Raw genomic sequence first — 52,952 nt, 5'->3', positions numbered from 1 at the left:
GCTGTCCCCCTCCACCGTCTCGGCCCTGGGCTCGGGCGGCAACGAGGTGTTCAACACGGAAAAAGTCGAAGCCATGAAAGCGGCGATCGCCAACGGGACCTTCCAGGTGAACCCCGAAGCCATCGCCGACAAGATGCTGGCCAACGCCGCCGAAATGCTCAACGGCAGCAAGGCCTGATTTCTCCACCCCCCACCGACCGCACCATGACCTCAGCCGCAACGACGACGCCCCACCAACCCTGGATCGACTCGTTGCAGGCCGAACTCGATGCGCTCGAAGCCGCCCTGCTGCGCGGCGACGCGCCCGGTGTGGAACAGGCCAGCGCGGCCATGCAGGCGGTGCTGCAGCAAGCCCCCCGCACGCCGGCTTTCGCCGACCCCGACAGCGCGCTGCGCCGCGACACCCAGAGCGCCGCGCAGCGTTTCGCCCAGCTGCGCCAGGCCGTGCTGCGCTCCAACGCCCAGAACGAACGCGCGGTCGCCAGCCTGCTGCCCCAGCAGTCGCTGCAGCGCCAGCCCACCTATGGCCGCATGGTCAAACCCTCACCGCTCGGCGGCGCGGGGCGCGGCTTCTTGACCGCCTGAGTCTCTTCTTCTCCCGTCAAAAACCGGCATCTGCCGGTTTTTTTGCGTCTACAGAATCCATCCGTGTCCAGAAGGTGCTTTGAGAGATCACCTCTGATATCTCATTAGCCAATCTGATGGATGTACCTTTTTAGCGGCAGCCCTTCTAAAATACGGGTTAACCCTTAGATTGATTGCCATGAACACCCTCATCACTTCCTTGTGGACCCGACTGGCTGGTGCCGTTGGCCACTTTTTCCGCCGCGCTGCCGCGGGCGCTTCCGACGGGCTGGAGGAATACCTCAGCACCGCCAAGAGCCTCCACCAGCTGGAGGACATGCAACGCCGTTGGGACCAAGCCCACCGAGGCCACCACCATGGCGCCTTCTGACCCTCATCCCGATCCCGAGACCCACACCATGATCGAATTGCTCAAATCCTATTTCCAGACGCCCCAGTTCGCTGCCGGCGCCCGTGTCAACCGCCTTCACAAAGGCAGTCTGGACCGCGTGGACGGCCGCGTGGTCGCCCAGACCGAAGAAGGCGTGCTGGTCGAATGGCCCCGCAATGGCTCCGGCTGGGAACACCCCGGCGCGCTCTGCCAGCAGGGTTGACGCCTTTTTGCGCGGGCGCCACCATGATGGACAAGTGACCCATTTTTCGCTCCAGCCATGAACGAGAACCCCACCCCCGACAGTGTGAACAGCGCAGACACGGTGGAAGCCTGGGCCTGCATCGACCGTTTCGCCACCGCCTTCAACGCCGAAGACCTGGTCGGCATGGATGCCGAGCTGAACTTCCCGCACACCATGCTCTCCGGCTCGCACCGCCTGGAATGGTTCGCGCCGGGCCAGCTCCCGAGCGACTTTTTCGCCAGCCTGCGCGCCACGGGCTGGGCGCGCACACAAACCGAGTCGATCACCCCCGTGCTGGCAAGCGCCGACAAGGTGCACTTCCTGGTGGACTACACCCGGCGCACCGCGGCGGGCGAGGTGCTCAACCGGTACCACAACCTCTGGATCGTGACCCGCTCCGCCGGCCACTGGGGCATCGCGCTGCGCTCCTACTGAACACCGACGGCCCAGGCCCACGGCGGCATCGCGATGAACATTCAACTCGATCACCTGCTCGTGCCGTCTCGCGACAAGATCGCCGCCGCGCGGCAACTCGCCGAGCTGCTCGGCGTGCCCTGGTCCGCCAGCGGCATCGGGCCGTTCGCGCCGGTTTACGTCAACGACGGCCTGACCCTCGACTTCGATCAGTGGGATGGGCCCGTGCCCAACATCCACTTCGCGTTTCGCGTGAGCGAGGACGCGTTCGACGCCATCCTCGCGCGCCTTCAGGCCGCCGGCATCCCCTACCGCAGCCTGGTGCACGGGCCGGTCGACTCGAAGGTGGACACGGCCCACGGCGGGCGCATCGTCTACTGGAACCAGCCCGATGGCCACCAGTGGGAAATGTTGACCGTGAGCTACGCGCGCGCGCCGGCGGCAGGCTGAGCGCCGGGCACGGCCTTCAGGCCACCACGTCCATCAACAAAAAGGTGCCGGCCTGGCGCTGGCATTGGTCGATCTGCGGCACCAGCCGGCGGAAGTGCTCGGTCTGGCAATGCGCGTCCAGCGCGGCCCGGTCGGGCCAGGCCTCCATGAAGATGAAATGCCCCGGGTCCTTATGGTTGACGCAGAGTTCGTAGGCCAGACACAGCGGCTCCTGCCGGGTCTTCTCCACCAGTTCGCGGTACAGCGGCTCGACCTGGGCCAGGCACTCAGGCCGGATGAAATCCTGGGCGATGACCTTGAGCATGGCCGCGCGTCAGGCCACGCGGCGCTGCTCGGCGGCCAGCCGCACCGCCAGCGCGGCCAGCACACCGCCCATCACGTAGCGCTGCACCGCCAGCCAGCGGCGGTTGTGCTGGAACCAGCGCGCCAGCTTCGCCGCCGACAGGGCGATGCTCAGGTTGACGCTGAAACTGAAGACGATCTGCGTCAGCCCCAGCACCACGCTCTGCACGAACACCGAGCCATGCTCGGGCGAGACGAACTGCGGAAAGATCGCGAGGTAGAACACCGCGATCTTGGGGTTGAGCAGGTTGGTGAGAAAGCCCATGGCGAACAGCTTGCGCGGTGAATCCTGCGGCAGGTCGCGCGCCTCGAAGGGCGAGCGCGCGCCCGGCTTGACCGCCTGCCAGGCCAGGTACAGCAGGTAGGCCGCGCCGGCCCACTTCAGGATCTCGTAGGCCAGCGGCACGGCCATGAACAGCGCCGTGAGGCCCACCGCGGCGGTGAACATGTGCACCAGAAAGCCGGCCACCACGCCGAGCAGCGAGATCACGCCGGCCCGTCGGCCCTGGCAGATCGAGCGCGAGATCAGATAGACCATGTTGGGGCCGGGCGTCAGCGCCATCAGCAGGGCCGCGCCGGCAAAGAGCAGCCAGTCGTTCAGGGGAACCATGAAAAAACCTCGGTGGGGGGTGGGGACCCCACATCCTAGGCCAGGCCGAACAACCCCGTGTTCACCTCGCCCACCACAGCCAGCGGCCCAGGAGGGGCGCGAGCCAGCCGCCCCGCGCCGGCTGCCGCGCGGCCGGGTCCGGCGCCCCCATGGCGCGCAGCCGCGCCTCCAGCCCGCTCAGCCCGGCCTGGCGCGCCGCCTGCACCGGTGTGAGGGCCTCGAACTCGGACAGCAGCAGCGGGTTGGCACCGTGGTCCAGCAGCAGATGGGCCACCGCCTCCTGCCGGGCCAGGATGCAGGCCACCAGCGGCGTGGACAGGTACTCGGGGTGCGCGTGGTCGAGGTTCACCCGCTCCCTCACGTGGTAGCGCACCAGCTCGATGCGGCCCTCGCAGGCCGCCTGGTACAGCTCTTTCCAGTCTCCAGCGGACATCCCTCCTCCTTTCCAAACGGCCCACGCGGCCACCCGCGCGGGGCCCGGGCGCTGTGTTTCAATCGTCCGATCACCTTCCCCGAACCTTACCCGCAGGCCGCCGCCATGACCATGAAACAAACCCTTGCCGCCCTCCTGCTCACCAGCACCCTGGCCCTGTCGGCCCACGCCGCCCCGCCTTCGGACGCCTCCATCGCCACGCTGCTGTCGGTCACGCAGTCGGACAAGATGATGGACACCCTGTACGCCAACATGGAGCAGATGATCCGCCAGGGCATGCAGGCCGCCACGAAAGGCAAGGCGCTGACGGCCCAGCAGGCGCGCGTGATGGAGCTGGCGCCGGCACGGCTGGCCAAGGTGATGCGCGAGGAGATCACCTGGGCCAAGCTGGAGCCCATGATGGTGCAGATCTACCGCGAGAACTTCGAGCAGGCCGAGGTCGACGGCCTCATCGCCTTCTACCAGAGCCCGGTCGGCCAGGCCTTCGTGGCCAAGATGCCGGTGGTGATGCAGCGCTCCATGGAGGCCTCGCAGCAACAGCTGCAGGCCTTCATGCCCAAGCTGCAGGCCGAGATGGTGGAGGTGATGAAGGAAGCGCGGCTGGCGCAGTAGGCTTCCCCATGGCCCACACCGACACCCGCACCCTCTGCTGGCAGCCCATCTGGAACCCGACCCACGAGGGCGTGGGACTGGAGCACCTGCTGCTGTCGGACACCGAGGCCAGCGCCGTGGTGCTGGCATTCGATGAAACCAGCGGCCCGTTCCGGCTCAGCTACCGGCTGGCCTGGGGACGGTCGTGGCAGTTGCGCCGGGCCGACCTGCTGGTGGACACCGCCCAGGCCTCGCGCGCGCTCAGCCTGCGCACCGACGGCCAGGGCCACTGGCACGATGGCAACAACCGCGCGCTGCGCGAGCTGGAGGGCTGCCTGGACATCGACATCTGGCCCACGCCCTTCACCAACAGTTTTCCAATCCGGCGCGAGCCGATGGCCGTGGGCGAGCGCCGCGAGTTCCGCATGGCCTGGGTAAGCGCCCCCGAACTCACGGTGCAGGCCAAGCCCCAGGCCTACACGCGCCTGGCCGAGCGGCTCTACCGTTTCGAGAGCCTGGACGGCAGTGGATTCCAGGTCGATCTGCCGGTGGACGAAGACGGCATCGTGCTCGACTACCCGGGCCTCTTCAAGCGCATCTGAGGCATTGCCGGCGCGCGGCACTGGCCAGAGGCAGCGAGGGTCCGGCTCCGCCGGCCCAAGCTGCCGTCCCCCCTCGAAGCGCCGAAGGCGCGCCACGGAGGGGGGAAGCCGCATCAGCGGCGCAGGGGGGTGTTTCTATTTCCGTCAATGCGCCCGCAGCTTGGAGCGCAGCCGCGCGATGGACTGGCTGTGCAGCTGGCAGATGCGCGACTCGGTCACGCCCAGCACGGCCGCGATCTCCTTCAGGTTCATGTCGTGCTCGTAGTACATCGACATGATCTGCTGTTCGCGCTCGGGCAGCACCTTGATGGCGGCCACCAGGGCGGTGCGCATGCGGTGGTCCTGCAGCACGGCCGAGGGGTCGGCCTCGTGGTCGCCCATGTGGCGGTCCAGGAAGCCGTCTTCGTCGTCGCTGTTGCCGCTGATGTCCTCCAGGTACACGAGCTGGGTGCCGCGCACCTTGGCCAGCAGGTGCTGGTAGTCGGCCAGGCTCATGCCCATCTCGGCGGCGATCTCGCTTTCCTTGGGCACGCGGTGCAGCTTCTGCTGCAGGCGGTGCACGGCCTGCTCGATGTCTTTCTGGCTCTTGCGCGAGCCGCGCGACATCCAGTCGCCCTCGCGCAATTCGTCGATCATCGCGCCGCGGATGCGCTGGCTGGCGAAGGTCTCGAACTGCACGCCCTGCGTGGGCTCGAAGCGCGCGATGGCTTCGGTCAGGCCGATCATGCCGACCTGGATCAGGTCGTCGAGCTCCACGCTGGGCGGCAGCTTGGCGATCATGTGGTGAGCGAGGCGGCGCACCAGCGGGCTGTATTTGCGCAACTGGTCGTCCCGGTTGAGGGTGCCTTTGGCGGTGTACATCTTCAGCTCCAGAGAGAAGGGGCGGCGGCCGTGGAGCGGCCGGTGCGCGAGGCGCCGGGCACCAGGCCGTGGTAGCCGTGCGCATGGGTCGGGCGGGGCCGCTCGATCGCGCTTTCCTGCGCGCGCAGGGCCCAGGTGGCCACGGGCCAGCTGTCCAGCGACAGGCCGAGGTGGCGCTGCGCGGTGTCGATCACCGTGTGCACCACGGTCTGCAGCGCGGCGGGCGCGCCGGAGGCCAGCGGGGCGAGTACCGGCGCCAGGCCGGCCGCGTCCAGCAGCTTGACCGCGCCGTAGGCGTCGATGCTGGACTGCGGTTGTTCGATCACGGGCACCAGCGCGCGGGCACCCAGGCCGTACAGCAAACCGGCCAGCGAGAAGGCGGGCGCGAACAGCAGCACCACCGCGCCCGAGGCGAACGGCGTCAGCAGGCGCGAGAGCGCGACCTGGCTGCCCGCGGCCTGCGCGGTTTCCTGCAAGGCCTGCAGGCCGGCGGCGCCGGGCATCACGAGCCAGTCGGCGCCATCCAGGGGGTGTTCCAGGTGAGCGATGGAGGGGTCTTGCAGCACGCGCATCAGGCCCAGGTGGGCGCCGTCGTGGCGGTCGCGGCTGCGGGCTTCGGTGGCCGTGCCATCGACGATCACCACCGCCCGGCCTTCGGCCGTGAGCGCGGTGGCCAGCGTGCAGAGCCATTCGTAGGCGCGCGCGGGCTGCGCCGGGCTGGACACCGGCACCAGCACCGGCCCGCCCACGGGCGGTTCGCCCCGCAAACCGGCGGCCTGGTCGAAGCCGGGTTCAAACATGGGCCGCCCCCAGGTCGATGCCGCGGCCGGAGGCCTGGGCAAAGAAGAAACCCATGTCGGTGGGTTGCGGGTCGTAGGCCGACTTGCCCTGCGTGCCCATGGACAGGCGCACCAGCGCGGCGGCATCGGCGTTCTGCCAGTCTTCGGGCACGCGCTGGCCGTTGGCCACGCCGCGCAGCACCACCTGGTGGCGGATCAGCGCGTCCAGCGACGGGCCGAGCTTGACGGCTTCGTCCACCTTGGAGAGCACCACACCGTGCAGCGAGCTCGCTTTGAACGAGGTCAGCACCTCGTCCAGCGTGTCACCTTGCGAGCCGGCGTTGAGCACCAGGGTCTTCTTGACCTTGGGGATGTCGAGCACGTCCAGCATGTCCTGGATGCGCTGGTCGCGCTGGCCCAGGCCGGCGGTGTCAATGATCACCAGGCGCTTGTTGCCCAGCAGGTTGAGCAGGTCCTTGAGCGCGGCGCGGTCGTGCGCCAGGTGGGCGACAACGCCCAGCATGCGGCCGAAGGCGCGCAGCTGCTCGAAGCCGGAGACGCGGTAGGTGTCCAGCGTGATCAGGCCCACGCTGCCGGCACCGTATTGTTTGACGCACTGCGCGGCCAGCTTGGCGGCTGTGGTGGTCTTGCCCACGCCGGTGGCGCCCACCAGCGAGACCACGCCGCCTTCGTCGCACAGGCCGGCGCCGGGCGTCGCGACCTTGAGGTTGCGGGTGATCACATCCATCAGCCAGCGCACCGCTTCGGCGGCATTGGCCTCGGCCGGCACGCGCTCGAGCACGGCGCGCGACATCGCGGGCGAGTAGCCGGCGCGGATCATCTTGAGCATCAGGTTGGACTGGATCGGGTTCTGCTTGGACGAGCCGAGCCAGGCCAGGGTGTTGAAGCGCTCCTCGATCATGTCCTTGAGCGCCGAGAGCTCGACCGCCATGCGGCTGTCGTCGTGGCTGGGGAAGCGCGTGGACGGCGGCTGCGAGTCTTCCCACGCCGGCTCGCTGGAGCGGGTGCGGATCGGGGCGGGCTTGCGCGCCACGATGGGTTCGGGCTGGTTGAAGCGCTGCACCGGCACCTCGATCGGCTCGGGCCGGGTCACGATCTGCGGCGCGGCGACCGGGGCCGGCGCGCGGCGCTCGATGGCGGGCGCCGCGGTTTCGGCGGCCGCGGCGGGCGTGCCGTGCAGCGACTCGCGGCGCTTGCGCAGCATGCGTTCGCGCACATAGTCCTGGAACGACAGCGTGCTCATCGCCAGCGTCTCGGTGTCGCTCTGCACCGACTGCGGCGCGGCCAGCGAACCGGTGGTGGAGGCCTTGGGACGGGCGGGCGCGGCAGCGGCAGCGGCGGCGGCCGGCGCGGCGTTCGCGTGATCGGCCAGCGAAGCCAGGCTTTCCTCGGCGGCGGCCATCACCTCGAAACCTTCAGCGGTGTTGCGGGTGGAGAGGATCACGGCGCTGTCGCCAAAGGTCTTGCGCGCCTTGTTCATGGCTTCGCGGGACGTGGGGGCAATGAAGCGTTGGATGTTCATGCTGCAAGTTCTCCAAGGATCGGGCCGATGCGGATCAGGTGGGTTTCAGGTATTTCGCTGTGCGCCAGGACCTGCAGGCGCGGCGCGGCGCGGCGCAGCAGGCGGGACATGGCATTGCGGATGGCGTCGGGCACCAGCAGGCAGGCGGGCACGCCCTTCTCTTCCTGGCGGTTGGCGATGTCGGTGGCGGATTTGCTCAGCATCTCGGCCACGCCCGGGTCCAGCGCGCCGTTGGCGCTGCCCGAGAGGGCCTGCATCAGCAGGCGCTCCAGGCCGGGCTCGATGGCGATGACCTCGAGTTCCTTCACCGGGCCGTAGATCTGCTGCACGATGGCCGGCGAGAGCGCCATGCGCACGCGGCGGGCCAGCTCGGTCGGGTCGGTGGTGTGGGGGGCGTGCTCGGCCAGCGATTCGATGATGGTGCGGATGTCGCGCACATGCACAGACTCTTCCAGCAGCAGCTGGAGGACTTTCTGGAAGGTGGCAACCGGGACCATTTTGGGCACGACTTCTTCGATCAGTTTGGGGGCCAGGCGGGTGACGTGTTCAACCAGGTCCTGGGTCTCCGTCCGGCTCAGCAACTTGGCCGCCTGGACTTGCATCAAGTGTGAAAGATGCGTGGCCAGCACGGTCTCGGAATCAACCACGGTAAAACCGGCCATTTGCGCGTTCTCACGCTGCTTTTCGTCGATCCAGAGCGCGGGCAGGCCAAACGCCGGGTCGGTGGTGGGCGTGCCGATCAGCGGGGTGCCGATGCCACCCGGGTCGATCGCCAGGAACATGCCCGGGAACACCTCGCCCTCGCCCACCACCACGCCGCGCAGCGTGATGCGGTAGGCGCTGGGGCGCAGCTCCAGGTTGTCGCGCACGTGCACCGCGGGCGGCAGGAAACCGACCTCCTGCGCGAACTTCTTGCGCACGCCCTTGATGCGGGTGAGCAGGTCGCCCTGGCGGGTCTTGTCCACCATGGCGATCAGGCGGTAGCCCAGTTCCAGGCCCAGCAGGTCGACCGGCTGCAGGTCGTCCCAGGTGGCTTCGCCGTCGCCCTGCACGGCCGGCGCTTCCGGTTCGGGCGCGGGCTTGGCCTGCTCGCGCGCCACCCAGTAGGCCAGGCCGCCGGCGATGGCCGCGAAGCTCAGGAACACCAGGTGCGGCATGCCCGGCACGATGCCCAGCATGAACAGCACGGCGGCGGTGATGCCCAGCACCTTGGGCGAGAGGAACATCTGCTCCATCACCTGCACGCCCAGGTCTTCGTCCTTGCCCACGCGCGAGACCACCATGGCCGCGGCCACCGAGATCAGCAGCGAGGGAATCTGCGCCACCAGCGCGTCACCGACGGCCAGCAGGATGTAGTTGTCCGCCGCCTGGCCGGCCGAGAGGCCGTGCTGCAGCACGCCGATGATGAAGCCGCCGATGATGTTGATGAACAGGATCAGGATGCCGGCGATGGCGTCGCCGCGCACGAACTTGGAGGCACCGTCCATGGAGCCGAAGAACTCGGCTTCCTCGCCCACTTCGCGGCGGCGGCGCTTGGCCTCCTTGTCGTCGATCAGGCCGGCGTTCAGGTCGGCGTCGATCGCCATCTGCTTGCCGGGCATGGCGTCCAGGGTGAAGCGGGCCGAGACCTCGGCGATGCGCTCCGAGCCCTTGGTGATCACCACGAAGTTGATCACCACCAGGATCGCGAACACGATGAAACCGACCGCGAAGTTGCCGCCGATCAGGAAGTGGCCGAAGGCCTCGATCACCGCGCCGGCCGCGCCCGGGCCGGTGTGGCCTTCGAGCAGCACCACGCGGGTGGAGGCCACGTTGAGCGAGAGGCGCAGCAGCGTGGTGAGCAGCAGCACGGTGGGAAAGACCGAGAAGTCCAGCGGCCGCTTCATGTAGGCCGCCACCATCATCACCACCAGCGCCAGCGCGATGTTGAGCGTGAAGAAGGTGTCCAGCAGCCAGGGTGGCAGCGGCAGCACCATCATCGACAGGATGGTGATGACCAGCATGGGCGCGGCCAGGCCGCCGGCCCAGCTGGCGTTGCGGTTCAACCATTGCTGCAGCGCTTGCAGGTTCATTCAGAGGCCTCTTTGGCGGGTTTCTTGAAGTGCGGATCGAGCTCGGGCGGCACCAGGGGTTCGGGCTGCGCGGCGGGCATGGCGCCCTGGCCCTTCATGGCGGCCTTGAGCTGGTACACGTAGGCCAGCACCTGGGCCACGGCGGTGTAGAGCGCCGAAGGGATCTCGTCGTCGATCTCGGCGTGGGCGTAGAGCGCGCGCGCCAGCATGGGCGACTGCAGCACCGGCACCTTGTGGGCCTTGGCCACGTCGCGGATCTTCATGGCCAGCAGGTCGGCGCCCTTGGCGATCACGCGCGGCGCGTTCATGCTGGCGTCGTCGTAGCGGATGGCCACGGCGTAGTGGGTCGGGTTCATGACCACCAGGTCGGCCTTGGGCACGGCGCCCACGCTGTTGCGCTGGGCCATCTCGCGCTGCATCGCGCGGCGCTTGGACTTGAAGTGCGGGTCGCCTTCGGCTTCCTTGTGTTCCTGTTTCACTTCCTGGTGCGACATGCGCATGCGTTGCGCGTGCAAAAATTTCTGCGCCGGGAAGTCGATCACGGCGACGAGCGCCACCACCATCAGCAGCAGGCCCACGCCGAGCATGAGCCAGTGGCCGAGCTGGCCCAGGCCCGATTCCAGCGGCTGCATGACCAGCATGGCGAAGTCCTGCACGTGGGACGAGAGGAACTGCCAGGCCACCAGCCCGACGATGGCGGAGATGGCGGCCAGCTTGGCGGTGTCGAAGAGCTGTTGTTTGGTGAAGAGGCGGCCGATGCCCTTGAGCGGGTTGATGCGGCTGAGGTCGGGCACGAGGGGCTTGGTGCTCAGGGCCCAGCTGCCGGAGCCGAAGGCGGCGAGCAGCACGATGGCGAGCACGGCCACGCCCAGCGGCAGGTAGAGCATGAGGCCTTGCGCGAAGCCGTCCACCAGGCGTTCGGTGGCGAGTTCGGGTTTGAGCAGGGTCTGGTGGTCGAAGCGCAGCTGGCCTTGCAGGGCGCTGCGCAGTTTTTCGAAGCCGACGGGGGCGAGCGCGACCAGGATGAGGGCGCCGCCACCGAGCACGGCGAGGTTGGACAGGTCCTTGGAACGCGGCACCTGGCCATCGTCGCGCGCCTTTTTCAGGCGCTGCGCGGTGGCTGGCAGGTTCTTGTCTTGGGCGGAGGAGTCCATGGGCGGTTCACACGATCGGTGAATCCGATTCTGGAAGCCGCCAGGAAAAACTAAAGGGCGATAAGACGCCCTTGAATGGCGCTTTTCTTTCCCGTCACCTCGCGGGCTCGGGGAGGCCGGGCGTTCTGCTCCGCGGGTGTCCCCCGAACCGGCTTTGCCGGGCCACTGGCATTGCCCCCTGAAAGGGGGTGGCGCGAAGCGCCGCGGGGGTCAAAACCCCAAACTCGCTAGCAGGTCGTCGACCTGCGCCTGGTCGCTCACCACGTCGGTGCGGCCTTCGGCGTTGACCACGGGGCCAGCCAGGGCGGGCTGGTCCACGATGGCATGGTCCTGGCCTGGCTGGCCGCCGGGGGCGGATTGCAGCAGCAGGCTGAGCAGCTGTTCTTCGATGGTGCCGGCGAGCTGGACCACGCGGCCGATCACCTGGCCGGTGAGGTCGTGGAAGTCCTGCGCCATCATGATGTCGGTCAGGCGCGCGTCGGACTTGTCGCTCAGCTCGACGATGTCTTTCGACCATTCCAGCAGCTCGGGCATGGCGCGGGCCAGGCCGGGGACGCGGGAGATGGTGTCGGCCAGCTGGCGACCGCGTTCGGCGATCTTCGCCTGCTCGGCCTTGCCTTCGTCCACGTGGTTGAGCACCTTTTCAGCCGCCTCGCCCGTCAGGCGCGCGATGTAGGACAGGCGGCTCTGCGCGTCGGGCAGCTGGTCCACCGTGCCTTTGAGCTTGTCGGTGTAGCCCAGCTCCTTGAGCGCATCGTGCAGCTGCCGCGTGATCGAACCGAGTTGGCGGAACATGTCGGGGTTGCCCGACGCCGCCTCTTCTTGTTGTTGATTCATGGTGCGGCCCTCTCAGATGCCGAGCTTCTTGAAGATGTTCGCGAGCTTTTCTTCCAGCGTGGCCTTGGTGAAGGGCTTGACGATGTAACCGGCGGCACCGTTCTGCGCCGCCATCACGATGTCTTCCTTGCGCGCCTCGGCGGTCACCATCAGCACCGGCAGGTGCTTGAGCTTCTCGTCCTGCTTGATCTGGGCCAGCAGCTCGAAGCCGTTCATGTTGGGCATGTTGATGTCCGACACCACGAAGTTGAAGCCGCCGTTGCGCAGCTTGCTCAGCGCGATCGCACCGTCTTCGGCCTCGTCGGCGTCGGCGTGCCCGATCTCCTTGAGCAGGTTGCGCACGATGCGGCGCATGGTGGAGAAGTCGTCAACGATCAGGAATTTCATCGGGGTGGACATGAAAGCCTCCGTGGGAGGAAAGGATCAAGGAAGAGGAGCCGGCCGCGTCAGCCACCGCTCTGTGAAGGAGATTTCGTCACTTGCCCGGAAATCTGAAGCGTGGGCAGCGCAATGACGGGGTCGGCGGTCTTCACAGGCACGGCGGGCACGTCCGGTGCGGCGCCGGCGGCGGCCGGCTGGGCGGCCACGCGGGGGGCGGTCTGGGGCTTGGCGGCCGCGGTGGGCAGCGGCGGCGGCATGGGTTCGAGCATGGGCATCACGGGCGTGGGCGACGAGCGGGGCAGCAGGCGGTCTTCGGCCTCCTGCGTCATCACCACGATGCTGATGCGGCGGTTGATCGGGTCGGTGGGCAGGTCTTCGCGCAGCAGGCGGCTTGACGCCAGGCCTTCCACCCGGCGCAGCTTGTCCTGCGGCAGGCCGCCGGCCACCAGTTCGCGGCGCGAGGCGTTGGCCCGGTCGGCCGAGAGTTCCCAGTTGCTGTAGCCGCGCTCGCCGCTGCCGTAGGGCGTGGCGTCGGTGTGGCCGGCCAGGGCGATGCGGTTCTCCACGTCGCCCAGCGCCGCGCCGATCTCGCGCAGGATGTCGCGCATGTAGGGTTTCACCAGCGCGCTGCCGGTGTCGAACATGGGCCGGTTCTGCTGGTCCACGATCTGGATGTGCAGGCCGTCGAGGGTTTTTTCCAGCTGGATCTGCGAACCGAACTCCGAGAGTTTGGGGTTCTTTTCGATCAGCGTGGTGATCTTGCGCTCCAGCGCGTCGATGCGCGCGGCGTCGCGGCGCATCGAGTCGGCGCGCGCCATCTGGGCGCCGATGAGCTTGGCCGCGCGCTCGGCCTCGCCGCTGTCCATCTGGCCGAAGGACTTGCTCAGGTCGCGCCCACCGCCGGGCAGGATGCTGCTGCTGTTGCCGGTGCCCGGGCCGCCCATGAGCGAGACCTTCACCGGCGACTGGAAGTAGCTCGCGATGCCCTGCAGCTCGCCCTTGGCCGTGGAGCCCAGCAGCCACATGAGCAGGAAGAAGGCCATCATCGCGGTCACGAAGTCGGCGTAGGCGATCTTCCACGCACCACCATGGGCGGCATGGCCACCCTTCTTGATGCGCTTGATGATGATCGGTTGAAGTTTCTTTCCATCACCCGCCATGACGAGCTCCTACATCCGGCGTGAAGCAGCTCCGTCCAGAGGCACCACGGGTCCGGCTTTGCCGGCCCAAGGTGCCGCCCCCCTTCCAGGGGGGAGACGCGAAGCGGCGCGGGGGGTATTTCATTTTTTCTTCACGTGGGTTTCCAGCTCGGCGAAGGTCGGCCGCACGTCGGCGAACAGCACCTTGCGGCCGAACTCGATCGCGGTCAGCGGCGCATAACCCTGCATGCTGGAGAGCAGCGTGGTCTTGACGCACAGCAGCTCCTTGCTGCCCTCTTCCATCTTCTGGTCCAGCAGGCCGCCGAGCGGTTCGAACACGCCGTACGCCAGCAAGATGCCGAGGAAGGTACCGACCAGGGCCGAACCGATCATGGCGCCGAGCACGGCGGGCGGCTGGCCGACCGAGCCCATGGTGTTCACCACGCCCAGCACGGCGGCCACGATGCCGAAGGCCGGCAGGCCGCCGGCCAGGCGGCCGATGGCGGCCACCGGGGCGTGCGCTTCCTGGTGATGGGTTTCGATCTCGGCGTCCATCAGCGACTCGATCTCGTGCGCGTTCAGGTTGCCCGAGACCATCATGCGCAGGTAGTCGGTGATGAACTCGACCACGTGGTGGTCGGCCGAGATGGTGGGGTATTTCTTGAACAGCGCGGAGTCGTGCGGGTTCTCCACGTCCTGCTCGATCGCCATCAGGCCTTCCTTGCGGGCCTTCTGCAGGATGTCGAACAGCAGCGCGAGCAGCTCCATGTAGCGCGCCTTGGTGTAGCGGCTTCCCTTGAAGCACTGGGCCAGGCCCTTGAACGAAGCCTTGACCACCTTCATCTGGTTGTTGATGAGGAAAGCCCCCAGCGCAGCGCCCAGGATGGTCGTCAGCTCGAAAGGCAGCGCCTTGAGCACGACACCGATGTTGCCTCCGTGGAATATGAATACCCCGAAGATGCAGACCATCGAAACCACGAAACCAATGATGACGAACATGTTCTTGTGCCTGGAAGAGGACGCGGCACACCGGCGCACGCGTGACTTGGAGGAATGTGTTTTCTATCGGTCAACTCTAGGTGGGAATGAAGAAGGCCATAAACGCGAAATGGACCCGCATCGGGGTCCATTTCAGGGTTTGAGCGAAAAGGCTCGGGCTCAGTGCAACCGCAGACCGCCGTTGGCGCTGCCCTTGCCGGCGCGGGCCGGCGGCTGGCACAGGCCGCAGACGAAATGGCGGTTTTCGTAGGGTTCGGTGACGAAGTGGCCACCGCAGCAGGAGCACTTGGTCAGCGTGAGCATGCCGTTGTCGACGAACTTCACCAGGCGCCAGGCGCGGGTGACGGAGAGCAGCGGCTCGATGGCGCTGGCCTGCATCTGTTCGCTGTAGAGGCGGAAGGCCTTGATGACCGTGTCGATCTCTTCGAGTTCGCTGGTCTTGGAGAGGTACTCGTGGATGTTGAGGAACAGCGACGAGTGGATGTTGGGCTGCCAGGTCAGGAACCAGTCGGTCGAGAAGGGCAGCTGGCCCTTGGACGGCGACTTGCCGGCGACTTCCTTGTACAGGCGCAGCAGGCGCTCGTAGGACAGGCTGGTTTCGTACTCCAGCACCTGCAGGCGGGCGCCGAGCTGGATCAGGGCGACAGCGCGCTCGATGTCACGCGACTCGTTGAGGATGCTCTTGCCTGCGGCCATGGTGGGCTCCTGGAGATGAAACGGTGAGAGAGAAGAAGAAAGAAGGAGGGAAGCGGGAGCGCGGCTCAGTGAGCGGCCATGGACTCGGCGAAACGGCCGGCCATCAGGATGCTGGCGTGCAGCTGGGTGGTGGTGCTGTTGTCCACCTTCTTCACGTTGTGGCTGGTCAGCAGGTTCCACACCAGGTCGTCGTCGACGCGGAAGCGGCACAGCAGCATGTTGCTGGAAGCGATCTTGAGCAGCTGCGCGGTGGACAGCATGCCCAGCAGGTCGGCGGCTTCTTCGGTCAGGCCCAGGCGGTACAGGGCTTCGGCGCGGTCCTTGCGGATCAGGTTCTGCGCCAGCATGAGGTAGGTCAGGTTGGCTTCGCGGATTTCTGCCAGGAGTTGTTCGCTGTCCATGATGTTTCCTTCTTTCAGTAGGAGCCGCTGTTTGTTGGCCCGATGTATGAATTGTGTCGAGCGGTAAAAAAACTTGAATCGGGAAATGTCTGTGCGTTGCGTCAGGCGCGCAGCACCCCCTTGTCATCCAAACACCTACAACCTTGGTACTCAAAACGATCCTGCCTGTGGAGCGGCGCAGGAGAGAAGCCGCCCCCTCAAGAGGCGTCAAGGGTCCGGCTCCGCCGGCCCGAGACGCCGTCCCCCCCCTCGAAGCGCCGAAGGCGCGCCACAGAGGGGGGAAGCCGCAAAGCGGCGCAGGGGGGAGCCCCTTTAAGCCATGAACTGGCGCCGAACGGCCCGGTTTATCCGCCGGTTGGATTGCAGACAAACCTCAAGAATCTCCACTCATCACCGAAATTGACTCAACGAACTTCCAAATGGGTTCGTCGTCCGGCCAGCAAAGGCGGCGAGCAGCGACGGTGGAGGCCCGCAAGGGTCGACACGGCGATGGGCAGCAATGCCCATGAAGCCGGTTCACTTTCCAAGTCCATTTACAGGAGTTAGTTATGACCACCATCAACACGAACGTGATGTCGATGAATGCTCAGCGAAATCTGAGCAGCTCGGCCAGCTCGTTGGCCACTTCCATGCAGCGCCTGTCTTCGGGCCTGCGCGTGAACAGCGCGAAAGACGATGCCGCCGGCCTCGCGATTTCCGAACGCATGAACACCCAGGTGCGTGGCCTCAACGTGGCCGCGCGCAACGCCAACGACGGCATCTCGCTGGCCCAGACCGCCGAAGGCGCGCTGGGCAAGGTCGGCGACATGCTGCAGCGCATGCGCGAACTGGCCGTGCAGTCGGCCAACGCCTCGAACAACGGCAGCGACCGCACCGCGCTCAACGCCGAGGTGCAGCAGCTGCGCCAGGAAATCGACCGTGTGGCCAAGACCACCTCGTTCAACGGCACCAAGCTGCTCGACGGCTCGTTCGCCAACGCCACCTTCCAGGTCGGTGCCAACGCCGGTGAAGGCATCTCCATCGACAGCATCGTCAACTCCAACTCCGCGGCGCTGGGCCAGACCTCGGTGCACACCACCGCCAAGATCGTGCCGCCGGCCACGCCGGTCGCGCCCGCCGTGCTGGCCGCCATCCCCGCCGGTGGCGCCACGCCGCTCTCGATCGACGACGCCAACGGCAACGCGGTCAACCTCGGCCCCATCGGTGAAGCCACCACGCTGGCGCAACGCGCCGGCCAGATGGTCGATGCGATCAACGCCAAGTCCTCCGACACCGGCGTGTTCGCCCGCCCCACTTTCACCGCTGGCGTGATGGACGGCTACGAGGTGTTCTCCGACCGCGCGCTCGTGGCCGCCGACTTCGGCAACTTCGCCGCCGGCACCACCGGCGCTGGCGCGGCCACCGCCGCCGCCGCCGATTCCTTCGTCGAAGACATCAACGTCAACTCCTTCGGCGACTCGCAGCTCGCCCTGAAGGTGATCGACAACGCCATCAACGCGATCAACAGCTCGCGCGCCGACCTCGGTGCCCTGCAAAGCCGCTTCGAGAACGCCGTGGCCAACATCCAGATCACGGGCGAGAACATCTCCGCCGCGCGCGGCCGCATCGTCGACGCCGACTTCGCCAAGGAAACGTCCAACCTCTCGCGCGCCCAGATCCTGCAACAGGCCGGCACCGCCATGGTGGCGCAGGCCAACCAGATTCCCCAGGGGGTGCTCTCGCTGCTGCGTTCCTGATCGAGCGCGCACATCCGCATGCGCCGTGGCCAACGGCGATTGCGGGATGCACAGACCGCATGCCCTGGCGTGTGGTGCGTACATCCCGGAGGAAACAGAACATGAAGAACCGACCCGCTTCCACCCACACGCCGGCGCCCCGCGCCGGCGCGGAGACCTGACATGCCCATCACCTCCACCGGCATGGCCAGCGGCGTCCCGATCGAAACCATCGTCTCGCAGCTGGTCGCACTCGAACGCGCGCCGCTGGCGGGGCTGCAGACGCAGGCCACCAAGATCCAGAGCAAGATCTCGCTCTTCGGCACGCTGACGTCGATGATGAACTCGCTGGGCGAGCTCGGCACCAAGCTGGCCGACCCCAATGCCTTCAAGGCCGTCAAGGGGAGTTCCTCGCTGGCCGCCGCCGTCGGCGTCACCGCGGCCACGGGCACCGCGCCCACCGCGATGTCGGTCGAGGTGTCGCAGCTGGCCCGGGCGCAGTCCACGGCCACGCTGGCGGTGCCCAAAGACACGGCCATGGGCGCGGGCAGCCTGAAGATCACGCTGGGCGACTGGAGCTCGGGCTCCTTCGTGGCCGGCGACAAGGCCGCCGTGGACATCGAGATCGCCGAAGGCGAAGACACGCTCACCGCGATCGCGGCCAAGATCAACGCGGCCGACGCCGGCGTGACCGCCACCGTGCTGCGCGACGCCACGGGTGAACGCCTGCTGATGCGCTCCAAGGAAACCGGCGAGGCCATGGGCTTCGAGATGCAGGTCACCGACAGCGACGGTGTGGCCAGCACCGGCCTCTCGCGCCTGGCGGTGCAGGGCGGCGTGGCCTCGGGCGTGCAGATCACGCACGGCGCCAACGCGCTGGCCACCATCAACGGCATCGCCATCGAGTCGGCCAGCAACACCTACAAGGACGGCCTGCCCGGCATCACCCTGCAGTTCTCGCAGACGACGACGGCGCCGGTGGAGATCTCGATCACCAACGACAAGGAGGCGATGACCAAGACCATCCAGTCCTTCGTCGACGCGTACAACGCGCTCAACGACATGCTCAGCAGCACCACGGGCTACAACTCGGAGACCAAGGTGGCCGGCTCGCTGCAGGGCGACAGCACGGCCGTGGGCCTGCAGAACGCGCTGCGCGGCATGATGCGCTCGTTCACGCCGGGCGGTGAGTTCACCACGCTGGCCGACATCGGCATCGACATCAAGTCGGGCGGCAAGATGACCGTCGACAGCACCAAGCTGGGCAAGGCGCTGGACAACCCCCAGGCGGTGCAGAACCTGTTCAACGCCGACCACATCGACCCCACGGCGCAGGGCTTCGGCGAAAAGCTCAAGACCTTCGCCGAAGGTTTCGCGGGCGCCAGCGGCACGCTGACCTCGCGCTCCGAATCGCTGCGCGAAGCCGCCAAGCGCAACACCAAGGAACAGGAAAAGGTGAACGAACGCGCCGTCCGCGCCGAATCGCGTTACCTCAAGCAGTACAACGCGATGGACGCGATGGTGGGCCAGCTCAACTCGCTCAACGCCTTCGTCACGCAACAGATCGCGCAGTGGAACAAGTCCACAGGTTGAGTTGAAGGGTCCGCTCCACGGATGCCCTGGCGCTTCATGCGGCCAGGGCTTTTTTTCGTGCGTTTTTCCGCAACGGCGGCAGGTCGGGTTCGATTTCCTCAAGAAAACGTGGCAGGCACCGAAATAGGTTGCAACGAACTTCTCCATGGGTTCGTGGCCCGGGCAGCCGGGCAGTCAGCCCAACCACTCAACCGGAGCTAGTTATGACCACCATCAACACGAACGTGATGTCGATGACCGCCCAGCGCAACCTGGGCACCACCTCCAGCTCGCTGGCCACCTCCATGCAGCGCCTCTCCTCGGGCCTGCGCGTCAACAGCGCCAAGGACGACGCCGCCGGCCTCGCCATCTCCGAGCGCATGAACGCCCAGGTGCGCGGCCTGAACGTGGCGGCCCGCAATGCCAACGACGGCATCTCGCTGGCCCAGACCGCCGAAGGCGCGCTGGGCAAGGTGGGCGACATGCTGCAGCGCATGCGCGAACTGGCTGTGCAATCGGCCAACGCCTCCAACAACGGCAGCGACCGCACCGCCCTGCAGGCCGAAGTCACGCAGCTGCGCCAGGAAATCGACCGTGTCGCCAAGACCACCTCGTTCAACGGCACCAAGCTGCTCGACGGTTCGTTCGCCAACGCCACCTTCCAGGTCGGCGCCAACGCCGGTGAAGGCATCGCCATCGACTCCATCGTCAGCGCCAACTCCACCGCCCTGGGCAACACCTCGCTGGCCACCTCGACCAGCGCGATCAACGACGGCACCGCCCTGGGCGCCATCGCCGCGGGCGCGCTGACCGTGCGCGGCGTGGCCCTGGGCCCGGTCTCCGTCGCCACCACGGCCGCCGGTCGCAACACGCAGGTCGTGGACGCGATCAACGCCAAGTCGTCCGACACCGGCGTGTTCGCCCGCGTCACCTACAACGCCGGCGGCACCGCCACCGGCTTCGAGGTGTTCTCCGACACCGCCATCACGGCCGCCAGCTTCGTCGGCTTCGGTGCCACCACCACCGGCGCGGCCCCGGCCGACAGCGCCGCGGCCACGAGCCAGCTCGACGACATCAGCGTCAACAGCTTCGGTGATGCGCAAAAGGCCCTGAAGGTGATCGACACCGCGATCAACTCGATCAACAGCTCGCGCGCCGACCTCGGTGCCCTGCAGAGCCGCTTCGAGAACGCCGTGGCCAACATCCAGATCACCGGCGAGAACATCTCCGCCGCGCGCGGCCGCATCGTCGACGCCGACTTCGCCAAGGAAACGTCGAACCTGTCGCGCGCCCAGATCCTGCAACAGGCCGGCACCGCGATGGTGGCGCAAGCCAACCAGGCGCAACAGGGCGTGCTGTCCCTGCTGCGCTGATCGATCGTCCATCACCTCCATTTTTTGAACGGAAAACACCATGACCACCATCAACACGAACGTGATGTCGATGACCGCCCAGCGCAACCTGGGCACGACCTCCAGCTCGCTGGCCACCTCCATGCAGCGCCTCTCCTCGGGCCTGCGCGTCAACAGCGCCAAGGACGACGCCGCCGGCCTCGCCATCTCCGAGCGCATGAACGCCCAGGTGCGCGGCCTGAACGTGGCGGCCCGCAATGCCAACGACGGCATCTCGCTGGCCCAGACCGCCGAAGGCGCGCTGGGCAAGGTGGGCGACATGCTGCAGCGCATGCGCGAACTGGCTGTGCAGTCGGCCAACGCCTCCAACAACGGCAGCGACCGCACCGCCCTGCAGGCCGAAGTCACGCAGCTGCGCCAGGAAATCGACCGTGTCGCCAAGACCACCTCGTTCAACGGCACCAAGCTGCTCGACGGCACGTTCGCCAACGCCACCTTCCAGGTCGGCGCCAACGCCGGTGAAGGCATCGCCATCGACTCCATCGTCAGCGCCAACTCCACCTCGCTGGGCAACACCTCGCTGGTCACCGGCGCGGGCACGATCACCACCACGGCCGGTGCCAACGCCGCCATCGCCGCCGGTGCGCTGACCGTCAAGGGCGTGGCCCTGGGCCCGATCTCCGCCGCCACCTCGGCGGCCGAGCGCACCACGCAGGTGGTGGACGCGATCAACGCCAAGTCGTCCGACACCGGCGTGTTCGCCCGCGCCACCTACACGGCCGGCGTCGCGACGGGCTTCGAGACCTTCTCCGAAGGCGCCATCGCCGTGGCCGATTTCGGTGGTTTCACCGCCGCCGCCACCGGCACGGTGGCCGTCGGTGCCGCCGCCGCCAGCCAGCTCGACGACATCAGCGTCAACAGCTTCGGCGACGCGCAAAAGGCCCTGAAGGTGATCGACAACGCGATCAACTCGATCAACAGCTCGCGCGCCGACCTCGGTGCCCTGCAAAGCCGCTTCGAAAACGCCGTGGCCAACATCCAGATCACCGGCGAGAACATCTCCGCCGCGCGTGGCCGCATCGTGGACGCCGACTTCGCCAAGGAAACGTCCAACCTGTCGCGCGCCCAGATCCTGCAGCAGGCCGGCACCGCGATGGTCGCCCAAGCCAACCAGGCACAACAAGGCGTGCTGTCCCTGCTGCGTTGATTCCGGCAGGCATCGCCCCCAGGGCGGTTGCGCGGCGAAAGCCGGGCAACCGCCCTTTTTCTTGACCGGTCGACGGCACCCGATGAACGGGGCTTGACACGACACACGGTGGTCACAAGGGACTAAAGATTCCTCAGGCACCACCGAAATTAGATTCAACGAACTTCTCCATGGGTTCGTGGCCCGGGCAGCCGGGCAGTCAGCCCAACCACTTCACAGGAGTTAGTTATGACCACCATCAACACCAACGTCATGTCCATGACCGCCCAGCGCAACCTGGGCACGACCTCCAGCTCGCTGGCCACCTCCATGCAGCGCCTCTCGTCGGGCCTGCGCGTCAACAGCGCCAAGGACGATGCCGCTGGCCTGGCCATCTCCGAGCGCATGAACGCCCAGGTGCGCGGCCTGAACGTGGCGGCCCGCAATGCCAACGACGGCATCTCGCTGGCCCAGACCGCCGAAGGCGCGCTGGGCAAGGTGGGCGACATGCTGCAGCGCATGCGCGAACTGGCTGTGCAATCGGCCAACGCCTCCAACAACGGCAGCGACCGCACCGCCCTGCAGGCCGAAGTCACGCAGCTGCGCCAGGAAATCGACCGTGTCGCCAAGACCACCTCGTTCAACGGCACCAAGCTGCTCGACGGTTCGTTCGCCAACGCCACCTTCCAGGTCGGCGCCAACGCCGGTGAAGGCATCGCCATCGACAGCATCGTCTCGGCCAACTCCACCGCCCTGGGCCAGCTGAGCGCCACTGAACACTTCGTGGCAGCCGTCGCCGCGCCCTCCACCGCCGCCAACGCCGCCATCCCGGCAGGCACGACCGGCTGGAGCATCAAGAACGCCGCCGGCGTGGACGTGGCCCTGGGTGGCATCGCCGCCTCGACGACCGCCGCCCAGCGCACCACGCAGGTGGTGGACGCGATCAACGCCAAGTCGGCCGACACCGGCGTGTTCGCCCGCGAAACCGGCGCTGGCGCCTATGAAATCTTCTCGAGCCGCGACCTGACCGCCGCCACCGACTTCGGCGCCGCCTTCACCGCCGCCGCCACCGGCGCGCCTGGCGACACCGCCCCTCCCGGCACCCTGACCACGCTGTCGGCGATCAACGTCAACAGCTTCGGCGACGCACAAAAGGCGCTGCAGGTGATCGACAAGGCGATCAACTCGATCAACAGCTCGCGCGCCGACCTCGGTGCCCTGCAAAGCCGCTTCGAGAACGCCGTGGCCAACATCCAGATCACCGGCGAGAACATCTCCGCTGCCCGTGGCCGCATCGTCGACGCCGACTTCGCCAAGGAAACGTCGAACCTGTCGCGCGCCCAGATCCTGCAACAGGCCGGCACCGCCATGGTGGCGCAGGCCAACCAGGCACAACAAGGCGTGCTGTCCCTGCTGCGTTGATCGCGCCAAGGCATCGCCTCACAGGGCGGTTGCATGGCGAAAGCCTGCAACCGCTTTTTTTTGCCCCGCCTGACCCCTCCACCGTTCCCTCACCCCACGGGAGTCCCCCATGACCACCATCAACACGAACGTGATGTCGATGACCGCCCAGCGCAACCTGGGCACGACCTCCAGCTCGCTGGCCACCTCCATGCAGCGCCTCTCCTCGGGCCTGCGCGTCAACAGCGCCAAGGACGATGCCGCCGGCCTCGCCATCTCCGAGCGCATGAACGCCCAGGTGCGCGGCCTGAACGTCGCCGTGCGCAACGCCAACGACGGCATCTCGCTGGCGCAGACCGCCGAAGGCGCGCTGGGCAAGGTCGGCGACATGCTGCAGCGCATGCGCGAACTGGCCGTGCAGTCGGCCAACGCCTCCAACAACGGCAGCGACCGCACCGCCCTGCAGGCCGAAGTCACGCAGTTGAGCCAGGAAATCGACCGCGTCGCCAAGACCACGGCCTTCAACGGCACCAAGCTGCTCGATGGCTCGTTCGCCAACGCCACCTTCCAGGTCGGCGCCAACGCCGGTGAGGGCATCTCCATCGACTCCATCGTGTCGGTCAAGCTGGACTCGATGAGCTCCCCCAGCGCGATGGGCTACACCACGATCCAGGTCTCCACGGAGATGGCACTGGGCTCGCTCACGGACCTGACGGCGGTCGCCGCCGGTGCGCTGACCATCAACGCCATCCCGGGCGACAACACCTCCGCGGTGTCGCTGGGCGCCATCAAGGCCGCCGCCAATGCCACCGAACGCGCGGGCCAGATCGTGGACGCGGTGAACGCCCGGTCCGCCGACACCGGCGTGTTCGCCAAGCTGTCGTACAACGCGGCTGGCACGCTGACGGGTTACCACCTGTTCTCGGAAAAAACCGCCTTCAGCGCGGCCGCGGACCTCGCGGGCTTCAACACGGCGGCCACCGGCAACCTGCAGGGCGGCGCGATGTTTGCCGGCGCCTACGACATGCGGGGCATCTCCGTCGCCTCCGCGGGCGGTGCCCAGCTCTCGCTCAAGATCATCGACAAGGCCATCAACGACGTGAACAGCTCGCGCGCCACCCTGGGCGCCCTGCAAAGCCGCTTCGAGAACGCCGTGGCCAACATCCAGATCACCGGCGAGAACATCTCCGCCGCGCGCGGCCGCATCGTGGATGCCGACTTCGCCAAGGAAACCTCCAGCCTCTCGCGCGCCCAGATCCTGCAGCAGGCCGGCACCGCCATGGTGGCGCAGGCCAACCAGGCGCAACAGGGCGTGCTCTCGCTTCTGCGCTGATGGAGCCCACGGGCGACTGTTACTAAAGGATGTAAAGCATGAACTTGACCCCTCAAATGGCGCCGTTCATGCCTACAGTCAGCCCGCCCGGTGCCGATACAGAAAGGTATCAGACATCAGGAACCCAAGCCATGTTCACCTCTGTCAACACCCGCGCAGCCTCCACCTACAAACGCGTCGCCGTCGACACCGGCGTGCAGACGGCCGACCCGCACCAGCTGGTCAGCCTGCTGTTCGACGCGCTGATTCAGAGCCTGAACCTGGCTCGCGGCGCGATGGAACGCCAGGACGTGGCGAGCAAGGGCGCGGCCATCGGCAAGGCGATCCGGATCGTGGAAGAAGGCCTCAAGGCCGGCCTGAACCTGCAGGAAGGCGGCGAACTGGCCGCCAACCTCAAGGGCCTGTACGAGTACAGCGTGCAGCGCCTGACCCTGGCCAACCTGCGCAACGACGCGGCCCCGATCCACGAGGTGCTGAACCTCATCGAACCCCTGGCCGACTCCTGGAAACAGATTCGCGCTGGCGCCCTACAGGGAGCCTGACATGGAGCACCATCTTTTGGACTACTACAAAGCCATCGAGAACACCAGCCGCCAGATGCTGGAAGCCGCGCAGACGGAGAACTGGGACCAGGTGGTACGCCTCGAAGGCGCCTGCGCGGTGCTGATCGCCCAGCTGCGCCACAAGTCGGCCACCGACCAGCTAGGCCCCGACGAGCGCAAGGAAAAGACGAAGATCATGCAGCGCATCCTGCGCATCGACGCCGAGATCCGCTGCCTGGCGGAGCCCTGGCTGAACGACTTGGCGCAGATGATCGACCGGAGCAGCCCCGCCCCGATGCATTGAACGGGTCCGGAGCGAAGTAAATGAATCCAGAGATACCGCGGAACCGGCTTTGCCGGGCCGCTGGTATCGCCCCTGGAAGGGGGATGCGGCTACACGCAGTGAGCAAGCAACGGGGTGGAACCGTTCTAGACGCTCATGTTCATGATGTCGGAATAGGCCTGGACCATCCTGTTGCGCACATGCAAGGTGGCCTGGAAACCGACCTGGGCCTTCTGCATCGCGAGCATGGTCTCTTCCAGGCTCACCTTGGGGTTGCCCAGCTGGACCTGGGTCTGCAGCTTGGAAGCGGCCTCCTGAGACGCGCTGACTTCCTTGAGCGCCGACTTGAAGTTGGCGGCAAAGCCAGACTCCACGCCACCGGCCGCGCCGGGGCGTTTCAGGGCGGATGAGCCGATGCCGTTCAAGGCCTGGCTGCTCAGGGGGGCGATGCGCATGTCCATGGCGGACTCCTTCGACGTGGTATGAGCCCAGATGCTAGAGGGCACCCCGCCCGCACGGGACGGGAATAAGGGCACAAACCCCCGCCTTTTCATGGCTATGGCGGGGGCACCGGGACCGAATAATCGACCGCAACAGGGTGTATCTCCCTCTGCCATCGACCATCTACCCGAGCCCCGAACGCCATGAGCACCACCGCCGTTGCCGAACTGGATGTCACACCGACCGCCGCGAAGGAGCGCAGCGCATTCGGTGACGGCTTCGCGCGCATGGACCAGGCCCAGAAAATCAAGCTCGGCCTGGGCGCCCTGGCCCTGCTGGCGATCGCCCTGGCCTTCTTCTTCATGGGCCGCCAGCCGGAATGGCGCGTGCTCTACGCCAACCTGGGCGACAAGGACGGCGGCGCGATCGTGGCCCAACTGTCCCAGATGAACGTGCCCTACAAGCACGCCGAGGGCGGCCAGGCCATCATGGTGCCGGCCGACAAGGTGCACGACACCCGCCTGCGCCTGGCCTCGCAAGGCCTGCCCAAGGGCTCGGTCACCGGTTTCGAGCTGATGGAGGCCAACCGCTTCGGCATGACCCAGTTCCAGGAACGGCTGACCTTCCAGCGCGGTCTGGAAGGCGAACTCACCCGCTCCATCCAGTCGCTCTCCTCCGTGCAGAGCGCGCGCATCCACCTGGCCCTGCCGAACCAGAACGGATTCTTCCGCGAACAGCAGAAACCCAGCGCCTCGGTGCTGCTCACCCTGCACCCCGGCCGCACGCTGGACCGCGCGCAGGTCGCCGGCATCGTGCACCTGGTGGCCTCCAGCGTGCCCGAGATGAACCCCAAGGCGGTCAGCATCGTGGACGACGCGGGCAACCTGCTCTCCAGCCCGCCCGATGGCCAGGCCCAGGGCGCCGACACCCAGAAGCTGCAGTACGTGCAGCAGCTCGAACAGCTCTACACACGCCGCATCATGGAGATGCTGGAGCCGCTGGTGGGCCGCAACAACGTCAAGGCCCAGGTCAGCGCCGAGGTCGATTTCTCGCAGGTCGAATCCACCAGCGAACAGCACCGCCCCAACCAGGGCCCCGAGGCCGCCGCCACGGTGCGCAGCCAGCAGACCGTGGAAGACGGCAGCGGCCCGCGCGCCCAGCCCTCGGGCGTGCCCGGCGCGGTGAGCAACCAGCCCCCCGCCACCGGCACCGCGCCCATCAACGGCGCGGCCGCCCCCGTGGGCGTGGCCAGCGGCCAGGGCGCCGGCGGCCAGGGCGGCAACTCGCGCCGCGAGTCGGTCGTGAACTACGAGGTGGACAAGACGGTGAAGGTGGTGCGCGAGTCCAGCGGCCAGGTGCGCCGCCTCAGCGCGGCGGTGGTGATCAACCACCGCACCTCGGTGGACAAGGCCGGCAAGGAAACCAGCACCCCGATCCCGCCGCAGCAGCTCGAACAGATGACCGCCCTGGTGCGTGAAACCATCGGCTTCAACAAGGACCGCGGCGACTCGGTCAACGTGGTCAACGCGGCCTTCAACGTCGAGAAGACCAGCGAAGTGGATGCCGGCGCCTGGTGGCAGCAGTCGGACAACCAGGAACTGCTGCGCAGCCTGGCCTGGCCGCTGGGCATGGTGGGCCTGGGCCTGCTGGTGCTCATGGGCATGGTCCGCCCCGGCCTGAAGCTGATGAAGACGCCGGCCGCGCGCCGCCTGGACACCACCCCGGTGCAACCGCTCAACGCGGTGCTCAACGAATCGCCCGAGCGCCCCGGCCTGCCCATGCCGAGCAACGAAGTCACCGCCGAGGCGCAGCGCCTGGCCGATGCCAAGCGCCTGGCGCTGGAGAACCCGGCCGCCGTGGCCAACATCGTCAAGGGCTGGGTGAATGGCGAGGCCCCTGCATGAGCAGGAGCCACCCCCTGCGCCGCTTCGCGGCTTCCCCCTCTCTCGCCTGCGGCGGGAGGAGGACGGCACCTGGGGCCGGCGAAGCCGGACCCGCGGTGCCCCTGGTCAGAGGCTTCGGCACTCGACCGTTTTGTGCGAATCGGGCTAAAGGAATCTGAATCATGGAAGACCAGGGAATCCAGGACGCCGCCATCTTTCTCATGTCGCTGGGCGAAGAGGAAGCGGCCGAGGTGTTCAAGCACCTCAGCCCCAAGGAAGTGCAGAAACTGGGCGAAACCATCGCCAAGACGCGCGCGGTCTCGCACGACCGCGTGGACCAGGTGATGCAGAAATTCACCAGCGCGGCCTCGTCGCAGAGCCTGCTGGTGTCCGACACCGACAACTACGTGCGCGCCGTGCTCAAGCGCGCGCTGGGCGACGACAAGGCCTCGCTGCTGATCGACCGCATCCTGCAGGGCGGTGATGTCTCGGGCATCGAAAGCCTGAAGTGGATGGACCCGCTGTCCATCGCCGAACTGCTGCGCAACGAACACCCCCAGATCGTGGCCGCCATCCTGGTGCACCTCGAATCGGACCAGACCGCCGGCGTGCTCAAGAACTTCACCGAGCGCACCCGCAACGAGGTGATGCTGCGCATCGCCACGCTCGAAGGCATCCAGCCCACCGCGCTGAAGGACCTCAACGAGGTGCTCTACAAGGTGCTGGCCGGTGGCGACAAGATCCGCAAGACCTCCATGGGCGGCGTGAAGACCGCCGCCGAGATCATCAACATGATGGGCACCCAGATCGAAACCTCGGTGATCGAATCGATCCGCGAGTTCGACGCCGACCTGGCGCAGAAGATCATGGACAAGATGTTCACCTTCGAGGACCTGCTCAAGCTCGACGGCAAGTCGGTGCAGATGGTGCTCAAGGAAGTGGCGACCGATTCGCTGGTGATCGCGCTCAAGGGCGCCACCAACGAACTGCGCGAACTGGTGCTGGGCAACATGTCCAGCCGCGCGGCCGAGGCGCTGCGCGAAGACCTGGAGTCGCGCGGCCCGGTGCGCCTGTCGGAAGTGGAAGCGCAGCAGAAGGAAATCCTCAAGGTTGTGCGCCGGCTCTCCGACGAGGGCCAGATCGTGATCATGGGCGGCGGCGAAGACGAGGCCTTCGTCTGAGGAACAGAACACCATGGCGTCTTCCAAACCCAACCCCCATTCCCGTTTCATCCCGCGCGAGGAGATCGACGGCGTCGCCGCCTGGCACTTCTCCGCCGTGGACGGCAGCGACGACCTGCCCAAGGCCGGCCCGGCCGACGGCACCGCCAGCGAGGGCGTGACCTCCGAGGTGCTGCAGGAAGCGCGCCAGCAGGCCTATGCCGAAGGCTTTTCGCGCGGCCACGATGCCGGCGGCCAGGAAGTGCGCGACGCGCTCGAAGCCACGGTGCGCAAGACCGCCGAGGAAACCGCGGTGCGCATGGCCCAGCTGCTGCACAACACGCGCGACCACCTCAAGAAGAGCGAAGACCAGATCTCGCGCCACATCCTGGAACTGGCCTGCGACCTGGCCCGCCAGGTGGTGCGCCAGGAGCTCAAGAGCGACCCCGCCCACCTGCGGCCGGTGATCACCGAGGCCCTGGGCCAGCTGGTGGACGACGGCCAGCCCGCCACCGTGCGCCTGAACCCGGGCGACCTGGCCATGATGAAGGGCGCGCTGCAGGAAAACATGGGCAACCACCCTGCCGAGTTCGTGGCCGATGCGGCCATCAGCCCGGGCGGCTGCCTGATCGAGTCGGCCACCATGACGGTGGACGCCACCATCGAGAAACGCTGGTCGCGCGCCGTGGGCAACCTTGGCATGGAAGCGGCCTGGAACCCGGGGAACGCCGATGTCTGACAGCATTTTCGGCACTGAGAGCCGCTGGGACAACTTCATGGAAGACGTGCGGGCGAACGCCGCCGTCAAGACACCGCTGGAAGTGCGCGGCACCCTCACCCGCCTGGCCGGCCTGGTGCTCGAAGCCGTGGGCCTGAAGGTGCCTGTGGGCTCGCAGTGCCTGATCGACAACGGCCACAAGGACCCGGTGCTGGCCGAGGTGGTGGGCTTCTCCAACGACAAGGCCTACCTGATGCCGGCCGGCGACACGCATGGCCTGTCCAGCGGCGCGAGCGTGACGCCGCTCGCCCCCTTCCGCACCGTGCCGCGCGTGGGCAAGGCCAACAAGCCGCCCTCGCCCGACGATCGGGGCACGCTGCGCCTGCCGCTGGGTGCCGGCCTGCTCGGCCGCGTGGTCGATTCGCACGGCAACCCGCTGGACCACCAGGGCCCCATCCTCAACGTGGACGTCGAGCCGATGGACCGCGCTCCGCTCAACGCCATGGACCGCGACCCGGTGCGCCAGCCGCTGGACACCGGCGTGCGCGCGATCAACGCCCTGCTCACCGTGGGCCGTGGCCAGCGCATCGGCCTGTTCGCCGGCTCCGGCGTGGGCAAGAGCGTGCTGCTGGGCATGATGGCGCGCTACACCAAGGCCGATGTGATCGTGGTCGGCCTGATCGGCGAACGCGGCCGCGAGGTCAAGGAATTCATCGAGGACATCCTCGGCGCCGAAGGCCGCCAGCGCTCGGTGGTGGTGGCCGCCCCGGCCGACGCGCCGCCGCTGGTGCGCATGCAGGGCGCCGCCTACGCCACCGCGATCGCCGAACGCTTCCGCGACGACGGCCTGGACGTGCTGCTGCTCATGGACTCGCTCACCCGCTACGCCATGGCGCAGCGCGAGATCGCGCTGGCCATCGGTGAGCCGCCCGCCACCAAGGGCTACCCGCCATCGTGTTTCGCCAAGCTGCCACAGCTGGTGGAGCGCAGCGGCAACGGCCTCAACGGCAAGGGCTCGATCACCGCCTTCTACACCGTGCTCTCCGAGGGCGACGACCAGCAGGACCCGATCGCCGACGCGGCGCGCGCCATCCTGGACGGCCACATCGTGCTCTCGCGCGCGCTCGCCGAATCCGGCCATTTCCCCGCCATCGACGTGGAGGCCTCGGCCTCGCGCGTGATGCACAACGTGGCCGGCGCGGTGCACCTGGAACTGGCGCGCCGCTTCCGCAGCCTGTATTCGCGTTACCAGAAGAGCCGCGACCTGATCCAGCTCGGCGCCTACGTGGCCGGCAGCGACCCCGAGACCGACCGCGCCATCGTGCTCTACCCCGCCCTGCAGCGCTTCCTGATGCAGGACATGCACGAGGCCGCCACCCTGCCCGAGAGCCTGCGCCAGATGCAGGCCGCGCTGCAGGACGAGAAGGACAAGCCTTCGTCCCAGCGCCAGACCCGCCCCCACCACAACCCCTATGAAGGAAACGCCGGATGACCGCGCTGAACACCCTGAACAAAGTGGTGGAACTCGCCGAGAAACGCCGGGACGAGGCCCTGGGCGTGGTGGCCCAGATGCAGCGTGAGCTGAAGGTGGCCCAGGACCAGATGGACCAGCTGCAGGCCTACGCCCTCGAGGCCGAGGCCCGCTGGGTGACCCGCAGCGCCACCGGCGTGGACCCCGCGCTGCTCATGCACCACCGCGAATTCATGCACAAGATCTACCACGCCGTGGAATTCCAGCGCGGCGTGCTGGCCGACCGCCAGCGCCTGATCGACACCGCGCAGGAGCAGGTGCACGTCACCGAGCGCGACCTCGCCGGCCTGCGCAAGTTCACCGACCGCAAGGTGCAGGCCATCGCCCACAAGGCCCAGCGCCAGGAACAGAAGCAGACCGACGAAATGGCGCTGTCCATCCACCTGCGCCAGAGCCTGGCCCAGGCCCAGGCCCGCAACTGAAGCCCCCGACGACCCCCAGCCCGACGCCGACACCATGACCACCACGCACGCCAGCACCCAAGCGCCCAAGCCCGCCGAAGCCGCGTCCAAGCCGGCCCAGCCAGGTGGCAACGCGCGCGCCAACGCCGACAAGCCGGCCGAGGACCTGTTCGCCAGCCTGCTGAGCCTGGTGAGCGACACGCACCAGCCCGCGGCCAGTAACACCCTGCCCGACGGCGAAGCCGCCAACGACGCGCAGGCCGAGGCCGACGACCCGACCGACGACAACCCCCTGGCCGCCCTGCTCGCCTGGGGCCTGCCCGGCAACACCGCGTCCACCACCGGCACCGGCGCGGCCGCCGCATCCACCTCCAGCAAGGCCGAAGGCGCCGCCCGCGAGGGTGGCATCGACGTCAGCGGCATGACCCGCGTGGACGAAGCCGCGCCCGCCCTGCCCAACGCAGCCGCGCAAGCGCGCGCCGCCGCCGCTTCGCGCCCGGCCTTCAGCCCACTCAACCCCAACGCCGCAACCCCCGCCACGGCGGCCGCCACCGCCGCCGCCCAGCGCGCCGGGGACAACACCGCCCAGCCAGGCGGCGCTCCCGCCATGGTCTGGCAGCGCGGCGCGGTCTCCAGCACCGAAGCCCTGCAACAACAGCAGAGCGCCCAGTTCGCGCAGGTGCGCGCCACCGTCGCCCTCAACGAGCGCCTGGGCGTGGCCTCGGCCGGCACGGACGTGGGCGCCAGCCCCACCAACCCGCGCGAGTTCGCCCTGAGCGGCCCCGCCGCCGGCGCCACGGCCACCGGCCCGGCGCAGGACGGCAGCCTGACCGCCGCGAGCGGCACCGCCCCCAGCGACAGCAGCGGCGGCAACAGCGACGCCGCTTCCCAGTCCTTCACCGACCAGGGCAACGGCGACGGCCGCAACCCGGCCGACGCCCGCGCCGACGCCGAAGCCCCGACCGTGAGCCACTGGGGCACCCAGCACATGCGCCATGCCAGCCTGCGCGTGGGCGGCGAAGGCGCCGACGCCATCGACATCCAGCTCGCCGTGAAGGGCCAGGAGGTGCAGGTCGCCTTCCAGACCGACAACGCCGAGGCGCGCGCCACCCTGCGCGAAAGCGCCGGCGAATCGCTGGCCGACCTGCTGCAGCGCAGCGGCATCCAACTCTGCGGCGTGTCCGTGGGCTCGCAGGGCCAGGCGCAGGGCGATGGTTCGTACCAGCCCCGCCCGGCCGGCCTGAGCACCGAGGCCCTGGGCCGCGCCAGCCAGGCGGCCGAACCGGCCGCGCGGCCGGTGCTGGCCCCCCGCACCGACGGCAGCCGTCCCCTGGACGTGTTCGCCTGATTCGGAAGCACCCCTGCGCCGCCTGCGGCGTCTCCCCCTCAAGGGGGCGCACCTGGCGGCCCGGCAAAGCCGGTTCCGCGGGTGCCCTGGCGGCGTTTGAGCAATGCGGCACACCTTGCCACCTAGCGACTGAATAACCCCCTTTTCCGGCGCTTATCTGGCGAACGGCGGAGGGAGTGGCGCCCAATAATTCTTTCAACCCCACCCGGTATGGCCGGTGGGCCACATTGAAGGAAGAACATGTCCGCTGCCGCCGCCACCGCCACCGCTGCCGCCCCCGAAGCGCCCAAGAAGAAGAGCAAGAAACTGCTGTTCATCGTGCTCGGCGTGGTCGTGCTCGCGCTGATCGGCGCCGCCGCCGCGCTGTTCATCCTCAAGAAGAACACCGCCGAAGACGATTACGAGGACGATGGGCACGCCCCCGTCGAACAGGCCGCCAAGAACCCCAAGACCGCGCCGGTCTTCCTGCCGCTGGAGAACATGGTCATCAACCTGGCCGACCCCGGCGGCAACCGCTTCATCCAGCTCGGCCTGACGCTGCAGCTGCAGGACGCCGCCACCGAGACCGCCGTCAAGGCCTACCTGCCCAGCATCCGCAGCCAGGTGCTGGTGCTGATCTCGCAGCGCACCGCCGACGAGATGCTGGCGCTCAAGGGCAAGGAAAAGCTCGCCAGCGACATCATCGCGACGATCTCGAAGGAGATGGGCTACGCCGTGTCCACCGAGGGCGAAGAGGCGACGCGCAAGAAGAAATCGAAGGCCGCCGCCAACCCCGTGCAGGCCGTGCTGTTCTCCAGCTTCATCGTTCAATAAGCAGGACGACACGCCATGGCCGATTCGTTTCTGTCCCAGGAAGAGATCGACGCCCTTCTCGAAGGCGTCACCGGCGAGAGCCAGAAACTCGCGAAAGAGGAAGTGCCCACCGGCGGTGTGCGCGACTACAGCCTCTCGAGCCAGGAGCGCATCGTGCGTGGGCGCATGCCCACCATGGAGATCGTCAACGAGCGCTTCTCGCGCAACCTGCGCCTGGGCCTGTTCAACTTCATCCGCCGCAGCCCCGAGATTTCGGTGGGCGCGGTGCAGGTGCAGAAGTACAGCGCCTTCCTGCGGGAACTGGTGGTGCCGACCAACTTCAACATCATGGCCATCCGCCCGCTGCGCGGCAACGGCCTGGTGGTCTGCGAGCCCACGCTGCTGTTCGGCGTGATCGACAGCCTCTTCGGCGGCAATGGCAAGTTCCACACCCGCATCGAGGGCCGCGACTTCTCGCCCACCGAGCAGCGCGTGATCAACCGCCTGGTGGAGGTGGTGGCCGAGGAATACAAGAAGGCCTGGCGAGGCGTCTACCCGATCGAGCTGGCCTACCAGCGCTCGGAGATGCAGCCCCAGTTCGCCACCATCGCCACCCCGAGCGAAATCGTGGTCTCCACCAGCTTCACGCTGGAGATCGGCGACATCGCGGGTTCGCTGCACATCTGCATTCCCTACGCCACGCTGGAGCCGATCCGCGACGTGCTGTATTCCAGCGTGCAGGGCGACGCCATCGAGGTCGACCGCCGCTGGGTCAAGCTGCTGAGCCACGAGATCCAGGCCGCCGAGGTGACCATGGTCGCCGAGCTGGCCCAGACCGACGCCACGGTGGAACAGCTGCTGGCCATGCAGATCGGCGACTTCATCGAACTCGATCGCCACCCTTCGATCAAGGCCCACGTGGATGGCGTGCCCGTCTTTGAATGCCAGTACGGCACCCACAAGGGCAAGTACGCCCTGCGCGTCGAGCGCAACCTGCGTGGCACCGATTTGCACTGGTTGGGAGATTCCTATGTCAACTGAGAGCACCAACACCATGAACGACGCTGTTGCCGACGAATGGGCCCAGGCCCTGGAAGAACAGGCCGCCACCACCGAAACGGTCGCCGACGGCGCGCCCGAGTTCGAGGCCAGCACCGCCCCCGTGGCCTCGGGCACGAGCCCGATGCAGGACATCCAGATGGTGCTGGACATCCCCGTCCAGCTGTCGGTGGAACTGGGCCGCACCCGGGTGCCGATCAAGTACATCCTGCAGCTCGCGCAGGGCTCCATCGTCGAACTCGACGCATTGGCCGGCGAACCCATGGACGTGCTGATCAACGGCTACCTGATCGCCCAGGGCGAGGTGGTGGTGGTGAACGACAAGTTCGGCATCCGCCTGACCGACATCGTGACGCCGTCCGAACGCATGCGCAGGGTGAGCAGGACATGACCATGGGTCATGTCACCCCCCGCGTCGCCTTCGGCGCCACCCCCCTGGCAGGGAGGCGACGCCAGAGGCCCGGCAAAGCCGGTTCCTCGGCATCCCTGGACTAAAAACCTCTTCTCCGATCGAGCCCCTCATGCTGCAAAACGCGATGCCCGCGCTGCTTCTGCTCGCCCTCATGGTGGGCCTGGCCTTCGCCCTGAAGTGGGCGCGCCGCCGCCTGCCCGGCGCCGTGGGCCACAGCGGCCCGCCCATGCAGGTGCTCTCCACCCTCTCGCTGGGCCCGCAGCAGCGCGTGGTGACGGTGCAGATCGGCCAGGGCGAAGACCGCGTGTGCCTGGTGCTCGGCGTGTCCGCCGGCAGCGTGAACGCCCTGCACCAGATGGCCCTGCCGGCCGATCTGGTGGACCCCGCCGGCCCCATCGTCACGCCCGCTTCCGGCTTCGCCGCGCGCCTGGCCCAACTGACCCAACCCCTCAAAGGCCCCCATGCGCCGCGTTGAACCTTTGCGCACCGGCCTGCTGCTGGCCGCGCTCGCCCTCTTCGCCACCGGCGCGGCCTGGGCCCAGGGCGCGCCCGCCGCACCCGCCGGCCCCACGCTGCCGCTGATGATCGGCCAGGGCGCGGGCGGCACCAGCTACTCGGTGCCGATCCAGACCCTGCTGTTCTTCACCGCGCTGTCCTTTCTGCCGGCCGTGCTGCTGCTCATGACGGGCTTCACCCGCATCGTGATCGTGCTCTCGCTGCTGCGCCAGGCCCTGGGCACGCAGTCGGCCCCGCCCAACCAGGTGATCGTCGGCCTCTCGCTGTTCCTCACGCTGTTCGTGATGGGCCCCACGCTGGACCGCGTGTACGCCGACGCCTACGAACCCTATTCGCGCAACGCCATCACCTTCGACCAGGCGCTCGAACGCGGCCAGGCCCCCATGCGCGAGTTCATGCTCAAGCAGACGCGCCAGTCCGACTTCGAACTCTTCGCCAAGCTGGCCAAGCTGCCCAACGACGTGACCGCGCAGAACGCCCCCTTCCGCGTGCTGGTGCCGGCCTTCGTCACCAGCGAGCTCAAGACCGCGTTCCAGATCGGCTTCATGATCTTCATCCCCTTCCTGGTGATCGACATGGTCGTCGCCAGCGTGCTGATGTCGCTGGGCATGATGATGCTCTCGCCCGTGCTGGTGGCCCTGCCGTTCAAGCTCATGCTGTTCGTGCTGGCCGATGGCTGGAACCTGCTGCTCGGCTCCCTCGCCGCATCGTTCTCCACCTAGAGGAACACCATGGATCCCCAAGCCGCCCTCACGATGGGGCAGAACGCCCTCTTCATGCTGCTCATGGTCGCCGCGCCGGTGCTCGCCACGGTGCTCGGGGTGGGCCTGCTGGTCAGCCTGTTCCAGGCCATCACGCAGATCAACGAAGCCACGCTCGCCTTCGTGCCCAAGCTGATCGCGGCCATCGCGGTGTTCGCCATCGCGGGCCCGTGGATGATGACCACCATGGTCGAGTTCATCCGCAGCACGATCCTGTCGATCCCCAACTTCGCCATCTGATCTCGCGATCGGCCGTCGCATGCCCACGTTCACCGAAGCGCAGATCATGGCGCTGGTCTCGCCGGTGTTCTGGCCCTTCCTGCGCATCCTGGCCGTCTTCTCCAGCGCGCCCATCTTCTCCTCGCGCTCGGTGCCCATGCGCACCCGCGTGGGCCTGGCCTTCCTGGTGGCGGTGTGCGCCCAGGCCGGCCTGCCCGAGCAACCCGTGATCGGCCTCACCGACGCGGGCGCCTTCGCCGTCGTGATGCAGCAGGTGATCGTGGGCATCGCCATCGGTCTGGCGGTGCGCATCGTGTTCGCCTCCGTCGAGCTCGCCGGTGAACTCATCGGCCTGCAGATGGGCCTGAACTTCGCCGGCTTTTTCGATCCGTCCACCAACTCGCAGTCCAGCGCCGTGGGCCGCTTCTTCGGCAACACCACCATGCTGCTGTTTGTGGTGATGGGCGGCCACCTCATGCTGCTGCAGGCCGTCGTGGCCAGCTTCAACACCTTTCCGCTCAGCGGCAGCGCCTTCGAATCGATCAACCGCATGCAGTTGCACGAGCTGGGTTCGGTGGTGTTCCGCTACGGCCTGTGGATCGCCCTGCCCATGATCGGCATGCTGCTGTTCATCAACATCGTGCTCGGCTTCATCTCGCGCATCGCGCCGCAGATGAACGCCTTCGCCATCGGTTTCCCGCTCACCCTCTCGGCCGGCCTGGTGGGCATCGCCTTCACCCTGCCCATGCTGGACACGCCGGTGGCCGCGCTCATGAAGCTGGCCACCGAAATCTTCACCGGCGGTTGAGGCGGCAGCGGTGCTTGGTTCCACCACGCCAACCGCCTGTCCGGCCGCGCTACACAAGCGCGGGGGCGCGTCGAAACAGGCCTCAGGGGTCAGCGGCACCTTCGCCGCGCCATCCGCATCTCTTCCGGAGACTTCATGAAACTTCGCACCCAGATCCTCTGTCTTGGCCTGGCCGGCGCCGCGTTGGTGTCTGCCGCGGGCGGCATCGGCCTGCTCGCCGTCTCATCCATGGCCGCCAAGGTCGAGGCCTCCGCACTCTCCAGCCAGGCCCTGCAGGCCTCCCTGAGCGCGGACATGATGCACGACGCCCTGCGTGGCGACGCGCAGCGCGCGCTGCTGGCGGTGATGAAGAACGACACGGCCACCGTGACCGCCGCGCGCAAGGATCTCGACGACCACGTGGCCACGCTGGACGAGGCCCTGAAGAAAATCGCCGCCTCCGGCATCGACCCCGAAGCCCGCAAGGCGCTGGACGCCACCCTGCCCGTGGTGCGGCAATACACCCAGGCCGCGCAGGCCGTCATCGGCGGCGCCGCCCAGGGCGTGGCCCAGGCCGAAGCCCAGTTGCCGGCGCTGAACCAGGCCTTCGCCCAACTCGAAGACCAGCTGGAGAAACTCTCGGGGATGATCGAGGAGGACGTTGCCACGATTTCCGAGGCCGCCGCGGCCAGCGTCGCGCAATCGCTCTGGACCATCGCCATCGCGGTGCTGGTGGCCACCGTGCTGCTGGTGCTGGGCGCGCTCTGGGTCGCCCGCCTCATGGCCATCGCCATGGACCAGGCCGTGGCCGCCGCCGGCCACCTGGCCGAAGGCGACCTCACCCGCCCGATCGCCCTGGTGGGCAACGACGACACCCGCCAGCTGCTGGGCGCCATGCGCACCATGCAGAAACGCATCAGCGACACCGTGAGCCACGTGCAGGACAACGCCGCGCTGGTGTCGGATGCGAGCGTGCAGATCGCCCAGGGCAACACCGACCTCTCCACCCGCACCGAAGAGCAGGCCGCCGCGCTGGAAGAAACCGCTGCGTCGATGGAAGAACTGGGCACCACCGTGCGCCAGACCGCCGACCACGCCGGCAAGGCCAACGAACTGGCGAAAACCGCCTCTCAGGTCGCGGCCGAAGGCGGCGACGTGGTGGGCAAGGTCGTGGAAACCATGCGAGGCATCAACGACAGCTCCAGGCGCATCGCCGACATCATCGGCGTGATCGACGGCATCGCGTTCCAGACCAACATCCTGGCGCTGAACGCGGCGGTGGAAGCCGCGCGGGCCGGGGAACAGGGCCGTGGCTTCGCGGTGGTGGCCGGTGAAGTGCGCAACCTCGCGCAGCGCAGCGCCCAGGCGGCCAAGGAGATCAAGGGCCTGATCGACGCCAGCGTGGAACGCGTGGCCAGCGGCACGCTGCTGGCCGACCAGGCCGGCGTCACCATGCAAGGCGTGGTCGACGCGATCCGCCGCGTCTCCGACCTGGTGGGCGAGATCAGCAGCGCCACCAGCGAGCAGAGCGCAGGCGTGGGCCAGGTGGGCGAAACCATCAGCCAGATGGACCGCGTGACGCAGCAGAACGCCGCGCTGGTGGAAGAAAGCGCCGCCGCCGCCGACAGCCTGAAACATCAGGCCCTGCAGCTGGTGCAAGCCGTTGCCGTCTTCAAACTCAACCGCGATCCGCGCCTGGGCATGCCGCTCGCGGCGTGACCGCCGCCGCGGTCTTTCGGGCGCTCAGCAGTCCTGCACCAGTTCCCGCACACGGAAGATGCGGGAGCGGACCGTGCCGATCGGGATGCTGAGCGACTTGGCCGCCTGCTCGTAGGTCAGGCCCTCTTCGATGTAGGCCTCGAACGTCGACGACAGGGCCTCGGGCATGGCGCGCATCTTCTGATCGACAAGCCGCAGCCGCTGCTGCAGGGAAACGATGTGAAGGACATCGGGGGCGCCGCGCGTGTCGGCGGGCCCGTCTTCCATGTCCACGAAGCGCGCGCGATGAGCGACGGCCTTGGCCACGTGTTGTCGGCCGACATTCTGCGCGACGCCAAAGATCCAGGACTCCAGGCACGATCGCCCGCCGAAGTTCCGCAGCGATTTCAACACTTCCACATACACGTCCTGGACCAGATCGTCGACCAGTTGGGGATCGCGTTCAAACCGCCGCAGGAAGCTTCTGAGCTTGCCATCGGTGCGCAATGCCAGCGTGGCCAACTGGGCGTGCAAGTCCGAAAAGGTGCCGTCGCCTTCCTCTGCTCGATTGACTTCCACGGTCTCTCCTCTCGGGGCGTTGCTACAAACTTCGCTGCACTTTAGGACGCGACCCGACGCTCAAGGAATGGAAGGAACGGACAGGGAAGAACCACGATCAAGGCGCTTGAAGCCTCCCTCGAACCGCGAACCCGACCGCTTGGTCGAGATTTTTAACAACCGGCGTAACCAGTGGAAACAGACCCTGCGGACGGGTCACCGTTCTGGGTGATCGCGTAGACCTTGGCGTCGAGCGCCCGCTGGTCGTGAACGATGCGCTTTCTGGCCACACCCTCGAACTGCGCGCCGAGCTTCTCCGCCACCCGCTGGCTCGCGACGTTGTCCACTCGAATGACCAGCGCCAGCCGCTGCAGCCGTAGGACGCGGAAGCAAAAATCGATCAGGTAGCGCGCGGCCCACGCCGAAACACCCTTGCCGCGACAACGAGGCTCCACCCAATAGCCCAGATCGGCGCACCGACAGTCCCACAGGATGTTGGACACGGTCACACCGCCGACCACAGCGCCTTCCTCAGTGAAGATTCCGCACGAAAAAGTGCGGCCGGATGTCCATTCCGACTCCAGTTTTTGAAGGAGCACATGGGCGTCCTCCTCGGACCGGATCGCGTCGGGCCACTCTTCCCATCGCAGAATGTCCGCCCTGGATCGATCGACAGCGGCAAACCAGCGCCCGGCGTGAGTGCGCATGAGAGGCCGGATGTCCAGACCGGCTGTCGCGGCCTGCATCGGCCGCGTGCACGCCGCCTCGCGCAGCGTGCCCTGCGCGCTTTCCATGTCGATCATTGCTGATGGCCCCTCCAAAACTGGGCAGCGACGTTAGCGTCTGCTCAAGGCCTTGTGCGCCGCAAGCCACCAAACGACAGGGAGGCAACCGGTTTCGACGGGAATGGCGAACCAGTTGCAGCAGAGCAAGTGTCACCACCGTCGGGCGCCGGCATTAGGGCTTGCCCTAGGAAGGCGAACCGGGCCAAAAGCCGGGTCACTCACCAGACAGCTTCCTCCACAAAACCCACGAGGTGATCCGGTGAGCAGTTTTGCGATCAATTCCAGCTTTGTGGTGTCGGACGTGTCTTGGCTGGATGACGAGAAGGAGTTACAACGAGGCGCCCAAAAAGACGCCGAAACACTCCAAGACGCCCAAGACCTCGCGGAGGTGTGCACCGACAAAGGCCTCGATGAAGGGGTGGCCTACCTGAAGGAAAAATGGCGCCTGGAAAAGCAGAGTCCCCCGAAGGCGGTGCAGGCCCTGGTCACCAGCAGCTCGCTCAACTGCTCGGCGATGCCTCGAATGTCGGAAGTGAGGTGCACATTGCCAACGAATTGGATGAAGGCATGGAGCGCGTTCGCAGCGTCCGCCTCAAGCTGCGTGGCGACTTCGCCCAGCCCGGGCATGCCCAGCGCCGATTTGATCAACTCATTGCATTGGGCCCGGATCCTGGCGGCTTCGAGCGGGTTCAAGTCCGCTCGGTTAGCCCAAGCCCGCGTCAGCTCGGTCAGTCCGCATTGGAGCGCCTTCTTGGCGTGCAGATGCCGCTGGACGCCGGCCGAGGCGGTCAGGCCGTCCAGCAAGGTGACGATGGTGACGCACGATGAGATGGTGGCTGCTACACATTCCCGCAGCGGAATCTCCGTTATCGCGGGGGGGCGGTCTTTGTCTTTGTAGCTGAGGCCATCAAGCCCCAGTGCCGCGCTCCATACCGCCAGATAGAGAGGGCTCCCGGACGACCCGGATGTTCTGTTGATCCGCGACGAGGCGGGCATGGATGAGTTCATGGCGCGCCTTGGCGAGCGGCCTTTGAATCAAGAAGTGATGAATCTCATTGAGGACCAGAAGGAGGATTTCGCCGAGAAGGAATTCTGGGCGCTGGAAAAAACGGGCTTTGGCCTGTTCACCAATGTGGTGAGCCTGGGCCGAAGCGTTTTCGAGTTGAAGCGCTTTTCCGACACACGCGGTTTCCTGCTGGAACGCAGGGACGCGTTCAAACGGGCCATCGAGAAACTGAAAGGCAAAGCCGGCTCGAAAGTCCTGACGCACCTTTTCGATTCGGTGCGCTACAAGATCAAGTCCAACATCGCGGCCCTGTTCGGCGCCTCCACCCGGCTGTGCAACGCCGTCGGCGGCATCGTCATCAAATCGCTCACCCTCGCCGGCATCAGCTCAGGGCCCGCGGCCGCCGTCATCGCCCCAATCGTCGTGGGCGTCTACGCCATCAAGAACTTCGTCGGGGCCTACTACGACCGTCTGGCCAGGCGCAACGAGTGTGAGGTCACCAACTCGATCAAGATCGCCAGCAACGACACCTCCAGCAACATGGAGAACTCCATCAAGCTGGAGCTCACGGCGGACCTGGAAGCCCTCGCGGGCGACATGGACGGCATCAAGGACTTTGTGGAGGCCATGGGCCATCCGGAACTGTTCGAACCCTTCCAGAAACGGTTCGAGGCGGCCATCAACAAGAAGGCGAAGTTCACCGAACTTCAGGCCCTGATCGACGCCTGGCCGCGCTGACCACCGCCAACCATGACTTGATCGCCAGCTGCCGGTTCGATGAAGGCATCTGAGCCAGCTCTTTGTTCCAAAGCAGCACGGTCACTTCATCGGGGTGCTGCTCGACCGTTTCAAGGCATACCTGGACCACGGACTCGTGATCGAAAGACTCAAATTCCGCCAGTTCCGCCACCTTCTTTTGCTCAATCAAGTCCTTCAGGCCATTGCCCTCATAGATGGGAAATTCTTGTTGATCGAGCTGGCTCAGAATGCCCGGCATCAAGCGCCCGAAAACGCCATTGCTGCTGAACTGAGCAAGGATGTTCGCCAAGTCAATCGGCCGATCATGTCCAAGCTGCTTAGTGAAAGGGTTCATTTCGAGGATCCAGAGTCAAGGTTGGTGACGTGTTTTCAACCCTTCGTTCGTGTCGAAGGCGAGCGTTGAGTGAGGGTGTTCCGCCTTAAGTTCGCGCCTTCCGTCGCTCAAGCGAAGGTGTGCGCCTTGCCACAACCACCGGTTCCCGAGCAATCCCCCAAATCAGTCATTTCGATCCCGCGCGCGATCGCCTCGTTCCAGACTGGCCGGAACGAAATACCTTGGCAAAGAAACCAGATGCGGGGCCTGCGCAGGGCCCGTGCGGGTACGTCGAGCGTGCCTACCGCTCCAGCAACCCGCGCAACATGCGCTGCGGATCGGCCAGAAAGTCCCGCGTGACGCGCACGTGTTCCGTGTCGTCGTAGGCCACCGGCGCCATGCCGTCGGCGCCGCACTGGTAGATGCAGGCGTCCGGGTAGGCCATGAGCAGCGGCGAGTGTGTGGCGATGACGAATTGCGAGCCTTCGTTCACCAGGTCGTGAATGCGCGCGAGCACGGCCAGTTGCCGCTGCGGCGAGAGCGCGGCCTCGGGTTCGTCGAGGATGTACAGGCCCTGGCCGTGGAAGCGCTCCATCAGCAGCGTCAGAAACGATTCGCCGTGCGACTGCTCGTGCAGCGAATGTCCGCCATAGGACTGAATGACCGGCGCACCCAGGCCGGGCTCGGCGTCGAGCTGCTCGATCTCGGTGGCGACGTTGAAGAAGCTCTCGGCCCTCAGGAAGAAGCCGGTGCGCGGCCGCTTGAATCCCTTGGCGATGCGCAGGTGCTCGTGCAGCACCGAGTGCGAGCGGCGCGTGCTGAATCGGAAGTTCTTGCTGCCGCCCTCGGCGTTGAAGCCGAGGGCGACGGCGATGGCTTCGAGCAGGGTGGATTTGCCGGAGCCGTTCTCGCCGATGAAGAAGGTGACCTTGGGGTGGAAGTCCAACCGGTCGAGCGTGCGCACGGCGGGCAGGTTGAAGGGATAGCGCTCGAAGCTGTCGACGGTGTCTCGGCGCAGGCTCATGCGCTGCAGGAACTGGGACGAGATCATGGCGGGCCGGGTTTCAGGTTGAGGCCAGCAGGCGCGGCACGGCGGCCACGAGCATGGCCACACCCGACAGGCTGAGCAAGGACAGCACGAGCTTGCGGAACGCGGCCTCGCTCAAGCCCACGTACAGGCGCGAGCCCAGCAGCACGGGCACGAGCAGCGCCACCGCGACGATGGGCAGCAGAGGCCACATGTCGCGCGTGACGGCGCCCGCGATCACGTAGCCGAGCATGGTGAAGGCCAGGGCCGCGAGGTTGAAGTTCTGGATGATGGCGCGCTGCGTGTCTTTCTCCATGCCGCGCAGCGTGCACCACAGCGTGGGCACCACGCCGGTGAAGCCGCCGATGCCGCCCATGAAGCCGCCCGCGAGGCCGGCCACGCCATCGGCCACGCGCCCGCCGCGCGAGACCTTGGGCAGGTGCGATGACATCAGCATGATGGGGCACCAGATCACGAGCACGCCGCCGAGCACCAGGCGGAACAGGTCGGGGTTGAGGTGCGGCAGCACGGCGATGCCCATGGGAATACCGAGCACGCCACCAGCGAGGAACGGGGCGAGCACCTGCAGCCGGAAGGCGCGCCGGCTGGTGACCGCGGCCACGATCTGGCCGGTGAGCGAGCCGAACACGGCCATGACGGCGGCCACGCGCGGATCGATGCCCCAGACCCAGAAGGACATGGCGACCATGCCGAAGGCAAAGCCCGAGAGGCCTTGCACGAAGCCGGCCACGGCCGCGCCCAGCACCAGCAGGGCGATTTCTGGGGTCGTCACGTTCCCATCTCCTCAAAAAAGAAGGCGGCCCACCACCGGGTGGGCCGCCTTCGATCTTGCCATGGCCGCACCGCCGGGGCGGCAGGGCCTTGGGTCTTCAGTTCTGGGTTTCGATCTTCTCGTCCTGCACGAGCTTCTGCCAGCGCGCCACTTCGGTGGCCAGCACCTTCTGCGCTTCGGCCGGCTCGGTGCTGGTGGCGCCCAGGCCGAGCTTGCGCAGGCGCTCGATGACCTCGGGCTTGGCCATGATCCTGGTCATCTCGCGCGAGAGGCGCGCCACCACCGGCGCGGGCAGGTTCTTGGGCCCGGCCAGCGCGGTCCATCCGGTCACGTCGAAACCCGGCGAGACGGTTTCGGCCAGGGTGGGCACGTCGGGGTAGGTGGGCCAGCGCTGCGTGCCGGTGACGGCGAGCAGGCGCAGGCGGTTGCCGTTGACGAGCGGCTCCATGCTGGCGAGGTTGTCGAGCACGGCCTGGATCTCACCGCCGGCCACGGCGGTGGGCGCGAGGTTGCCGCCCTTGTAGGCCACGTCGATGAACTTCACGTGCTCGCGGCTTTGCAGCAGCACGCTGGCCAGGTGCATGCCGGTGCCCACGCCGGCATGGCCCATCGAGAGGGTGCCGGGTTTGTCCTTGGCCTGTTTCATGAGTTCGCCCATGTTGCGGATGGGTGAGCTCGCGCCCACTGCCACGCCGAAGGGGAAGCGCGTGGTCATGGTGACCATGGTGAAGTCGTTCACCGAGTCGTAGGGCAGCGACTTGTAGAGCGCGGGCGAGATGCTGTGCCCCGAGGCCATGAGGAACAGCGTGTGGCCGTCGGGTTCGGCCTTGGCCACGGCGTTGGCCGCCAGGGTGCCGCCCGCGCCGGGCCGGTTTTCCACCACCACCGGGCTGCCCAGTGCTTCGGCCAGTTGCTGGGCCACGAGCCGGGCGGTGGCGTCCACGCCGCCACCGGGCGTGAAGCCGAGCAGCAGCTTGATCGGCTGGCGCGGCCAGTCGGCCGCCTGCGCGTGCGCGATGCCGGTGGAGAAGGTGGCGAGCAGGCCCGAGCAGAGGCCGGCGAGCAGGCCACGGCGGCCGAGGCGGGGGGATTTCATGCGGTTGTCTCCAGGGGTGGGACGCCGTTGCCTCACTCGCGGAGGCTTGCGGCGGGTGGGGTTCAGTTCTGCACTTCGATCTTTTCGTCCTTGATGACCTTGGTCCAGCGCGCCACGTCGGTGGCCAGGAAGGCCTGCGCCTCGCGGGGCGAGGTGGCCCAGGCGTCGGAGGCCTGGAGGCGGAGGGTTTCAACGATGTTGGGGCGCGCCAGCGTGCTCTGCACCATCTCGTTGAGCTGCGCGACGATGGCCGGTGGCAGGCCCTTGGGGCCAGCCAGCGCGTACCAGGCGCTCACGTCGAAGTCGGGCAGCAGGGTCTCGGCCACGCTGGGGATGTTGGGGAACAGCGCGAAGCGGTTCTTCGAGGTGACCGCGAGCGGCTTGACCTTGCCGTTCTCGATGTGGGCCGCCATGCCCGCCAGCGAGGTGAAAAGCAACGGCACTTCGCCCGCGATCACGGCCAGCGCCGGCGCGCTGCCGCCCTTGTAGGGCACGTGGGTGAGCTTCACGTCCGCGCGCGACTGGAAGAGCACGGCCGCCAGGTGCATACCGCTGCCCTGCCCGCCGGTGCCGTAGTCGATCTTGCCGGGCTGGGCCTTGGCCTGCTGCACCAGTTCCTGCACCGTCTTGAACGAGGCGTTGGGGTTGGCGATGATGGCGAACGGGCTGCGCGCCACCATGGAGACCATGGTGAAGTCGTTCACCGGGTCGAACGGCAGCGATTTGTAGAGCCCCGGCGCGGCGGAGTGGCCCGAGGCCATGAGGAACAGCGTGTAGCCATCGGGCTCGGCCTTGGCCACGTAGTTGGCGCCGATGGTGCCCCCGGCGCCGGGCTTGCCTTCCACCACGGCCTGCTGGCCGAATTTCTCGGCGAACTGCGCGGCGATCAGGCGCGCGAGGTTGTCCACCGGCCCACCCGAGGTGAAGCCGTGGATGATGCGCACCGGCTTGGTGGGCCAGGCGGGCGCGTTGCCCTGGGCGTGCGCCGCGGCGCCGAAGAGGCCCAGCGTTGCCCAGGTGAGCAGTGCGGCGGTGAAAGTGTGGCGTTTCATAAGAAGAACCTCTCCGGTTGGGGTCCGCGCTCGACGGGCCGTGATTGGTAGTTGCCCTCCCCGAACATGCGCATGCGCGAGGCCATGAGCTCTTCGTTGAGCTTCTGCAGCTTCGCTTCGTCGAAGGTGAGCTTGCCGCCGCGCTTGGCGAACTGGCCCGCCACCAGAACGTTTTCGATGTCCGAGGTTTCCGCGTACATCACCACGATGTGCGCCGGGTTGCCACCGGGCAGCGCGGGGAAGATGTTCATGCCGCGCGCGTCGAACATGATGAGATCGGCCTGCTTGCCCGGCGTGATGGACCCGGTCTTCTTGTCCAGGCCGAAGGCCTTGGCGCCGCCCATGGTGGCCCAGTAGAGGGCGTCGCGCGTGAGCGTGGAGTGCTGCGTCTTCGCGGGCCACTTGCCTTCGTGCCACAGGCTGCGGTTGTCCAGTTCGCGCTGGTGCAGGAAGGCGTGGCGCATCACCGAGAGCATCGAGCTGTTGAAGTAGGGGTCGCAGTCGGTGCCGATCGAGGGCATGGCGCCGTGCTTGACGAGGCGCCCCAGCATGGCGGGTTGCTCGTAGTTCAGCATCTCGGTGAGGTTGGTGGCGGTGATGGTGCAGCCCGCGTCGAGCACGATCTTGAGTTCCTCGTCGTCGAAGCAGTTGCCGTGGCCGATGTTGTGGTCGGGCCCGAGCAGGCCTTCCTTCGCCAGGCGCGGGTAACCGTCCTCCACCACGCGCTTGCCCTTGCGGCCGTAGGTGTGGGCGGAGTTGATGAGGCCGTACTCGCGCGCCAGGCGGATGTCGTGCGCGGCCACGTCGTACTCGCCCCAGTCGGGCCCGAGGATGGCCATGGCCAGGGTGACCAGGCGGTCGTCGCTCGAGAGGCGCCCGGTGCGCAGGCGGTGGATCTCTTCGCGCGGGAAAGGCTTCTTGTGGTACGGCACCTCGCCCGGGCGCTCGGGCGGTTTCACCGTGCCGCGCGCGAACACGGCGCGGATGCCGGACTCTTCCAGCGCGTCGATGGCCACGTCGGTCATCTCCGCGTCACGCAGGATGTGGCACCAGTCGACGATGGTGGTGGTGCCGTTGCGCAGCTGGTTCAGCGAGCCCAGCAGGTTGCCCAGGTAGACGTCGCGCACACCGTATTTGGTGGCGAGGTTCTGGTGCATGTTGGCGTGGTAGTCGCGGCTGCCGACCCAGTCGGAGCCGATGCCGCGCAGCTGGAATTCCCAGGTGTGGATGTGCGCGTTGACCATGCCGGGCGTGACGATGCGGCCCTTGCCGTCGACGACTTCGGCGCCATCGGCCTGCAGGTTGGGGCCGACGGCCACGATCCTGTCGTTCTCGATCAGGATGTCGGCGTCGTCGAAGTCGCCCACGGCGGGGTCCATGGAAAGAATGCAGGTGTTCTTGATGAGAAGGCGGGTCATGGGGTTCGTGGGGAGTGGGAAAGGAATCAGGCCGGGGAATCCGTCGGCGGGACGGGGCGGGTGGAGTTGCGCACGACCAGCTCGGGCCGCAGCACGACGGTGGCAGGCGACATCTGCCGCCCGTCCAGCCCGTCGAACAGCAGCTGCGCGGCGCGCCAGCCAAGCTCGCGGTGCGGCAGCCGGATGGTGGTGAGCGAGGGGTTGACCATGTCGACCAGCGGCATGTCGTTGTGGCCGGTGACGGCCACGTCGGTCGGCACGCGCAGGCCGGCGGCCTGCAGCGCGTCGTAGGCGCCCAGCGCCACCAGGTCGTTCGAGCAGACCACGGCCTCGGGCGGCTTCGCGCTCTGCGCGAGCAGCTGGGTCATGGCCAGGCGGCCAGCCTCGCGGCTGTAGGACTCGCAGGCCACCACGCCCGCGCTGCGCAGGCCGCGGTCGCGCAGCGCCTGTTCGAAGCCCTGCAGCCGGCCCAGGCCGGTGGGCAGGCTCTGCGGGCCGGCCAGGTGGGCGATGCGCTCGCAACCGGTGCGCACCACGTGGTCCACCGCGAGCTTCATGGCCAGCCGGTCGTCGCTCACCACCGAGGGCAGGCGCCCGGACTCGTCGGCGCGGTTGACCATGACGGCGTGCAGGCCGGCGCCGACGATGAAGTCCACCAGCGGGTCTTCGCGCGAGGCGATGGCGAGCACGATGCCGTCGACCTGCTGGGCCAGCATGCGCTCGACCGTGGGCCGGGCCAGCGCGCTGGCGGCCACGTTGGCCACCATCACGAACCAGCCGCGCGCGGCCGCGCAGGCTTCGATGCCTTGCAGGATGGGCGGGAACACCGGGTTGGTGATGTCGGGCACCAGCACGCCGATGGTGTGGGTGCGGCCGGTGCGCAGGGCCGAGGCCGCGCGGTTGGGCCGGTAGCCCAGGCGGCGCGCGGCCTGCTCGACGGCCTCGAGCACCTCGGCGCTGACGGCGGCGCGCCGGCGCGGATCGAGCGCGCGCGAGACGGTGGACAGGTGCACGCCGGCGGCCCGGGCGACGTCGCGGATGGTGACGGGGCCGGCGGGCTCCGTGGCGGAAGGGGAACGGGGGGTTTCGGTCACTTTGAAGGGTTTCATGCAAACGTTTGCCATCATTCTGGCGGGATTCTTTCAAAACCTCAACAGAGATAATTTGGTGCAAACCCTATGCCTCGCCCCACTTTGGGGAGCGACAATAAGCAAACGTTTGCAAGAAAAACCCGCCTTTCCCGCTTTCCGAGAAACCGCCGTGAACCTGATCTCCACCCCCGAGTCCGTGCTGGCCGTGGCGCTGGCCGCCATGGAGCGCACGCCCGACCCCCGCCTGCGCGAAGTGATGGCCGCGTTGACGCGCCACCTGCATGCCTTCGCGCAAGAAGTGCGCCTGACCGAAGCCGAATTCGAGCGCGCGATCGGTTTCCTGGTCGGCATCGGCCAGGCCACCGGCCCGAAGAAGAACGAGGTGGTGCTGGCGGCCGACCTGCTGGGCGTGTCCACCCTGGTGGCCCTGCTCAACAACCCGGGCAGTGCCGGCGGCGAATCGCCCGCCGCGCTGCTCGGCCCCTTCTGGCGTGAGCGCGCGCCGCTGTGCGAGCCCGGTGAATCCATCGCGCGCGCCGGCACCCCCGGCGTGCCGCTGGAGGTGCGTGGCACGGTGCGCGACCCGCAGGGCCGGCCGGTGGCCGGCGCGGTGGTGGACGTGTGGCAGGCCTCGCCCGTGGGCCTGTACGAAAACCAGGACGACAGCCAGCCCGACATGAACCTGCGCGGGCGCTTCACCACCGACGCACAGGGTGCCTACTTCCTGCGCAGCGTGGTGCCCGCGGGCTACCCGGTGCCCACCGACGGCCCCTGCGGTGAACTGCTGCGCGCCCAGCGGCGCCACCCCAACCGCCCGGCCCATCTGCACTTCATGATCAGCCAGCCGGGCTTCAAGGTGCGCGTGTCCCAGGTGTTCGCCGACACCGACGAGAACCTCGACAGCGACCCGGTGTTCGGCGTCACGCGCTCCCTGGTGGGCCGCTTCGAGCTCGATGCCGATGGCGCCCAGGCCCGGCTGCAGCAGGACTTCACGCTGGAGCCCGGCGAGACCGTGTTCCCCAAGGCCCCGATTCCCTGACCTTCCCTCCAAGTACCCATGGCTTTTGAACCCCAGACACGACTCGACGGCAAGGTGGCCGTCATTGCCGGCGGCACCGGCGCCATCGGCCTGGCCACGGCGCGCCGCCTGGCCGCGCTCGGTGCCGCCTGCGTGCTGCTGCACCGGGGCGACGGCGCGGCCGCCGCCGAGCGGGCCGCCAGCCTGCCCGGCGCGCAGGCGCATGGCGCGGTGCGCGCCGACATCGTCGACAGCGCCTCGCTCCAGGCCGCCGCCGAGCAGGTGGCGCGGCAATGGCAGCGCTGCGACATCCTCGTCAACAGCGCCGGCTTCACCAAGCCCGTGCCCGCCGCCGACCTCGACGCGCTCGACGACGGGCTGATCGACCGGCTGATGCAGGCCAACTTCCGCGGCGTGTTCGCCACCATCCGCGCCTTCGCGCCGCTGCTCAAGGCCAGCGGCGACGGCCTGATCGTCAACGTCTCGTCCATCGCGGGCTTCACCGGCGTGGGCAGCAACCTCGCCTATGTGGCGGCCAAGGCCGGCCTGGACGTGGTGGGCGACGCGCTGGCCAAGGCGCTGGCGCCCGCGGTGCGCGTGGTCTCCGTCTCGCCCGGCGCGGTGGAGTCCACCTTCGTGCCGGGCCGGGGCGCGGAGTTCAACACCAAGACCGCCGCCACCACGCCGCTGGGCCGCGTCGGCCAGCCGGACGACGTGGCCGCGACCATCGAGGCCCTCGCCACCACCCTGCGCTTCGTCACCGGCACGCGCATCGTGGTCGATGGCGGCCGCCACCTCTGAATCCCGCGCCCATGAGCCTCTTCAACCCGCTGTCCCAGAAGACCCTGATCACCTGCGCCGTCACGGGCAACCTGGTCAAACCCGAGCAGACGCCGCACCTGCCCGTCACGCCCGAGCAGATCGCCCGCGAATGCCTGGCCGCCGCCGAGGCCGGTGCCGGCCAGGTGCACATCCACGTGCGCGACCCCCACACCGGCAAGCCGTCAATGGAGGTGGAGCTCTACCGCGAGGTGGTGGACCGCATCCGGCGCGAGAACCGCGAACTCATCATCAACCTCACCACCGGCCCGGGCGGGCGCTTCGTGCCGAGCGAGGACGACCCCAAGGTGTTCGCGCCCGGCACCACGCTGCTGCCGCCAGACCAGCGGGTGGAGCACATCGCGCTGATCAAGCCCGACGTGTGCTCGCTCGACTTCAACACCATGAACTCGGGGCCGGACGTGGTCATCAACACGCCGCGCAACGTGCGCCGCATGGCCGCCACCATCCGCGCCGCCGGCGTCAAGCCCGAGCTGGAGATCTTCGACTCGGGCGACATCCACCTCGCGCTCGACCTGATCGCCGACGGCAGCCTGGAAGGCCCCGGCATGTGGACCTTCGTGCTCGGCGTGAAGTACGGCTTCGCGCCCTCGCCCGCCACCGTGCTCTACGCGCGCGACATGCTGCCGCCCGGCGCGGTCTGGACGGCCTTCGGCATCGGCCGCATGGAGTTCCCCATCGTCGCCCAGGCCTGGCTCGCGGGCGGGCACGTGCGCGTGGGCATGGAAGACAACATCTACCTCGACAAGGGCGTGCTCGCCGAGAGCAACGCCCAGCTCGTCGCCCGCGCGCGGGACATCATTCAAAGCATGGGCGGCAGCATTGCCAGCGCGCGCGAGGCGCGCGCGATGCTCGGCCTGCCCCCACGATAAGGAAAGGGAGAACGCTCTTGACCGCACGCATCCACGAAGACACCGGCATCGCGCCACCACGCCCATCCACCGGCACCGGCCAGGCCCTGCGCCTGCTGCAGAAGGCCGACAGCATCGACACCCTGCGCCTGATGCTGGTGGACAGTCCCCAGCGCGTGCCCGCGCCGGGCCACGCGCTGGTGCGCGTGGGCGCGGCGGCCGTCAACCCCAGCGACGCCAAGGCCAGCCTGGGCATCATGCCGCAGGCCGTGTGGCCGCGCACCCCGGGCCGCGACTTCGCGGGCACCGTGGTCGAAGGCCCCACCGAATGGATCGGCCGCCAGGTCTATGGCTCGGGCGGCGATGTCGGCATCACGCGCGACGGCTCGCACGCGCGTTACCTCGAACTGCCGCTGGCCGCGCTGCGCGCCATGCCGGCCAACCTCTCGATGGAAGAGGCGGGCGCGGTCGGCGTGCCCTTCGTCACCGCCTACGAGGGCTTTCGCCGCAGCGGCATGCCCCGCGCCGGCCAGACCGTGATGGTGATGGGCGCCAACGGCAAGGTCGGTCAGGCCGCGGTGCAGCTGGCCACGCAGGCCGGCGCGCGCGTGATCGCCGTGCAGCGTGGCCCCGGCCCGTTCGCCGGCTTCAGCTGCGCACCGGTGGACGTGATCGATGCGACGGCGGTTGACGTGGCCGCCACCGCCCGCGACCTCACCCAGGGGCGCGGCGCCGACACCGTGTTCAACACCGTGGGCAGCGCCTACTTCGACGCCGCCAACAAGGCCATGGCCAAGGGCGCGACGCAGATCTTCATCGCCACGCACGACCGTGCCGTGCCCTTCGACATCTTCGCGTTCTACCGGGGCATGCACACCTACGTGGGCATCGACTCGCTCGCCATGGACTGCGCCACCTCCACCGCCCAGCTCGACGCCATGCGCGAAGGCTTCGAACGCGGCACGCTCAAGCCCTTCCCCATCGCCCGCGCCTACGACCTGGCCGATGCGGCCGAGGCCTACCGCGCCGTGCTCGGTGGCAGCACGGACCGGGTCGTGCTGCGCCCCTGAACGCCCACCCGCGAGGAGCCGCCGCCATGCACGTCACCCGCTTCGACGAGGCGCCCACCTACGAGGCGCCCAACCACGTCGACATGCGCTGCCTGCGCCTGCAGGGCAAGGAGGCCGGCCCTTCCACCCAGATGTGGATGGGCATGAGCCAGCTGCTGCCCGACGGCCACACCACGCTGGACCCGTCGCCAATCGAAAAGCTCTACTTCGTCGTCGAAGGCGAGGTCACCCTGGTGGGCGCGGTGGACGGTGTGCCGCAGCGCGCCACGCTGCGCGCCCTCGACTCCTGCCGCTTCGCCCCGGGCGAGGCGCGCCAGCTCATCAACGAGAGCAACCGGCCGGCCATGGTGCTGCTGGTGATGGCCAACGCGCCACCGGCCTCCCCGGCATGAAACCCCTGCCGCCCTCTCAGTGGGCGGGACGCCAGAACATGTGCAGTTCGTCGTGCAACACCCCGTCGACCCGCAGGGCGGCGGGTTCACGGCCGAAGGTCTGGAAGCCCAGGGATTCGTACAAGGCGATGGCGGCCATGTTGCCGGCATTGACGCTCAGGTTCACCTGAAGCAGGTCGGGCACCGACCCGGCCAGCGCGAGCGCCTGCACGAGCAATGCACGGCCCACGCCCTTGCCCCGCGCCTCGGGCGCCACGTACAGGCCATAGA

The 52,952-nt window shown here is 67.7% G+C and carries 62 protein-coding genes (2 of these 62 cut by a window edge); 36 read left to right on the top strand and 26 right to left on the bottom strand.

The window, feature by feature from the left end:
• The 6 genes from flgM to AC1Q9M_RS05845 all read left to right on the top strand — a co-directional run.
• Window positions 1-178, top strand: the 3' portion of a protein-coding gene (flgM, locus tag AC1Q9M_RS05870) for a flagellar biosynthesis anti-sigma factor FlgM (RefSeq protein ID WP_382161714.1). The gene continues 140 nt to the left of window position 1, outside the view; 178 of the gene's 318 nt are visible here — the last part of the coding sequence; its start codon lies off the left edge, out of view; the stop codon is at window positions 176-178.
• Window positions 179-204: 26 nt separating this feature from the next.
• On the top strand, window positions 205-585 hold the full coding sequence (locus AC1Q9M_RS05865; protein ID WP_382161717.1) for a hypothetical protein: 381 nt from the start codon (window positions 205-207) through the stop codon (window positions 583-585).
• A 178-nt stretch (window positions 586-763) separates the two neighbouring features.
• Window positions 764-955 carry a hypothetical protein gene (locus AC1Q9M_RS05860; RefSeq protein WP_444688481.1) on the top strand — a complete coding sequence of 64 codons (192 nt, stop codon included), beginning with the start codon at window positions 764-766 and terminating at the stop codon, window positions 953-955.
• A 28-nt stretch (window positions 956-983) separates the two neighbouring features.
• The gene (locus AC1Q9M_RS05855; RefSeq protein ID WP_382323252.1) at window positions 984-1,178 is read left to right on the top strand and encodes a hypothetical protein; all 195 of its coding nucleotides are present in this window, start codon (window positions 984-986) and stop codon (window positions 1,176-1,178) included.
• 57 nt (window positions 1,179-1,235) lie between these two features.
• Window positions 1,236-1,634, top strand: coding sequence for a hypothetical protein (locus AC1Q9M_RS05850; RefSeq protein WP_492432871.1), 399 nt, complete (start codon window positions 1,236-1,238; stop codon window positions 1,632-1,634).
• A gap of 33 nt (window positions 1,635-1,667) precedes the next feature.
• Window positions 1,668-2,063 carry a VOC family protein gene (locus AC1Q9M_RS05845; protein ID WP_444688483.1) on the top strand — a complete coding sequence of 132 codons (396 nt, stop codon included), beginning with the start codon at window positions 1,668-1,670 and terminating at the stop codon, window positions 2,061-2,063.
• Between the two features lie 16 nt (window positions 2,064-2,079).
• On the opposite strand, the gene AC1Q9M_RS05840 is transcribed toward AC1Q9M_RS05845, so the two are convergent.
• The 3 genes from AC1Q9M_RS05840 to AC1Q9M_RS05830 all read right to left on the bottom strand — a co-directional run bounded on the left by AC1Q9M_RS05840 (window position 2,080) and on the right by AC1Q9M_RS05830 (window position 3,448).
• A complete protein-coding gene (locus AC1Q9M_RS05840) occupies window positions 2,080-2,367 on the bottom strand; it encodes a putative quinol monooxygenase (RefSeq protein ID WP_492432869.1) in 288 nt (95 codons plus the stop codon).
• Between the two features lie 9 nt (window positions 2,368-2,376).
• A complete protein-coding gene (locus tag AC1Q9M_RS05835; RefSeq protein ID WP_492432867.1) occupies window positions 2,377-3,015 on the bottom strand; it encodes a LysE family translocator in 639 nt (212 codons plus the stop codon).
• Window positions 3,016-3,076: 61 nt separating this feature from the next.
• Window positions 3,077-3,448, bottom strand: a complete 372-nt coding sequence (locus AC1Q9M_RS05830; RefSeq protein ID WP_382161725.1) for an ankyrin repeat domain-containing protein — start codon at window positions 3,446-3,448, stop codon at window positions 3,077-3,079.
• Window positions 3,449-3,559: 111 nt separating this feature from the next.
• On the opposite strand from AC1Q9M_RS05830, the gene AC1Q9M_RS05825 reads away from it, so the two are divergent.
• Both AC1Q9M_RS05825 and AC1Q9M_RS05820 read left to right on the top strand, forming a co-directional pair.
• Window positions 3,560-4,060 carry a DUF2059 domain-containing protein gene (locus tag AC1Q9M_RS05825; RefSeq protein ID WP_382323248.1) on the top strand — a complete coding sequence of 167 codons (501 nt, stop codon included), beginning with the start codon at window positions 3,560-3,562 and terminating at the stop codon, window positions 4,058-4,060.
• A gap of 8 nt (window positions 4,061-4,068) precedes the next feature.
• Complete coding sequence (locus tag AC1Q9M_RS05820) at window positions 4,069-4,641, top strand: putative glycolipid-binding domain-containing protein (protein WP_492432864.1); 573 nt, start codon at window positions 4,069-4,071, stop codon at window positions 4,639-4,641.
• A gap of 144 nt (window positions 4,642-4,785) precedes the next feature.
• On the opposite strand, the gene AC1Q9M_RS05815 is transcribed toward AC1Q9M_RS05820, so the two are convergent.
• From AC1Q9M_RS05815 to flhD, 11 genes are all read right to left on the bottom strand, one after another.
• Window positions 4,786-5,502 (bottom strand): RNA polymerase sigma factor FliA, encoded by a 717-nt coding sequence (locus AC1Q9M_RS05815; protein ID WP_291112634.1) that lies wholly within the window; start codon window positions 5,500-5,502, stop codon window positions 4,786-4,788.
• Between the two features lie 2 nt (window positions 5,503-5,504).
• Window positions 5,505-6,302, bottom strand: a complete 798-nt coding sequence (locus tag AC1Q9M_RS05810; protein ID WP_492432861.1) for a hypothetical protein — start codon at window positions 6,300-6,302, stop codon at window positions 5,505-5,507.
• The gene (gene flhF, locus AC1Q9M_RS05805) at window positions 6,295-7,824 is read right to left on the bottom strand and encodes a flagellar biosynthesis GTPase FlhF (RefSeq protein WP_382323245.1); all 1,530 of its coding nucleotides are present in this window, start codon (window positions 7,822-7,824) and stop codon (window positions 6,295-6,297) included. The genes AC1Q9M_RS05810 and flhF overlap by 8 nt, the downstream gene beginning before the upstream one ends.
• Window positions 7,821-9,896: a flagellar biosynthesis protein FlhA gene (flhA, locus tag AC1Q9M_RS05800; RefSeq protein WP_492432859.1), complete on the bottom strand. Its 2,076-nt coding sequence runs from the start codon at window positions 9,894-9,896 to the stop codon at window positions 7,821-7,823. Before flhA ends, flhF begins: the two co-directional genes overlap by 4 nt.
• Complete coding sequence (locus tag AC1Q9M_RS05795) at window positions 9,893-11,050, bottom strand: EscU/YscU/HrcU family type III secretion system export apparatus switch protein (protein WP_444688486.1); 1,158 nt, start codon at window positions 11,048-11,050, stop codon at window positions 9,893-9,895. The genes flhA and AC1Q9M_RS05795 overlap by 4 nt, the downstream gene beginning before the upstream one ends.
• A 210-nt stretch (window positions 11,051-11,260) precedes the next feature.
• Window positions 11,261-11,887 carry a protein phosphatase CheZ gene (locus AC1Q9M_RS05790; protein WP_382161746.1) on the bottom strand — a complete coding sequence of 209 codons (627 nt, stop codon included), beginning with the start codon at window positions 11,885-11,887 and terminating at the stop codon, window positions 11,261-11,263.
• Window positions 11,888-11,899: 12 nt separating this feature from the next.
• On the bottom strand, window positions 11,900-12,286 hold the full coding sequence (cheY, locus tag AC1Q9M_RS05785; RefSeq protein WP_382161749.1) for a chemotaxis response regulator CheY: 387 nt from the start codon (window positions 12,284-12,286) through the stop codon (window positions 11,900-11,902).
• Window positions 12,287-12,333: 47 nt separating this feature from the next.
• Window positions 12,334-13,428: a flagellar motor protein MotB gene (gene motB / locus AC1Q9M_RS05780; protein WP_444688487.1), complete on the bottom strand. Its 1,095-nt coding sequence runs from the start codon at window positions 13,426-13,428 to the stop codon at window positions 12,334-12,336.
• A 120-nt stretch (window positions 13,429-13,548) separates the two neighbouring features.
• Window positions 13,549-14,406, bottom strand: a complete 858-nt coding sequence (gene motA, locus AC1Q9M_RS05775) for a flagellar motor stator protein MotA (RefSeq protein ID WP_382161755.1) — start codon at window positions 14,404-14,406, stop codon at window positions 13,549-13,551.
• A gap of 159 nt (window positions 14,407-14,565) precedes the next feature.
• Window positions 14,566-15,102 carry a flagellar transcriptional regulator FlhC gene (flhC, locus tag AC1Q9M_RS05770; RefSeq protein ID WP_204733346.1) on the bottom strand — a complete coding sequence of 179 codons (537 nt, stop codon included), beginning with the start codon at window positions 15,100-15,102 and terminating at the stop codon, window positions 14,566-14,568.
• A gap of 65 nt (window positions 15,103-15,167) precedes the next feature.
• Window positions 15,168-15,503 carry a flagellar transcriptional regulator FlhD gene (gene flhD, locus AC1Q9M_RS05765; RefSeq protein ID WP_297403347.1) on the bottom strand — a complete coding sequence of 112 codons (336 nt, stop codon included), beginning with the start codon at window positions 15,501-15,503 and terminating at the stop codon, window positions 15,168-15,170.
• Between the two features lie 548 nt (window positions 15,504-16,051).
• Between flhD and AC1Q9M_RS05760 the strand changes: the two genes are divergently transcribed.
• The 8 genes from AC1Q9M_RS05760 to AC1Q9M_RS05725 all read left to right on the top strand — a co-directional run bounded on the left by AC1Q9M_RS05760 (window position 16,052) and on the right by AC1Q9M_RS05725 (window position 24,908).
• Window positions 16,052-17,239, top strand: coding sequence for a flagellin (locus AC1Q9M_RS05760; RefSeq protein WP_382161758.1), 1,188 nt, complete (start codon window positions 16,052-16,054; stop codon window positions 17,237-17,239).
• 162 nt (window positions 17,240-17,401) lie between these two features.
• Window positions 17,402-18,811 (top strand): flagellar filament capping protein FliD, encoded by a 1,410-nt coding sequence (gene fliD, locus AC1Q9M_RS05755; protein ID WP_492432854.1) that lies wholly within the window; start codon window positions 17,402-17,404, stop codon window positions 18,809-18,811.
• A gap of 203 nt (window positions 18,812-19,014) precedes the next feature.
• On the top strand, window positions 19,015-20,163 hold the full coding sequence (locus AC1Q9M_RS05750) for a flagellin (protein ID WP_444688489.1): 1,149 nt from the start codon (window positions 19,015-19,017) through the stop codon (window positions 20,161-20,163).
• A 40-nt stretch (window positions 20,164-20,203) separates the two neighbouring features.
• Complete coding sequence (locus AC1Q9M_RS05745) at window positions 20,204-21,349, top strand: flagellin (protein WP_492432852.1); 1,146 nt, start codon at window positions 20,204-20,206, stop codon at window positions 21,347-21,349.
• Window positions 21,350-21,577: 228 nt separating this feature from the next.
• Window positions 21,578-22,750: a flagellin gene (locus AC1Q9M_RS05740; protein WP_382161770.1), complete on the top strand. Its 1,173-nt coding sequence runs from the start codon at window positions 21,578-21,580 to the stop codon at window positions 22,748-22,750.
• A gap of 109 nt (window positions 22,751-22,859) precedes the next feature.
• On the top strand, window positions 22,860-24,062 hold the full coding sequence (locus tag AC1Q9M_RS05735) for a flagellin (protein ID WP_444688491.1): 1,203 nt from the start codon (window positions 22,860-22,862) through the stop codon (window positions 24,060-24,062).
• A 131-nt stretch (window positions 24,063-24,193) separates the two neighbouring features.
• Window positions 24,194-24,604: a flagellar export chaperone FliS gene (gene fliS, locus AC1Q9M_RS05730; protein WP_382161776.1), complete on the top strand. Its 411-nt coding sequence runs from the start codon at window positions 24,194-24,196 to the stop codon at window positions 24,602-24,604.
• A gap of 1 nt (window position 24,605) precedes the next feature.
• Complete coding sequence (locus AC1Q9M_RS05725; RefSeq protein WP_382161778.1) at window positions 24,606-24,908, top strand: flagellar protein FliT; 303 nt, start codon at window positions 24,606-24,608, stop codon at window positions 24,906-24,908.
• Window positions 24,909-25,033: 125 nt separating this feature from the next.
• Here the strand turns inward: AC1Q9M_RS05725 and fliE are convergent, their stop codons facing one another.
• Window positions 25,034-25,348 (bottom strand): flagellar hook-basal body complex protein FliE, encoded by a 315-nt coding sequence (gene fliE, locus AC1Q9M_RS05720; RefSeq protein WP_382161780.1) that lies wholly within the window; start codon window positions 25,346-25,348, stop codon window positions 25,034-25,036.
• Between the two features lie 183 nt (window positions 25,349-25,531).
• Between fliE and fliF the strand changes: the two genes are divergently transcribed.
• From fliF to AC1Q9M_RS05650, 14 genes are all read left to right on the top strand, one after another.
• Window positions 25,532-27,232, top strand: coding sequence for a flagellar basal-body MS-ring/collar protein FliF (fliF, locus tag AC1Q9M_RS05715; RefSeq protein WP_492432848.1), 1,701 nt, complete (start codon window positions 25,532-25,534; stop codon window positions 27,230-27,232).
• 161 nt (window positions 27,233-27,393) lie between these two features.
• Window positions 27,394-28,392, top strand: coding sequence for a flagellar motor switch protein FliG (gene fliG / locus AC1Q9M_RS05710; protein ID WP_291113495.1), 999 nt, complete (start codon window positions 27,394-27,396; stop codon window positions 28,390-28,392).
• A gap of 13 nt (window positions 28,393-28,405) precedes the next feature.
• Complete coding sequence (locus AC1Q9M_RS05705) at window positions 28,406-29,110, top strand: FliH/SctL family protein (RefSeq protein WP_382323239.1); 705 nt, start codon at window positions 28,406-28,408, stop codon at window positions 29,108-29,110.
• Window positions 29,103-30,581, top strand: coding sequence for a flagellar protein export ATPase FliI (fliI, locus tag AC1Q9M_RS05700; protein WP_444688493.1), 1,479 nt, complete (start codon window positions 29,103-29,105; stop codon window positions 30,579-30,581). Before AC1Q9M_RS05705 ends, fliI begins: the two co-directional genes overlap by 8 nt.
• The gene (gene fliJ, locus AC1Q9M_RS05695; RefSeq protein ID WP_382323237.1) at window positions 30,578-31,042 is read left to right on the top strand and encodes a flagellar export protein FliJ; all 465 of its coding nucleotides are present in this window, start codon (window positions 30,578-30,580) and stop codon (window positions 31,040-31,042) included. The genes fliI and fliJ overlap by 4 nt, the downstream gene beginning before the upstream one ends.
• 34 nt (window positions 31,043-31,076) lie before the next feature.
• Window positions 31,077-32,369: a flagellar hook-length control protein FliK gene (locus tag AC1Q9M_RS05690; RefSeq protein ID WP_492432845.1), complete on the top strand. Its 1,293-nt coding sequence runs from the start codon at window positions 31,077-31,079 to the stop codon at window positions 32,367-32,369.
• Between the two features lie 240 nt (window positions 32,370-32,609).
• Window positions 32,610-33,182, top strand: a complete 573-nt coding sequence (locus tag AC1Q9M_RS05685; protein ID WP_382327403.1) for a flagellar basal body-associated FliL family protein — start codon at window positions 32,610-32,612, stop codon at window positions 33,180-33,182.
• A gap of 15 nt (window positions 33,183-33,197) precedes the next feature.
• Window positions 33,198-34,202 carry a flagellar motor switch protein FliM gene (fliM, locus tag AC1Q9M_RS05680; RefSeq protein WP_382161801.1) on the top strand — a complete coding sequence of 335 codons (1,005 nt, stop codon included), beginning with the start codon at window positions 33,198-33,200 and terminating at the stop codon, window positions 34,200-34,202.
• Window positions 34,192-34,611: a flagellar motor switch protein FliN gene (fliN, locus tag AC1Q9M_RS05675; protein WP_382161804.1), complete on the top strand. Its 420-nt coding sequence runs from the start codon at window positions 34,192-34,194 to the stop codon at window positions 34,609-34,611. The genes fliM and fliN overlap by 11 nt, the downstream gene beginning before the upstream one ends.
• A gap of 130 nt (window positions 34,612-34,741) precedes the next feature.
• Window positions 34,742-35,107, top strand: coding sequence for a FliO/MopB family protein (locus AC1Q9M_RS05670; protein WP_382327407.1), 366 nt, complete (start codon window positions 34,742-34,744; stop codon window positions 35,105-35,107).
• Window positions 35,094-35,870 carry a flagellar type III secretion system pore protein FliP gene (fliP, locus tag AC1Q9M_RS05665; protein WP_382323235.1) on the top strand — a complete coding sequence of 259 codons (777 nt, stop codon included), beginning with the start codon at window positions 35,094-35,096 and terminating at the stop codon, window positions 35,868-35,870. Before AC1Q9M_RS05670 ends, fliP begins: the two co-directional genes overlap by 14 nt.
• A gap of 9 nt (window positions 35,871-35,879) precedes the next feature.
• On the top strand, window positions 35,880-36,149 hold the full coding sequence (gene fliQ / locus AC1Q9M_RS05660) for a flagellar biosynthesis protein FliQ (protein ID WP_382323234.1): 270 nt from the start codon (window positions 35,880-35,882) through the stop codon (window positions 36,147-36,149).
• 19 nt (window positions 36,150-36,168) lie between these two features.
• A complete protein-coding gene (gene fliR, locus AC1Q9M_RS05655) occupies window positions 36,169-36,936 on the top strand; it encodes a flagellar biosynthetic protein FliR (RefSeq protein ID WP_291113517.1) in 768 nt (255 codons plus the stop codon).
• A gap of 135 nt (window positions 36,937-37,071) precedes the next feature.
• The gene (locus AC1Q9M_RS05650; RefSeq protein ID WP_492432842.1) at window positions 37,072-38,634 is read left to right on the top strand and encodes a methyl-accepting chemotaxis protein; all 1,563 of its coding nucleotides are present in this window, start codon (window positions 37,072-37,074) and stop codon (window positions 38,632-38,634) included.
• Between the two features lie 24 nt (window positions 38,635-38,658).
• Here the strand turns inward: AC1Q9M_RS05650 and AC1Q9M_RS05645 are convergent, their stop codons facing one another.
• The 3 genes from AC1Q9M_RS05645 to AC1Q9M_RS05635 form a co-directional block, all read right to left on the bottom strand.
• Entirely contained in the window at window positions 38,659-39,192 is a 534-nt protein-coding gene (locus tag AC1Q9M_RS05645; protein ID WP_382327411.1) for an RNA polymerase sigma factor, read from the bottom strand.
• Between the two features lie 152 nt (window positions 39,193-39,344).
• Window positions 39,345-39,974: a GNAT family N-acetyltransferase gene (locus AC1Q9M_RS05640; RefSeq protein ID WP_492432840.1), complete on the bottom strand. Its 630-nt coding sequence runs from the start codon at window positions 39,972-39,974 to the stop codon at window positions 39,345-39,347.
• Window positions 39,975-40,379: 405 nt separating this feature from the next.
• The gene (locus AC1Q9M_RS05635) at window positions 40,380-40,964 is read right to left on the bottom strand and encodes a hypothetical protein (RefSeq protein WP_492432838.1); all 585 of its coding nucleotides are present in this window, start codon (window positions 40,962-40,964) and stop codon (window positions 40,380-40,382) included.
• On the opposite strand from AC1Q9M_RS05635, the gene AC1Q9M_RS05630 reads away from it, so the two are divergent.
• Window positions 40,930-41,700 carry a hypothetical protein gene (locus tag AC1Q9M_RS05630; protein ID WP_492432836.1) on the top strand — a complete coding sequence of 257 codons (771 nt, stop codon included), beginning with the start codon at window positions 40,930-40,932 and terminating at the stop codon, window positions 41,698-41,700. The two genes, AC1Q9M_RS05635 and AC1Q9M_RS05630, sit on opposite strands and share 35 nt — an antisense overlap.
• On the opposite strand, the gene AC1Q9M_RS05625 is transcribed toward AC1Q9M_RS05630, so the two are convergent.
• The 7 genes from AC1Q9M_RS05625 to AC1Q9M_RS05595 all read right to left on the bottom strand — a co-directional run bounded on the left by AC1Q9M_RS05625 (window position 41,660) and on the right by AC1Q9M_RS05595 (window position 48,529).
• Window positions 41,660-42,055, bottom strand: a complete 396-nt coding sequence (locus tag AC1Q9M_RS05625) for a hypothetical protein (RefSeq protein ID WP_492432834.1) — start codon at window positions 42,053-42,055, stop codon at window positions 41,660-41,662. The genes AC1Q9M_RS05630 and AC1Q9M_RS05625 overlap by 41 nt on opposite strands.
• A 280-nt stretch (window positions 42,056-42,335) precedes the next feature.
• The gene (locus tag AC1Q9M_RS05620) at window positions 42,336-43,085 is read right to left on the bottom strand and encodes an AAA family ATPase (RefSeq protein ID WP_382323229.1); all 750 of its coding nucleotides are present in this window, start codon (window positions 43,083-43,085) and stop codon (window positions 42,336-42,338) included.
• A 13-nt stretch (window positions 43,086-43,098) separates the two neighbouring features.
• Window positions 43,099-43,854, bottom strand: coding sequence for a sulfite exporter TauE/SafE family protein (locus tag AC1Q9M_RS05615; protein WP_492432831.1), 756 nt, complete (start codon window positions 43,852-43,854; stop codon window positions 43,099-43,101).
• A gap of 97 nt (window positions 43,855-43,951) precedes the next feature.
• Entirely contained in the window at window positions 43,952-44,950 is a 999-nt protein-coding gene (locus AC1Q9M_RS05610; RefSeq protein ID WP_492432829.1) for a Bug family tripartite tricarboxylate transporter substrate binding protein, read from the bottom strand.
• Window positions 44,951-45,012: 62 nt separating this feature from the next.
• A complete protein-coding gene (locus AC1Q9M_RS05605; protein ID WP_492432827.1) occupies window positions 45,013-46,002 on the bottom strand; it encodes a tripartite tricarboxylate transporter substrate binding protein in 990 nt (329 codons plus the stop codon).
• On the bottom strand, window positions 45,999-47,420 hold the full coding sequence (locus AC1Q9M_RS05600) for an amidohydrolase family protein (RefSeq protein WP_382161843.1): 1,422 nt from the start codon (window positions 47,418-47,420) through the stop codon (window positions 45,999-46,001). The genes AC1Q9M_RS05605 and AC1Q9M_RS05600 overlap by 4 nt, the downstream gene beginning before the upstream one ends.
• Window positions 47,421-47,446: 26 nt before the next feature.
• Window positions 47,447-48,529 (bottom strand): LacI family DNA-binding transcriptional regulator, encoded by a 1,083-nt coding sequence (locus tag AC1Q9M_RS05595; RefSeq protein ID WP_444688500.1) that lies wholly within the window; start codon window positions 48,527-48,529, stop codon window positions 47,447-47,449.
• A 202-nt stretch (window positions 48,530-48,731) separates the two neighbouring features.
• Here AC1Q9M_RS05595 and AC1Q9M_RS05590 point away from each other — a divergent pair, with 202 nt between their 5' ends.
• The 5 genes from AC1Q9M_RS05590 to AC1Q9M_RS05570 all read left to right on the top strand — a co-directional run bounded on the left by AC1Q9M_RS05590 (window position 48,732) and on the right by AC1Q9M_RS05570 (window position 52,682).
• A complete protein-coding gene (locus AC1Q9M_RS05590) occupies window positions 48,732-49,550 on the top strand; it encodes a dioxygenase family protein (protein WP_382325875.1) in 819 nt (272 codons plus the stop codon).
• Between the two features lie 18 nt (window positions 49,551-49,568).
• Window positions 49,569-50,330, top strand: coding sequence for an SDR family NAD(P)-dependent oxidoreductase (locus AC1Q9M_RS05585; protein ID WP_382323224.1), 762 nt, complete (start codon window positions 49,569-49,571; stop codon window positions 50,328-50,330).
• Window positions 50,331-50,341: 11 nt separating this feature from the next.
• Window positions 50,342-51,241, top strand: a complete 900-nt coding sequence (locus AC1Q9M_RS05580; protein ID WP_382323223.1) for a beta-keto acid cleavage family enzyme — start codon at window positions 50,342-50,344, stop codon at window positions 51,239-51,241.
• A gap of 131 nt (window positions 51,242-51,372) precedes the next feature.
• A complete protein-coding gene (locus AC1Q9M_RS05575) occupies window positions 51,373-52,290 on the top strand; it encodes a quinone oxidoreductase family protein (protein ID WP_382163754.1) in 918 nt (305 codons plus the stop codon).
• Between the two features lie 26 nt (window positions 52,291-52,316).
• Complete coding sequence (locus AC1Q9M_RS05570; RefSeq protein WP_382161853.1) at window positions 52,317-52,682, top strand: cupin domain-containing protein; 366 nt, start codon at window positions 52,317-52,319, stop codon at window positions 52,680-52,682.
• A gap of 16 nt (window positions 52,683-52,698) precedes the next feature.
• On the opposite strand, the gene AC1Q9M_RS05565 is transcribed toward AC1Q9M_RS05570, so the two are convergent.
• Window positions 52,699-52,952, bottom strand: partial view of a GNAT family N-acetyltransferase gene (locus AC1Q9M_RS05565; RefSeq protein WP_492432824.1) — the 3' portion only. It continues 253 nt past the right edge of the window; only the last 254 of its 507 coding nucleotides appear in the window; the start codon falls outside the window, past its right edge; its stop codon occupies window positions 52,699-52,701.

The organism is Hydrogenophaga sp. GW823-FHT04C09 (genome assembly GCF_058796355.1).
The sequence above is the reverse complement of the archived record's forward strand: the minus strand, read 5'-3'. Positions and strand labels throughout refer to the sequence as shown.

What these genes read in the sequence shown, in the direction of transcription:
- AC1Q9M_RS05725 (WP_382161778.1), top strand. Translation starts at nt 24,606, where the DNA reads ATGGAGCACCATCTTTTGGACTACTACAAAGCCATCGAGAACACCAGC.
- AC1Q9M_RS05855 (WP_382323252.1), top strand. Translation starts at nt 984, where the DNA reads ATGATCGAATTGCTCAAATCCTATTTCCAGACGCCCCAGTTCGCTGCC.
- motB (WP_444688487.1), bottom strand. Translation starts at nt 13,428, where the DNA reads ATGGCGGGTGATGGAAAGAAACTTCAACCGATCATCATCAAGCGCATC.
- fliN (WP_382161804.1), top strand. Translation starts at nt 34,192, where the DNA reads ATGTCAACTGAGAGCACCAACACCATGAACGACGCTGTTGCCGACGAA.
- AC1Q9M_RS05670 (WP_382327407.1), top strand. Translation starts at nt 34,742, where the DNA reads ATGCTGCAAAACGCGATGCCCGCGCTGCTTCTGCTCGCCCTCATGGTG.
- fliJ (WP_382323237.1), top strand. Translation starts at nt 30,578, where the DNA reads ATGACCGCGCTGAACACCCTGAACAAAGTGGTGGAACTCGCCGAGAAA.
- AC1Q9M_RS05635 (WP_492432838.1), bottom strand. Translation starts at nt 40,964, where the DNA reads ATGAACTCATCCATGCCCGCCTCGTCGCGGATCAACAGAACATCCGGG.
- fliS (WP_382161776.1), top strand. Translation starts at nt 24,194, where the DNA reads ATGTTCACCTCTGTCAACACCCGCGCAGCCTCCACCTACAAACGCGTC.
- flhA (WP_492432859.1), bottom strand. Translation starts at nt 9,896, where the DNA reads ATGAACCTGCAAGCGCTGCAGCAATGGTTGAACCGCAACGCCAGCTGG.
- AC1Q9M_RS05815 (WP_291112634.1), bottom strand. Translation starts at nt 5,502, where the DNA reads ATGTACACCGCCAAAGGCACCCTCAACCGGGACGACCAGTTGCGCAAA.
- AC1Q9M_RS05570 (WP_382161853.1), top strand. Translation starts at nt 52,317, where the DNA reads ATGCACGTCACCCGCTTCGACGAGGCGCCCACCTACGAGGCGCCCAAC.
- AC1Q9M_RS05640 (WP_492432840.1), bottom strand. Translation starts at nt 39,974, where the DNA reads ATGATCGACATGGAAAGCGCGCAGGGCACGCTGCGCGAGGCGGCGTGC.
- flhF (WP_382323245.1), bottom strand. Translation starts at nt 7,824, where the DNA reads ATGAACATCCAACGCTTCATTGCCCCCACGTCCCGCGAAGCCATGAAC.
- AC1Q9M_RS05690 (WP_492432845.1), top strand. Translation starts at nt 31,077, where the DNA reads ATGACCACCACGCACGCCAGCACCCAAGCGCCCAAGCCCGCCGAAGCC.
- AC1Q9M_RS05825 (WP_382323248.1), top strand. Translation starts at nt 3,560, where the DNA reads ATGAAACAAACCCTTGCCGCCCTCCTGCTCACCAGCACCCTGGCCCTG.
- AC1Q9M_RS05610 (WP_492432829.1), bottom strand. Translation starts at nt 44,950, where the DNA reads ATGAAATCCCCCCGCCTCGGCCGCCGTGGCCTGCTCGCCGGCCTCTGC.
- fliM (WP_382161801.1), top strand. Translation starts at nt 33,198, where the DNA reads ATGGCCGATTCGTTTCTGTCCCAGGAAGAGATCGACGCCCTTCTCGAA.
- AC1Q9M_RS05650 (WP_492432842.1), top strand. Translation starts at nt 37,072, where the DNA reads ATGAAACTTCGCACCCAGATCCTCTGTCTTGGCCTGGCCGGCGCCGCG.
- AC1Q9M_RS05735 (WP_444688491.1), top strand. Translation starts at nt 22,860, where the DNA reads ATGACCACCATCAACACGAACGTGATGTCGATGACCGCCCAGCGCAAC.
- AC1Q9M_RS05750 (WP_444688489.1), top strand. Translation starts at nt 19,015, where the DNA reads ATGACCACCATCAACACGAACGTGATGTCGATGACCGCCCAGCGCAAC.
- AC1Q9M_RS05585 (WP_382323224.1), top strand. Translation starts at nt 49,569, where the DNA reads ATGGCTTTTGAACCCCAGACACGACTCGACGGCAAGGTGGCCGTCATT.
- AC1Q9M_RS05590 (WP_382325875.1), top strand. Translation starts at nt 48,732, where the DNA reads ATGGAGCGCACGCCCGACCCCCGCCTGCGCGAAGTGATGGCCGCGTTG.
- motA (WP_382161755.1), bottom strand. Translation starts at nt 14,406, where the DNA reads ATGTTCGTCATCATTGGTTTCGTGGTTTCGATGGTCTGCATCTTCGGG.
- AC1Q9M_RS05745 (WP_492432852.1), top strand. Translation starts at nt 20,204, where the DNA reads ATGACCACCATCAACACGAACGTGATGTCGATGACCGCCCAGCGCAAC.
- AC1Q9M_RS05760 (WP_382161758.1), top strand. Translation starts at nt 16,052, where the DNA reads ATGACCACCATCAACACGAACGTGATGTCGATGAATGCTCAGCGAAAT.
- AC1Q9M_RS05600 (WP_382161843.1), bottom strand. Translation starts at nt 47,420, where the DNA reads ATGACCCGCCTTCTCATCAAGAACACCTGCATTCTTTCCATGGACCCC.
- flhD (WP_297403347.1), bottom strand. Translation starts at nt 15,503, where the DNA reads ATGGACAGCGAACAACTCCTGGCAGAAATCCGCGAAGCCAACCTGACC.
- AC1Q9M_RS05795 (WP_444688486.1), bottom strand. Translation starts at nt 11,050, where the DNA reads ATGGACTCCTCCGCCCAAGACAAGAACCTGCCAGCCACCGCGCAGCGC.
- AC1Q9M_RS05605 (WP_492432827.1), bottom strand. Translation starts at nt 46,002, where the DNA reads ATGAAACGCCACACTTTCACCGCCGCACTGCTCACCTGGGCAACGCTG.
- flhC (WP_204733346.1), bottom strand. Translation starts at nt 15,102, where the DNA reads ATGGCCGCAGGCAAGAGCATCCTCAACGAGTCGCGTGACATCGAGCGC.
- fliD (WP_492432854.1), top strand. Translation starts at nt 17,402, where the DNA reads ATGCCCATCACCTCCACCGGCATGGCCAGCGGCGTCCCGATCGAAACC.
- AC1Q9M_RS05625 (WP_492432834.1), bottom strand. Translation starts at nt 42,055, where the DNA reads ATGAACCCTTTCACTAAGCAGCTTGGACATGATCGGCCGATTGACTTG.
- AC1Q9M_RS05580 (WP_382323223.1), top strand. Translation starts at nt 50,342, where the DNA reads ATGAGCCTCTTCAACCCGCTGTCCCAGAAGACCCTGATCACCTGCGCC.
- AC1Q9M_RS05790 (WP_382161746.1), bottom strand. Translation starts at nt 11,887, where the DNA reads ATGAATCAACAACAAGAAGAGGCGGCGTCGGGCAACCCCGACATGTTC.
- fliP (WP_382323235.1), top strand. Translation starts at nt 35,094, where the DNA reads ATGCGCCGCGTTGAACCTTTGCGCACCGGCCTGCTGCTGGCCGCGCTC.
- AC1Q9M_RS05820 (WP_492432864.1), top strand. Translation starts at nt 4,069, where the DNA reads ATGGCCCACACCGACACCCGCACCCTCTGCTGGCAGCCCATCTGGAAC.
- AC1Q9M_RS05740 (WP_382161770.1), top strand. Translation starts at nt 21,578, where the DNA reads ATGACCACCATCAACACCAACGTCATGTCCATGACCGCCCAGCGCAAC.
- fliG (WP_291113495.1), top strand. Translation starts at nt 27,394, where the DNA reads ATGGAAGACCAGGGAATCCAGGACGCCGCCATCTTTCTCATGTCGCTG.
- AC1Q9M_RS05705 (WP_382323239.1), top strand. Translation starts at nt 28,406, where the DNA reads ATGGCGTCTTCCAAACCCAACCCCCATTCCCGTTTCATCCCGCGCGAG.
- AC1Q9M_RS05830 (WP_382161725.1), bottom strand. Translation starts at nt 3,448, where the DNA reads ATGTCCGCTGGAGACTGGAAAGAGCTGTACCAGGCGGCCTGCGAGGGC.
- AC1Q9M_RS05810 (WP_492432861.1), bottom strand. Translation starts at nt 6,302, where the DNA reads ATGTTTGAACCCGGCTTCGACCAGGCCGCCGGTTTGCGGGGCGAACCG.
- AC1Q9M_RS05685 (WP_382327403.1), top strand. Translation starts at nt 32,610, where the DNA reads ATGTCCGCTGCCGCCGCCACCGCCACCGCTGCCGCCCCCGAAGCGCCC.
- AC1Q9M_RS05860 (WP_444688481.1), top strand. Translation starts at nt 764, where the DNA reads ATGAACACCCTCATCACTTCCTTGTGGACCCGACTGGCTGGTGCCGTT.
- cheY (WP_382161749.1), bottom strand. Translation starts at nt 12,286, where the DNA reads ATGTCCACCCCGATGAAATTCCTGATCGTTGACGACTTCTCCACCATG.
- AC1Q9M_RS05840 (WP_492432869.1), bottom strand. Translation starts at nt 2,367, where the DNA reads ATGCTCAAGGTCATCGCCCAGGATTTCATCCGGCCTGAGTGCCTGGCC.
- fliI (WP_444688493.1), top strand. Translation starts at nt 29,103, where the DNA reads ATGTCTGACAGCATTTTCGGCACTGAGAGCCGCTGGGACAACTTCATG.
- fliR (WP_291113517.1), top strand. Translation starts at nt 36,169, where the DNA reads ATGCCCACGTTCACCGAAGCGCAGATCATGGCGCTGGTCTCGCCGGTG.
- AC1Q9M_RS05620 (WP_382323229.1), bottom strand. Translation starts at nt 43,085, where the DNA reads ATGATCTCGTCCCAGTTCCTGCAGCGCATGAGCCTGCGCCGAGACACC.
- AC1Q9M_RS05850 (WP_492432871.1), top strand. Translation starts at nt 1,236, where the DNA reads ATGAACGAGAACCCCACCCCCGACAGTGTGAACAGCGCAGACACGGTG.
- AC1Q9M_RS05575 (WP_382163754.1), top strand. Translation starts at nt 51,373, where the DNA reads ATGCTGGTGGACAGTCCCCAGCGCGTGCCCGCGCCGGGCCACGCGCTG.
- AC1Q9M_RS05865 (WP_382161717.1), top strand. Translation starts at nt 205, where the DNA reads ATGACCTCAGCCGCAACGACGACGCCCCACCAACCCTGGATCGACTCG.
- AC1Q9M_RS05835 (WP_492432867.1), bottom strand. Translation starts at nt 3,015, where the DNA reads ATGGTTCCCCTGAACGACTGGCTGCTCTTTGCCGGCGCGGCCCTGCTG.
- fliF (WP_492432848.1), top strand. Translation starts at nt 25,532, where the DNA reads ATGAGCACCACCGCCGTTGCCGAACTGGATGTCACACCGACCGCCGCG.
- AC1Q9M_RS05595 (WP_444688500.1), bottom strand. Translation starts at nt 48,529, where the DNA reads ATGAAACCCTTCAAAGTGACCGAAACCCCCCGTTCCCCTTCCGCCACG.
- fliQ (WP_382323234.1), top strand. Translation starts at nt 35,880, where the DNA reads ATGGATCCCCAAGCCGCCCTCACGATGGGGCAGAACGCCCTCTTCATG.
- fliE (WP_382161780.1), bottom strand. Translation starts at nt 25,348, where the DNA reads ATGGACATGCGCATCGCCCCCCTGAGCAGCCAGGCCTTGAACGGCATC.
- AC1Q9M_RS05845 (WP_444688483.1), top strand. Translation starts at nt 1,668, where the DNA reads ATGAACATTCAACTCGATCACCTGCTCGTGCCGTCTCGCGACAAGATC.